Here is a 56,010-nt window from a genome sequence, read left to right on the forward strand (position 1 = left end):
TAAATCAGGAAGAAGAGGAATTGAAGAAAACATCGGAAGAACCAGATGACACAGAACCAAAGCCGGAAGTTAAGGGAATTCCCATTGCGGATAAAGTTAAAAAGTTAAAAGAGCGGCTTACCCAGTCTGTCATTGAAGAACTTCCGCAAGAAGTATTCTCTGCCATGGTCTCGGCCGATAACACACAATTGGCCATCGCAAAAGACTTAACGATTACGGCAATCAGCAATGAAATGGGAAACAGGATTCCAGCGGATGAAGTTGAAAATGCAAAAAAGCGGGTCGAGGAAGAACTAAAATACACAACAATGGATTCAAACCTCAAACAGGCCTCTATCCAATTGGGAAGATTCGCTGTGATCCAAAACGAATTTTACGATCCGCAGGCTACCGAAGAAAAGCGAAGGCAGATGTCCGAAAGTATTGAACCTGTGAAAATTCTTGAGGGCCAAGTAATTGTAGAAGAAGGGGAGCTTGTCACCCATGAAATATACAGGCAGTTAAACTTAACCCGCCTTTTGGACAGCCAGGATTCCAAGAAGCCATTTATTGGGCTGGCCTTATTGATTGTCATCATTTTATCTGCATTTTATTATTATTTCACACAACAAAAAAAAGCTCCGGATAAAAAACAAACAAACCTTTTGCTTTTCGGGATCGTATTTTCCTTTTCTATCATCGTGATGAAAATTGTCAGCCAATTTCAGCAACTGGATTATGAAGGGATCAGTTACCTGTTCCCTGCAGCGATGGCCGGCATGATTTTGACGATATTGATTGATGAAAAGCTTGCCTGGCTGACTGCTGTTGTACAGGCTATTTGCGGAAGCATTATTTTTAATGAAGAAATGACTGGCACTCTTAATATGTCTGCGGGTATTTATTTGCTGTGTGGCGGTTTGGCTGCAACATTTCTTTTGAAGGGACAGAATGCCAGGTCGAAAATATTGCAGGCGGGCCTATTTGCTTCCTTGGTCAACCTTGCGATTGTCTTTACCCTGTTGTTTTTAAGAAACACACAATATAGCGGAGTGGAGTATGGCTTATTATTTTTGTTTGCAGCAGTATCGGGGATTGCGTCTGCAGTGCTTGCATTAGGGATTTTGCCGTTTTTGGAAATGAGCTTTGGGATTTTATCAACGATGAAGCTGATTGAACTTTCGAATCCAAACCACCCTTTACTCAAAAAAATTCTGACAGAAGCGCCAGGAACATACCACCACAGTGTAATGGTTGCGAACATGTCCGAAGCGGCTTGTGAAGCAATAGGGGCAAATGGCCTTCTCGCCAGGGTAGGCTGCTATTATCATGACATCGGAAAAACAAAACGCCCGGTCTTTTTCATTGAAAACCAAGTAAACAGGGAAAATCCCCACGACCGGTTATCGCCGCAGAAAAGTGCGCAAATTATTATTGCGCATGCAACTGACGCCGCGGCAATGTTGAAAAAGCATAGAATGCCAAAAGAAATTATTGATATAGCCGAGCAGCACCATGGGACTTCGCTTATAAAGTATTTTTATCATAAAGCGAATCAGGCTGGAGGCGCGAAAGAAAGTGATTATCGTTATCCCGGTCCAAAAGCCCAAACGAAGGAAACGGCCATTATTGCAATCGCCGACAGTGTTGAAGCCGCAGTCAGGTCGATGTCCCATCCGACCCCTGAGCAGATTGAATCCCTTGTCCATTCAATCATTTCTGACAAACTGCAGGACGGGCAGCTAAATGACTGTGATTTAACGCTAAGGGAAATTGAAATGGTTGCACACACTCTGTGTGATACGTTAAAAGGGATTTTCCATTCAAGAATTGAATACCCTACAGAAATAACAAAACAGAAGGTGATACAAGTATGAGTTTAACAATTGATTTTTTGGATGAAACGGGCGCTGTTCAGGATGAGGCAGTGTCCAAGCTGGAAAGCCTCCTCAATTTTGCGGCAAAACAACTGCGTGTCGAGGAGGGCAGTGAAGTTTCGGTTACATTTGTCGGGAACGAAAGAATCCATGAAATAAACCGGGAATACAGAAAAAAAGATGCGCCGACCGATGTCATTTCATTTCCAATGGAGGAACCTGGTGAAGGTGAGATCGAAATAATAGGTGCGGGACTTCCAAGGATTTTAGGAGATATTATTATTTCCATTCCTAAAACGGAAGAGCAGGCTAAAGAATATGGGCACTCATTTATGAGGGAACTTGGGTTCCTTGCGGTCCACGGTTTTCTCCACTTGCTGGGGTATGATCATGAGACGGACGAGGAAGAAGCTGAGATGTTCTCACTTCAGAAAGGCATCCTTGATGCATACGGGCTTTCAAGGCTTCAAGGATAATGCCTGTATGAGGCTGATCAAATCGTTTGGTTATGCTATTGCGGGAATAGCTGTTGCCGTCAAAACGGAAAGAAATCTCAAAATCCATCTTGTGTTTGCAACGATAGCCATAGGTTTTTCTTTTTTCTTTTCAATTTCGAAAACGGAATGGCTTTTTATCCTTTTTTTAATTGGCGGCATGATTTCGCTTGAATTGTTGAACACTGCAATTGAAAGGGCAGTCAACTTGGTAACAGAGGAGGTGCATCCTCTTGCAAAGCAGGCGAAGGATATAGCTGCCGGAGCCGTGTTCATATTTGCTTGCCTATCGGTCGTAACCGGGCTTATCATATTTTTACCAAGGCTGGCTAAATGGGTTGGTTTATAAAAGGGTTGGCGGAGGCCAGCCTTTTTATTTTTGTAACTTTCCAAAACGGTGATTTGTAAATGGGTATGCAGTTTTGCTACAATAACCAAAAGGTTTCTCTTTTATTGAAATTGATTTGGGAAAATTCAAACTTTTTCATTAATTCCGCTTTCAGGGGATGAAACGAGAAGCAGTTTAAGGTAAAATGGAATCATGGAAAAAAAGAACCTTTACGTGTTTTGTTCTTCGTTTTCTAACCGGAGGAAATGTTTTAAAAAAGCACAAAGAGGTAATATGAGAAAGACAGCAGGAGGGTCTACCCAGCTGACTGATATCGGAGGAAATTGCAGCAATGGTGAATGAAAATCAAGGCCATAAATCGGGGTTCATTTCGATTATAGGTAGGCCTAATGTAGGAAAATCAACCTTTTTAAACAGGGTAATCGGGCAGAAAATTGCCATCATGAGCGATAAGCCTCAGACAACGCGCAACAAGGTTCAGGGAGTCCTGACTCTTGAAGATGCACAATTAATTTTTATAGATACACCCGGCATTCATAAACCCAAACATAAACTTGGTGATTTTATGATGAAGGTCGCTCAAAATACACTAAAAGGTGTGGACCTGATTTTGTTTATGGTCAGTGCGGAAGAAGGCTATGGAAAAGGCGAGGAATTCATTCTTGAAAAATTCCAGTCCGTAAAAACGCCGGTTTTTCTAATTATTAACAAGATCGATAAGGTGCATCCGGATAAACTTCTGAAAATAATTGATGAGTATAAAGATAAACATTCGTTTGAGGAGATTGTTCCAATTTCTGCTTTGGAAGGAAACAATGTTGACCGGCTATTGGACCAAATTAAGGAGCATATGCCGGAGGGGCCGCAGTTTTATCCGGCTGACCAGATAACAGATCACCCCGAGCGATTCATTGTTTCGGAATTGATTAGGGAAAAAGCACTGCATTTAACGAGAGAGGAAGTTCCCCATTCCCTTGCAGTTGTAATTGAAAAGATGGAGCGAGATGGCCAAAAGGATTTAGTCCATGTAATGGCAACAATTATTGTAGAAAGGGATTCCCAAAAGGGTATCATCATCGGCAAGCAGGGAGCCATGCTGAAGGAAGTTGGGAAGCGGGCAAGATTGGACATTGAACAACTGCTTGGAACGAAAGTATTCCTGGAACTCTGGGTGAAAGTCCAGAAGGATTGGCGCAACAAAATGTCACAGCTCCGTGATTTTGGTTTCAGGGAAGACGAGTACTGATCGGTATCAAGCGATTGGCATAGTCAAAACCCAATCGTTTACCGAATTATTCATGCAGGCGATTAACAATATTTTAGCATTATGAAATTTATATGACAGGTCATGATAAATGGTACCAGGGATAGTGAACAAAGCTAGACACAGAAGAAAGGATGGGGTTTTCGATGTTGGATTTTACCTGGAAGGTATTTAGTCAGACAGGTAACATTGACACATATCTTCTCTTTAAAGAAATGGATAAGGAAAGACAAGAAATTCCCGGCAATCTCGATGAAGAGCTAGCGCAAACTGATTTTCCTGTTTCATGAGTTTGTCTATTTTCCTGGATGGTGACGGCGATGCTGCTAAAATGTGAGGGCATCATCATTAGGGCAACCGATTATGGCGAGACCAACAAGGTTGTCACATTGTATACAAGAGAATGGGGAAAGACCGGTGCAATGGCCCGTGGTGCCAAGAAACCGAATAGCAGGCTTGCAGCTATCACGCAGCTTTTGACACATGGATATTTTCTCATTCAGAAAGGAAGCGGCCTCGGGACGCTTCAGCAGGGGGAAATCATCTCCTCACTGAAGTCAATCCGGGAAGATATTTTCCTTACAGCATATGCAAGCTATTTTGCGGAACTTACCGATAAGGCGACCGAAGACCATAAACCGAACCCGTATTTATTTGAGCTATTGTATCAAACATTCAATTATTTGAATGAAGGAATTGATCCGGACGTTCTGATGTTTATTTTTGAAATGAAAATGCTCAATGTCCTTGGGCTTTATCCAGTCCTGGACCAATGCTCCGTTTGCGGCAGCACAGACGGGCATTTTTCTTTTTCAATTCGGGAAGGCGGGTTCATCTGCCACCACTGCATTGAGAAAGACCCGTATCACTTCAAGATTTCTCAGGCAGGCGCACGGTTATTAAGACTTTTTTACTATTTTGATCTTTCAAGGTTGGGAAATGTTTCAGTTAAAACGGAAACGAAAGAAGAGTTAAAAAAGGTCATCTCCGCCTATTATGAGGAATATTCCGGATTAAATCTTAAGTCGAAAAAGTTCCTGAAATCAATGGAAAGTTTCCGGGACATGGTCTAATCGGTTTGACAATCAAGGCGTTTTTCGCTACTATTTTAGTTATAGCTTAAAATTTCATAATTGCTGAGAGGGAAAAGAGTACCTGCTACTTTCTGTGAAAAGCGAGTCCGGGATGGTGCAAGCCGGATGACAGGAACCCAGGGAAGGCATTCCTGAGCAATGCTTATTAAAGAGGCTGTTATTGCAGCAAATAGGGTGGAACCGCGGGTAAACTCTCGTCCCTATGCTTTCTGGCATAGAGACGGGAGTTTTTTATTTTTTGCAAGGGGATTATTAAATATTTCCCTGATTACAACTCAAAATAAATTTTAGTAATCCAGCTTCAGCGCCTAGCCCCTCGAGGTCTTAAGCCAATTCCCTCCGGAGGGCAGGCCCGTCCTCGGAAATGCTCGCATTTCCTTCGTGCGTGGGCGAATTCGGGGATGCTATTCAGTGTCCTGCGGGACTCGTCTTAAGCTTGTCGGGGCTGACCAAGGCGCTTACGCTTTTTATTTTGCAACAGAAATACATAAAAAAATTAAAGGAGTAATAGCCATGAGTATTACGATGGAACAAATTGTCTCCCATGCAAAACACAGAGGATTTATTTTTCCGGGATCTGAAATTTACGGAGGCCTTGCTAACACATGGGATTACGGACCGCTTGGCGTTGAGTTGAAAAATAATATTAAAAAAGCCTGGTGGAAGAAGTTTGTTCAAGAGTCCCCTTATAACGTCGGTTTGGATGCCGCCATCCTGATGAATCCTAGAACGTGGGAGGCGTCCGGCCATATCGGAAATTTCAATGATCCGATGATTGATTGCAAAAAGTGTAAATCCAGGCACAGAGCGGATAAAATTATTGAAAATGCCCTTGATGAAAAAGGAATTGAGCTTGTTGTTGACGGGCTTCCTTTTGAAAAAATGGAAGAGCTCATTAAGGAATATAATATTGCCTGCCCTGATTGCGGGAGCAAGGAATTCACCGGCATAAGGCAATTCAATCTAATGTTTAAAACGTCCCAGGGTGTAACAGAGTCGAGCGCGAACGAAATCTTCCTGCGTCCGGAAACAGCCCAAGGGATTTTCGTAAACTTCAAAAACGTGCAAAGAACGATGCGTAAGAAACTCCCGTTTGGGATTGCACAAATAGGAAAGAGTTTTAGAAATGAAATTACCCCAGGGAACTTCACGTTCAGAACAAGGGAATTCGAACAGATGGAACTGGAGTTTTTCTGTAAGCCTGGTACAGAGCTTGAATGGTATGCGTATTGGAAAGACTTTGCTGAAAAATGGCTGGTCGGTCTTGGATTGCGCAAGGAAAATCTAAGGCTCCGCGATCACTCGGAGGATGAGTTGTCGCATTACAGCAATGCAACAACTGACTTTGAATACAAATTCCCATTCGGCTGGGGAGAGCTTTGGGGTGTTGCGTCAAGGACGGACTATGACTTAAAACAGCATATGAACTATTCCGGTGAGGATTTCCATTACCATGACCCTGACACAAATGAGAAGTATGTTCCTTACTGTATAGAGCCTTCTCTCGGGGCAGACAGGGTGACACTCGCCTATCTGATCGATGCATACGAAGAAGAGCAATTGGAGGATGGGACTTCTAGAACTGTCATGCATCTGCATCCGGCTCTTGCTCCTTTCAAGGCGGCTGTTTTGCCATTATCAAAAAAACTGTCTGATTCTGCTCGGGAAATCTTCGAAACTCTTTCAAAGGAGTACATGGTCGACTTTGATGAAACAGGCTCTATCGGCAAGAGATACCGCCGTCATGATGAGATTGGGACACCATTTTGCATAACGGTAGATTTTGATACAGCAACTGACCAAAAGGTTACAGTTAGAGACCGTGATACGATGGAACAGACACGTCTACCTATCAATGAGCTGGAAGCTTTCTTAAAGGAAAAAACACAATTCTAACAGCGACTCTTTGTAACACTGTGAATGGGCGGTGAGGGACATAGAACTAAATAAACGGCAGGATCGTATTTTGGAAATAGTGAAAGAAAATGGGCCTATAACCGGTGAACAAATTGCGGAGCGGCTGAATTTAACAAGGGCCACGCTTAGGCCTGATCTCGCCATCCTGACGATGGCTGGCTACCTTGACGCCCGGCCAAGGGTAGGGTATTTTTTCACAGGCAAGTCCGGAGATCAGCTTTTATCCGAGAAGCTGCAGAAAATCCCTGTTAGTAAGTACCAGTCAAGGCCTGTGGTGATAAACGAAAATGTGTCTGTGTATGATGCAATTGTTACAATGTTTCTGGAGGATGTCGGTACTCTCTTTGTTGTGGACGATAATTCCATACTTGCCGGCGTCCTTTCCCGGAAAGACCTCTTGAGAGCAAGCCTAGGCAATCAGGAGCTATCCAGTTTGCCGGTCAACATTATCATGACGAGAATGCCGAACATTACTGTATGCCAGAAGGACGATCTTCTGACCGATGTTGCAAAAAAGTTGATAGACAGGCAAATCGATGCGATTCCGGTCGTTAGGGAAGCAGAAAAGGGCCTTGAAGTGACCGGCAGAATTACGAAAACAAGCATTACTAGGGCATTTGTCTCGCTTGGGAACGCGGAATCAGAATAAGCATACTTAGGAAAAGGGGAATGGAAACAGCCATGGACCAGCCAATCATCTATGTCGTATCCGATTCGGTTGGAGAGACTGCCGAGCTTGTTACGAAAGCGGCAATCACTCAATTCAACGGGAATCATATTAAACTAAAAAGGTTTCCGTATGTGGAAGATACGGAGCATATTGATGAAGTCATTTCGCTGGCTTCTTTTGATAAAGGAATGATTGCTTATACATTAGTAAAGCCGCAGATGCGTTCCTATATGAAGGAAAGAGCACTCGCTGCGGGAATCCGGGCGGTTGACTTAATCGGGCCACTGATGGACGAAATTCAGGCACTTTCAGGGAAAACGCCATTATTTGAACCCGGCCTAGTCAGGAAACTGGATGAGGAATATTTCAAGAAGGTTGAAGCGATTGAGTTTGCTGTCAAATATGACGACGGCAGGGACCCAAGAGGACTAATGAAAGCCGATATTATCCTGATTGGGGTTTCCAGGACTTCTAAAACTCCTCTTTCCCAATATCTTGCCCTTAAACGTCTGAAGGTTGCGAATGTCCCGCTTGTTCCAGAGGTTGATCCTCCAGAGGAGCTTTATAAAGTACCGCCTGAGAAATGCTTTGGCTTAAAAATAAGCCCGGAAAAGTTGAATCATATTCGCCGCGAACGGTTGAAATCACTCGGCTTAAACGATAGTGCAAGTTACGCCAACATTGCCAGGATTAAAGAAGAGATTGCCTTTTTTGAAAAGATCATTGAGAACATAGGCTGTCCTGTCATCGATGTAACCAATAAAGCGGTTGAAGAAACAGCCAATGTAATTCTGAGCAAGGTACGAAAATAAAGAGAAGAAAGCACATGACCAGGGGCCATGTGTTTTCTTACTTTTTTCCATTGAGTGAAGCGGTTGGACGTATGAGGTTAAAAGTGCAAGATATTTTAATGGTAAAAACTCTATAAATGTTCTATAATAAAAAATTGTGATTAAAATAAAGAAATTCAGGTTTAGAGTTACTGTTGGAGGAATAAACTATTTATTGTCAGATGTCAAGAAAGGGAATAGAAAAAAATTCGACACAATCTCCGATAATCTTTACATGCAAAGAAGGAATTTCCGGGGGGATGTAGAATTAGTACTAAGGAAAAAAAACAGCCGACAGTATTTGTGGATGCGGATTCGTGTCCTGTAAAAGAGGAAATCGCACATGTAGCGTCCGATTTTTCTGTCTCGGTCATTTTTGTTGCATCTTATGCCCATACTGTGAGAAACCCGCTTTATTCAGAGTGGGAATGGAGATACGTCGATTCCAGCCGGGAGGCAGCTGACCTTTATATTATGAATCATTCCTTCAAGGGTGACGTTGTGATTACCCAGGATATTGGGCTAGCTTCCACTCTTCTTCCTAAAGGGGTTTATGTATTGTCCCCCAAGGGAATTTTATTTGAGGACAAAGAAATCCAAACCGCTCTGGACATTCGTTATTTAAATGCAAAAGCCAGGGCAAGAGGAATTTATGGAAAGGGGCCATCCCCATTTACGGAAGGAGAAAGAAAACGATTCGTCCGGGAACTGGCCAGCGTCCTTTCAGCAGCAACAGGCTGCCAGACGTTGGATTGAACTAGTACGCTGATATGGAGAGGTTTTTATGGCAGAGCGTATACCCGAAGAGAAAATCAATCAGATTCGCCAGTCTGTTGATATAGTAGAAGTGGTCGGTGAATATGTGCAGCTGAAGAAACAGGGCCGTAATTACTTTGGCCTTTGTCCATTCCATGGAGAAAATTCACCATCCTTTTCCGTTTCACCCGAAAAGCAGATTTTTTACTGCTTCGGCTGCGGGACGGGAGGGAATGTTTTTTCTTTTTTAATGGAATTGGAAGGAGCCCCCTTTACTGACGCTGCAATGAAACTTGCTGCCAGAGCAGGGATTGAACTTGAAATCCAGCAAACAAATGATTCGGCCAAAGCGGGGCAAAAGCATCTGCAGCCATTATATGAGGCTCACGAACTGCTAAATAAATTTTACCACCATATTCTTGTAAATACAAAAGACGGACAAGAAGCATTGGAATACTTGCTGTCCAGAGGGTTTACAAGGGAGTCGATTGATAAGTTCCAGATAGGCTATGCTTTGGACTCGTGGGAGTTTGTCACAAACTTTCTCCTTAAAAGGGGCTTTAAGCCTGAGGAGATGGAAAAGGCCGGATTAATTATTAAAAGGGAACGCGATGGAACTTATTTTGACAGGTTTCGAAATCGGATCATGTTTCCTCTTTTTGACCAAAACGGTAAAACGATTGCTTTTTCAGGGAGGACAATGGGAGGGGAAAACCCTAAATATCTAAACAGCCCTGAAACAGCAATCTTTAATAAAAGTAAAATCCTGTATAATTTCCATTTGGCAAAGCCGGCCATTCGCAGGCAGAACCATACTGTTCTTTTTGAAGGGTTTGCCGATGTCATTTCCGCAGATTGGGCAGGCGTGGAAAACAGTATTGCTACGATGGGCACCTCCCTGACCCCAGAGCATATTGCCTTAATCCGGCGCAATTCGCAACAGGTGACCGTCTGTTTTGATTCAGATCACGCCGGAATAGAGGCCGCATTCAGGGCGGGAAGCCTGCTGTCGGAAGCGGCAATTGATATCAGAATCGCCATGATGCCGGATGGACTTGATCCTGACGATTACATTAAAAAATATGGTGAAGAGAAGTTCCGGAAAGAAATAATTGGCGGCAGCCTTACATGGATGTCATTTAAACTACTGTATTACCGACGGGGGAAAAATCTTCAAAATGAAGGAGATAGGCTTGCCTATATCGAAAAGATAATAAGCGAAATAAGCATTCTGCCCAATGCGGTTGAAAAAGACCACTATTTAAGGCAGCTCGCAGATGAATTCTCCCTCTCACTGGATGCTCTGAAGCAGCAAATGACGGTTTCAGGCTCCCAGAATAAAAAGCAGGAACGGCGCCAGCTTCCTAAACAGGAGCACTTCACCCCGAGGATCGCAGCCGAGTTGAAGCCTGCCTACTATAACGCGGAGCGGCATTTGATTGCGCATATGCTTCGAAACAGGGAAATTGCATATAAAATACAGGAAATGCTCAAAGGAAATACTTTTAATCATGATGATCATCAGGCAATCATTACTTACCTGTTTGGTTATTATGAGGAAAAAGAACAATTTGAGCTGGGAGTTTTCTTGGATTATATAAAGGATGAGAAGCTTAGGAGGATGGTTGCTGATATAGGAATGATGAGCCTCAATGAAGAACTGGGCGAGCGGGAACTAAATGATTATATTAATCAGGTGTTGAAATATGAAAAGATGTTAAAAATAAAAGAAAAAAGGGCTCAGCAAAAAGAGGCTGATTCCCAAAAGGATTACCCGCGGGCCATACAGTTGGGTAAAGAAATACTTGATTTGCAAAGAACTTTATAAAGCAGTGGAATTAGCGTGAATTTTGAAGGAGGGGGACCTATGGCTGAGAAGTCAGCACGGTCAAACGAGGTCGAAACTGAACTGACCGTTGAACAAGTAAAGGACCAATTAACAGCACAGGGTAAAAAAGTTGGCCACCTTGCCTATGATGATATAGCTGAAAAGCTGGCAAATTATGAACTGGATTCCGACCAGATGGATGAGTTTTATGAATTCCTTGGTGATCAGGGAATAGACCTGGTCGGCGATAGTGAGGAGGCGGACCCAACCAACCAGCAGAACACAAAAGAAGATGAGGAATTCGATCTCAATGACCTGAGTGTCCCTCCAGGTGTAAAAATAAATGACCCTGTCCGCATGTATTTAAAGGAAATCGGCAGAGTCGACCTGCTATCTGCGGAGGAAGAAATCCAACTTGCTAACCGGATTGAGAACGGTGACGAGGAAGCGAAACGCCGGCTCGCAGAAGCGAACCTCAGACTTGTCGTCAGCATCGCAAAACGGTATGTAGGCAGAGGGATGCTATTTCTTGACCTGATTCAAGAAGGGAACATGGGCTTGATTAAAGCCGTTGAAAAGTTCGATTACCGTAAGGGCTTTAAATTCAGTACGTATGCAACTTGGTGGATTCGCCAAGCGATTACACGCGCCATAGCAGATCAGGCTAGGACAATCCGGATTCCGGTCCATATGGTAGAAACCATTAACAAACTTATCAGGGTGCAAAGGCAGCTTCTGCAGGATTTGGGCCGCGAACCAACACCTGAAGAAATTGCGGAGGATATGGACCTGACTCCCGATAAGGTCCGGGAAATCCTTAAGATCGCCCAAGAGCCTGTATCACTCGAAACACCGATTGGTGAGGAAGATGATTCCCATCTTGGGGATTTCATCGAAGACCAGGATGCGACGTCGCCTTCTGATCATGCAGCCTTTGAACTGTTGAAAGAGCAGCTTGAGGATGTGCTCGATACGTTAACCGACCGCGAAGAAAATGTTCTGCGCTTAAGGTTTGGACTTGACGATGGCCGGACCAGGACACTTGAAGAAGTGGGCAAGGTCTTTGGCGTAACAAGAGAACGAATCAGGCAGATTGAAGCTAAAGCGCTGAGAAAGCTCAGGCATCCAAGCCGGAGCAAGCGGCTTAAAGATTTCCTGGAATAAAAACAGACTTAGCTTGTCTCATAATGAGGCAGGCTTTTTTTGTCCCACCTTAAGAGAAGATTTCCGTGACCTTGTGATTCATTTTACTGAATGGCAATACCAATTGCAAATCGAGAAAGGACAAATTTATTTTTCTTTAACCAGAGGTTTTCCAAAAGTTTAAATGTTGAGAAAATTTAACCCTCACCATATAATGGGTAAGAAAGCGCATACATTTTGGTTGGAGGGGGAAACATGGATTTCAATTTGACGCCTGAGCAGGAAATGATTAAAAAAATGATAAGGGAATTTGCTAATGAAAAGGTTGCGCCTGGTGCTCTCGAGCGGGACAGAACCAAGCAATTTCCGCTTGATATCTTTAAAAAGCTTGGAGAAATGGGTGTAATGGGCCTTCCCTTTCCCGAAGAATACGGGGGCGGCGGCGCTGATACGATTAGTTTTGCCATCGTCACGGAAGAATTGAGCAGAGCCTGCGGTTCAACCGGGATCACCTATTCTGCCCACATCTCGCTTGGCGGGGCTCCAATCAATATGTTCGGCACTGAAGAACAAAAACAAAAATATCTCGCACCTATTTGCACAGGTGAATCATTTGGGGCATTTGGCCTGACAGAGCCAAATGCAGGCTCTGATGCTGGAGGAACCAGAACGGCGGCTAAACTCGAGAATGGTAAATGGGTTATTAATGGGAGCAAATGCTTTATCACAAATGCCAGTTTCGCAAAGCACTTGGCCTTAACGGCCGTAACTGGTGAGGTTAACGGGGAAAAGGAAATCAGTGCCATCATCGTTCCGACTGATGCAGAGGGTTTCACAGTCATTGACAATTATGAAAAAATGGGGCTGCACTCCTCCAACACAACTGAGCTTGTGTTGGAGGATGTCAAAGTTCCCGAGGAAAATCTCCTTGGAAGAAGAGGGGAGGGCTTCAAGCAATTCCTGATTACGCTTGACGGAGGAAGGATTGGGATCGGAGCAATGGCAGTAGGGATCGCGCAGGCTGCTTATGAGAAGGCGCTGCACTATTCAAAAGAGCGAAAACAATTTGGAAGGCCGCTTTCTGCATTCCAGGCAATCCAATTCAAGCTGGCCGATATGGCGATGAAAATTGAACTTGCTAGAAGTATGGTTTATAAAGCTGCATGGTTGAAGGATCAGGGTAGGGCTTTTACAAAAGAAGCTGCTATGTGCAAACTATACGCCTCGGAAATTTGCATGGAAGTCACTGACCAGGCCGTGCAAATCCATGGCGGATATGGCTATATGAAAGAGTACCATGTTGAACGGTACATGAGGGATGCCAAGCTGCTCGAAATAGGAGAAGGAACGTCAGAAATCCAGCGCATTGTCATCGCAAGGGAAATTGGCTGCTAGTACGCAGCCTTTTCCTTTCTTTTTAGGGATGATAGTATTGATTTTTAACTGTGTTGATTGAAACGGAGGACACCGACTCCTCGAAAATACTATCGCATTTTCTTCGTGCAAAGCCAATTCGAAGATGCTGTTTTGTCCTGCGGGATGTACGGCAAGGTGGAGACCCCACAGGCGCCCTGGCGCTGAGGAGGCTCCACTGACGCCCCGCGGAAAGCGTGTGCCTCGTGACAGGCAAAAACCGCCTGTCCCTGCGATGATTATACTCAGAAGCTTTCCTTGCGAAGTGGAAATCAACAGCCAATTTAACAGAACCATAACTAAAAGTGACAAAAGTAACTTAAATACTTTTCCTTCTGATGGTTTTCAGCTAAAATAGAAGTTGTTTGCATCATATATGATATAGTTCGTACATAAGGGAGGGGTATTACATGAAAAATCCAGTCGTTCCATTTATTATGATCATGGTTCTGGGAATCGGGTTAATGTTCATTCTTTCCTTCAAAGGGCTCGGTGACATGAAGGAAGTAGCCGAAGGGGGTAAGGCCGGCGGTGAAAAAACTACTGAAGTGGCAAAACCCGAAGATCTATACCAGGATAAGGGCTGTATAGGCTGCCATGGTGAACAGCTTGAAGGGAAAAGCGGCCCGAAACTGAGCGATGTCGGCTCAAAGTTAGATGAAGGGGAAATTAAAGACATTATCGTGAATGGTAAAGGTTCCATGCCTCAAGGTCTTGCTACGGGAGCAGATGCAGACGCCCTCGCAAAATGGCTTGCGGATAAGAAATAAACGTTTTAATGAAGAGCTGCCGTTTGTTTGGCAGCTCTATTATTTTCTTTGTCCTTTGCATATGTGAAGGACTTTTTTTATACTTGATTCATTAAAAGTAATGGAAAAGTGGTGCATAACTTGAATGCTCAGCAACTATCAAAGAGGCTTGCCGCTGTTGCAGCCTTTGTTCCAAAAGGCGCGAAGCTAGCGGATATCGGATCTGACCATGCTTACCTTCCCTGCTATCTTGCAAAAAGAGAGTTGATTTCTTCAGCTGTTGCCGGGGAAGTCGTTGAGGGTCCTTTCCTGTCCGCCCAAACACAGGTACAGGCTGAAGGGCTGCGGGACATAATTAAAGTAAAAATGGGGAACGGCCTGGAGGTTATCCAGCCTGGCGAAGCCGACTGTATCACAATCGCCGGCATGGGCGGGACATTGATTACCGAAATCCTTGAGGCGGGAAAAGCGAAGTTGGGCGGAGTCAACCGGCTGATTCTGCAGCCGAATATTAGTGCAATCTCCATAAGGGAGTGGCTGTACAACCATGGATGGGAATTGATTGAAGAGGCGATTCTTGAAGAGGACGGAAAAATTTATGAAATCCTGTCCGCGGAAAAAGGGAACCCCCGTAAGCCGTACGGTGAAAATGAATTGGAAAAAGGCTTATTGTTTGGCCCGTTTCTCCTAAAGAGTAAAAATGAAGCGTTTATTAAAAAATGGACGCTTGAGAAAGAAAATTGGCAAAGAATAGCCAGGGAGCTCGACAAAGCAAAGGCGACCGAAGAAACGGACAAAAAAAGAGAGGAAATCCTTCGAAAGATTAGGCTTACAGAGGAGGTACTAAACGATTGAAAAAAATAAACGGTCATGAACTCATCGGCCTTCTAGAGGCCTTCTCACCGAAAGAGTACGCAATGGAAGGGGACAGGATAGGACTGCAAATTGGCAGGCTTAATCGTCCTGCAGAACGTGTTTTGATTGCTCTTGATCTCGTTGAAGAGGTTGTTGATGAGGCAATTGAAATAAATGCTCAGCTTATCATCGTCCATCATCCGCCGATTTACCGGCCGCTCGCGAAAGTTGCGACGGATACAGTGCAAGGCAAGATCATCGAAAAACTGATTAAGCATGACATTTCCGTCTATGTCGCGCACACAAACCTTGATGTGGCAAAAGGCGGAGTGAACGATATGTTGGCAGATGCGTTAGGGCTGCAAAATCCTGAGGTCCTCGTCCCCACGTTTGATGAAAAACTAAAAAAGCTGGCCGTATTTGTTCCTGTTGATCATGCCGATGCAGTGAGGAAAGCGATAGGGAGTGCCGGAGCGGGGGCGATTGGAGAATACAGCTTTTGTTCGTTCTCATCGGAGGGAACAGGAAGATTCCTTCCGGGCGAAGGTACAAATCCATTTATAGGCCAACAAGGACAAATTGAAGAAGTAGAAGAAGTAAAGGTAGAAACCATCATACCCGACAGGCTCGTAAAGAAGGTAATATCAGCAATGCTGAAGGCCCATCCATATGAAGAACCGGCATACGATCTTTACCCGCTGGAAAACAAAGGGGAATCTCTCGGGCTTGGAAGGATTGGCACGATAGAGGAAATGACCCTGGCCGAATTTGCGAATAAAGTAAAGGCGGACTTAGACGTTGAGAACGTCAGAGTTGTAGGAAACTTAGATGCCAAAGTAAAAAAAGTTGCCGTTCTAGGCGGGGATGGAAACAAATACTTTTCACAGGCAAAGTTCAGAGGCGCCGATGTTTATGTGACTGGAGATATTTATTACCATGTCGCCCATGATGGCCTGATGCTAGGGTTGAACATGATTGACCCTGGGCACAATGTGGAAAAAATCATGAAAAAGGGCCTTGCTGCTGTCTTATCCCAAATGTGTGAAAAAGCGGGATTTGACGCTGAAATCATCGCATCTGAAATCAGTACTGATCCGTTCAAGGTAGTATAAAAACCAACAAACCCGGCCACAATTGGCCGGGTTTGTTGGTTTTATAAGCGAAGTGCGGGATTTTTAACTTTTGGCAGAATCCTGGATAGGGGAACGTTCTTATCCCTGGCCCATGTAGAAGGGTCTTCAGGTTCATATTTCTCAAGAAAGGCAATGACTTCTTTTGTGATCGGTGTTGGCGTAGAGGCGCCGGCGGTCACGGCAACTGTTGATGCCCCTTTCAGCCATTCGAGGTCAAGTTCGCTAATATCAGCAATCCGGTAAGCTTTTGTCCCTGCTATTTCCTCAGAAACCTGCGCCAGCCTGTTGGAGTTGTTGCTCATCGGATCACCAACTACAATCAGGACATCGGCTTGCCCAGCTTGCTCGGCAACTGCTTCCTGCCGTACTTGCGTGGCCATGCAAATTTCTCTGTGGACTTCAACATGTGGGTATTTTTCCTGGACTTTTACCATTATGTCCGCGACATCCCATTGGCTCATTGTTGTCTGGTTTGTCACAATTATTTTATCATGCTCAATTTCCAAAGCTTCCACGTCGGCTTCGGTCTCAACGAGAAAAACGGTTCCTGGTGACGCGACCCCGACAGCACCCTCTGGTTCAGGATGGCCTTTTTTTCCGATATAAATAACTTTATACCCTTCGGCTTCCTTCTCATGAATCAATTCATGCGTTTTCGTCACATCCGGACATGTCGCATCAAGAGTGACAAGCCCTTTTTCCTTTGCAAGGTTTCTGACCTCGGGTGAAATGCCGTGAGCTGTGAAAATCACAGTTCCTTTATCAACCTTCTCGAGGATCTCCCGGCGGTTGTTTCCGTCGAGGGTAATAATTCCTTCATCAGCGAATGCATCTGTCACATGCTTATTATGAACAATCATCCCTAGGATGTAGATTGGGCGGGGAAGAGATTTATCTAATGCCGCATTCCTCGCGATCACCATGGCATCTACAACACCATAGCAATAGCCGCGCGGTGAAATTTTAATAACTTTCATTTTAACAGCCTCCTATAAAGTGAAACTTCAATCAGTGGGGGTTTTCCACTGATTGTTAGTCGCGCAAAGCCCGATTGATCTTTCTAAGGGCTGAAGCCCCAAGAAAAATCTTATTTCACGAATCGGACCTTTAGGGGAGTTGCCTCTGAAAGAGGCTTACTGCCCCTTGAGGTGGGATAAAGTCAAACAAGCCTACTATAAGACCACTATGTATATAGTATATAGGACTTCACTGAATACTTCAAAGTGTACTATATCACTTGTTGGAGAAAAAAGGAGGCGCTGTCTATCCAGCACCTCACACAGATCAGATAAAAAGCTTTGGTTTGGACTCGCCGTTTCCTTCTCTGCTAGACCGGTTTTTTTGGGGGGTGCTTTCAGTTTTACGGACAGGCTGAACTTGATCTTTTCTGTCAGTCCTTTTTTCCTTAACGATATTGCCAGCTGTTTTTCCTTTCTTACTCGATTCATTTTCTGTCTTTGTTTGGTCATCACTTGATTTCATTCCGCGATAAAGCTTCCACATTGATGGCAGATTCTTGATAAGTGGTCCATATTGTTCAAAGAGCGGGCCAAATTTCTGGGCAGTGTTAATGACATTCTGGGTGTTGGTCAGGAATGAATTGATTGTGTCAGGGTTGCCAAGCGATTTCAGCAAGGACCCAGCCCCTTCTCCTCCTCCGATAACGGATTGAGCGGAGCGAGCGACTGCTCCCTGGTTCCCACCGGCGGCCCTGCCGAATAGCTTGGCAAGCAGCCCTCCCCCCCTAGAAGGCTGCCCTGGTATTGCATTCATTGGTCCCATAAAAGGACCTCGCTGCGGAACCGGGAAACCGGACTGACGGGCAAAACGAGGTCCCATTGGCTGGCGGCCAAATCCCGGTCTCCGCATTTGCGGCATAGGTGGCATTCTTAAAAGCCTCCTTTCATAAATGTCCTCTTTCTAAAATATGCAGCCTATCCTCATTATGTTAAGGTATGATTAACAAGGGAAAGCTGAATACTGAGATAATGAAAACAAGAGAATTATCGAGAGGGTAGGATTTCGAGTGGAGATTTCATGCAATCTCTACTATAATGACAAGACGGGAAAAATATGTTCGATTAATAGAGAGTAAGGAGCAAAATACATGAACGGAAAACAATTTGAACGGTTTGGATTAAAACCTTTTTTGCTAAAAACGGTAAGTTCCCTCGGATTTGCTAGCCCTACCGAGATTCAGGAGCAGATGATCCCCGCTGCCTTAAGAGGAGATAGCGCAATTGGGCAATCGAGGACAGGAACTGGCAAAACGCATTCATACCTTCTGCCGATAATGCAGAAGCTTAACCCGGCCCAGCAGGAGGTCCAGGCGGTCATTACAGCGCCGACCCGTGAGCTTGCCACGCAAATTTACCAGCAATTTTTAAATGCCGCGGAGCAATACGAAGGTCCAGAACAAATAATAATTAGAAATTATATTGGCGGTACGGACAAGCAAAAAGCAATTGAAAAGCTAAGGGTACAGCCTCATATTGTGATTGGGACCCCATCCCGCCTTTTTGACCTGATCCAGGAACAAGCTTTATTTGTCCATACGGCTGATACCCTTGTGATTGATGAGGCTGATTTGATGCTTGATATGGGCTTCCTGGAAGATGTGGATAGAATTGCATCCAGAATGCCTGAAAAGCTTCAGATGCTCGTATTTTCAGCAACAATACCTGAAAAACTAAAGCCTTTTTTGAAAAAATACATGGAAAATCCAAAGTACATCCATATTGAACCAGAAAAAAAAGCAGCTGAAAACCTTGAGCATCTTATTCTCCCATCGAGGCACAAAAATAAAAAGGGAATCGTTTTTGAGGTTCTTCAGACTTTTAACCCATATCTGGCAATTGTTTTTACGAATACAAAAAAAATGGCTGACGAAGTGGCCGATGCTTTAATTGATAAAGGGTTGAAGGTTGGCAGAGTTCACGGAGACCTTAATCCTCGTGAACGAAAGAAAATGATGAAGCAAATACAGGATTTGGAGTACCAATATATCGTTGCCACAGATTTGGCTGCAAGGGGAATTGATATTGAGGGTGTCAGCCATGTGATCAATTATGAATTGCCTAGTGACCTTGACTTCTATATCCACCGTGTTGGCAGGACAGCAAGAGCAGGTTCTTCCGGAATCGCGTTAACGATTTACGATCATTCAGATGAGGACGCATTAAACAGGCTTGAAAAAATGGGCATAACTTTCAAGCATGTTGATTTTGGGAAAGACGGCTTGGTTGAAATAGGCGAACGAAATAAACGGAAAGCGCGTAAGCGGACAGTAGCCGATACTGAACGGGTTGCGAAAGCAATGGTTAAAAAACCAAGTAAGATTAAGCCGGGTTATAAGAAAAAAATCAATGCTGAAATTGAAAAAATTAAAAGACGCCAAAACAGGCTTAAGAATAAGAAGTAATTGCAGAAATAATTTTTGCTGGTAAAAAGGAGTAGGAGCACATGTTGAAGATTGGCTCTCACGTTTCAATGAGCGGAAAAGATATGCTTCTTGCTGCGAGCAGGGAGGCAGTTTCTTATGGTTCGAATACGTTCATGATTTATACTGGGGCGCCCCAGAATACGAGAAGAAAGAAAATTGAAGAACTGAATATTGAAGCAGGCAGGAGACATATGGAGGAACATGGGATAGGCGATATCGTCGTCCATGCTCCGTATATCATTAATATTGGTAATACAACCAATCCGGCTACGTTTGAACTAGGGGTTACTTTTTTACGCTCTGAAATGGAACGGACCGAGGCTCTTGGGGCTAAACAAATCGTCCTCCACCCTGGTGCGCATGTCGGGGCGGGAACGGAAGCAGGCATAAGGAGAATCGTTGAAGGCCTGAACGAGGTATTGACTGGTGACGCAAAGGTTCAGGTAGCGCTTGAGACAATGGCCGGGAAAGGCTCTGAATGCGGAAAGTCATTTGAAGAGCTTGCGATGATTATTGACGGGGTTCATTATAATGACCAGTTGTCTGTTTGCTTCGATACATGCCATACACACGATGCCGGTTATGACATTGTCAACGATTTTGACGGCGTCTTAAATGAGTTTGATAAAATTGTCGGGATTGAAAGGCTGAAAGTCCTCCATATCAATGACAGCAAGAATGCTGTCGGGATGAGGAAGGACAGGCATGAAAACATCGGCTACGGCCATATTGGCTTTGATGCGTTAAGCTATATTGTCCATCATCCTCAGCTTATTGACGTTCCTAAAATTCTTGAGACTCCATATATTGGCGAAGATAAGAAAAACAAGGTTCCGCCATATAAGCATGAGATTGAGATGCTGCGCAATAAGGAATTCAATCCGCAGTTAAAAGAGATTGCCGTTCAGGTTTAACTCACCCTTTTCAAAATGAATAAAATGTTTAAAGCCTCCTTAAACACGTGTTGCGTAAGGAGGCTTTGCTTTGCCAATGTATTACTTTGTGAACTGGAGGAAGAGTTTGTTTACTTCCTTTGCGGTTTCTGGCCCGGCAATTTTTGCAATTTCTTTGATAATGGCTGCCCTTTGGCTACTGTCAAAAATATTCACTTGCCTTCCCCGTAAGTATTCGGCTATTTTGCCAGCCTGTGAACGGTTTATCGAGATGCCGAACTGACTTGCATATGTGAGTAGTTCCCCTGCAGTGATCGTATTAATTTTATGGTTGATAATGTTTTCAAAAATTTTCACCTTTATCACTCCCTTTCTTAATGTATGAGTTTCAATTGTAAACAGTGCAATAAATAATAAAACAAATGGGCGGGGAATTCTTGAACCTTTACAGAATAAAGGAACTGGGTTATACTACTTAACGTAAATCGGAATGATTCTTAAAATTAAGGTGATGTTATGGCTAATCTGCCAATTATTGAAATAAAAGGACTTTCATACAGGTATGAAAAGGAAAATGTCCTTGAAAATATTTATTTGACTGTGCCCAAAGGGGCATTTCTAGGGATTGTAGGTCCAAACGGTTCGGGAAAATCAACTTTGCTCAAACTCATTCTTGGTCTCCTGCAGCCCCAATCCGGGGTCATACGCCTTTTCGGAAAGGAAATCAGGGATTTCACTGAATGGGAGAAAATCGGCTATGTTTCCCAAAAGGCCAATTCCTTTAATTCCGGCTTTCCGGCAACTGTTCATGAAGTAGTATCAAGCGGGCTGACAAGCAAACTTGGCCTGTTTCGCTTTATGGGGGCGAAGGAGCGGGAAAAGGTACATCAGGCTCTAAAAGCAGTGGGTATGGCTAATTTTTCCGGAAAGAACATTGGGGAACTCTCGGGCGGCCAACAGCAAAGGGTTTTTATTGCCCGTGCCCTTGTAAGTGAACCCGAGCTCTTGATTCTGGATGAGCCAACCGTTGGCGTTGATGCCCAGCATGTCAGTGCATTTTATGAAATGCTTGAAGAGCTTAATATTAACAAGGGGATTACTTTATTGCTTGTTACACATGATATCGGGACAATTTCCGAAAAAGTAACCCATGTTGCCTGCCTGAATAAACATCTTCATTTTCATGGGGAAGCGGCAGAGTTTGAGGGCTTTGCCAACGAAGAGTTAACTGAATTGTATGGCCATGGAGTCCATCTTCTAAGCCACCACCATCATGGGGAGGCGGGAAGATGATTAGCGGGATTTTTAAGTATGAATTTTTGCAAAATGCTTTTCTATCTGGTGCGTTAATAGGGGTGATCGCCCCGCTGCTCGGTGTTTTCATCGTGGTGCGGAGGCTTTCTTTAATTGCCGATGCATTGAGCCATGTAACATTATCCGGAATAGCTGCCAGCCTTTTTTTGGAGAAAAAATTAGGCTTGGCTGGTTCTTTGAACCCATTGTATATGGGAATGGCTTTTTCAGTTGCCGGATCGTTATTTATTGAGAAGCTTCGCAGTGTTTATAAACATTATCAGGAATTAGCGATACCGATTATTCTTTCAGGCGGCATTGGAGTTGGAGTCATTTTCATTTCTCTAGCAGACGGGTTCAACGCCGATTTGTTCAGTTATTTATTTGGAAGCGTCTCAGCCGTTAGCAGGGCGGATGTCTGGATTATTGCGGCAATCAGTGTCTTTGTAGTTCTGGTCATTTTGTTACTCTATAAGGAGCTGTTCCTTTTATCATTTGACGAAGAACATGCTAAAGCATCTGGTATTGCGGCAAGAGCCATCCATTTTATCTTTATCGTCATGGTAGCGCTGGTCATTGCTGCATCAATGAGGATAGTCGGGATTCTACTCGTTTCCGCGCTAATGACATTGCCAGTTGCTGCCAGTATGAAGCTGGCCAAGGGATTTAAACAGGCAATCTTCTTGTCAGTTGCTTTCGGTGAACTGTCCGTCATCGGCGGCTTGTTTGCTGCCTATTATTTAGACCTTGCTCCTGGAGGAACCATTGTCCTGCTTGCGATTGCCGTCCTTATAGGCGTGATTATCTTAAAGAGGACAGGAATGAAGAGAGAAACACAAAAGGGGTGATAGATGAATGGATGTGAACGAAGCCCTCGATTATTTGAAGGAAAAAGGATATAAGCATACAGGTAAACGAGAAGAGATGCTCCAGTTGTTTTCGGATAGCGACAAGTATTTAACAGCTAAGGACGTCCTAGAACAGCTCAAGGACGAATTTCCTGGCCTAAGTTTCGACACAATTTATCGGAACCTTTCTCTGTTTGCCCAGCTTGGCATTTTGGAAACAACTGATCTTTCAGGCGAAAAACACTATAGGTTTACTTGTTCCAGAACCTCGCATCACCATCATTTTATATGCCTGGATTGCGGAAAGACAAAAGAATTGGGCACATGTCCAATGAGCAGCCTTAGCGAAGACTTAAATGGATATGATATTTCCGGACACAAATTCGAGATTTATGGGAAGTGCCCGGAATGTATGTGAAAAAACAGCCTAAAATGAAAGGCTGTTTTTTACTTCCCACTTTTTGATCCATTCGTTTGCTTCCTGCCAAGTGGCTACCCGAATGACCCCATCGGGTATTGGATCCCGATTATATGGAGTATCAAATAGAAGGACTGGGATGCCGCATTCTTCGTGAATGGCTACGGCATTATCATGTTTATCTTCCAAAAAGAGATCGACATTATATTTTTTTGCTGTGGCGATTTTATTATGGGTTCCAATTAATTCAATATGGTGGAAAGCAAGTTCATTTTTTGTGAACCATTCTTTTGTCAACTCAAGCAAATGGGAGGCTCTTGCTGAAATAAAATAAAGTTCGTACATTTCCATCCATTCATTTAAGACCTCCTTTGCCCCCTCGGCAAGTGGAGATCCGGAATAAATCTCCGGTTCTGCCCCGTGAAACCATTTTGCAAATTCATCCCTTGAAATGTCAACGAGGTGAAGGAGGTCGTATTCCTTTACATCGGAAAGGGTAACATTCAAGTTAAACTGTTTATTTATATACGGCAATATACTTGAAGGGCAAGTAACTGTCCCATCAATGTCAATTCCTAGTCTTTTCATATAAAAACTCCTTTATCTGTTTAAATACGGAGGGCTCTTTCTATTTTACCAAAAAAAACTTTTTCGTGTTGTCGATACAAAGATTGACATAGTAAAAAAAACTGCATGGTAAACACTAATAGGGCTCCTACCTATTGAAAGCGAGGGATTCAGGTGGCCGATCAATCAAGGGATACGAGTATGATGCAGTAAGATAGCAGCCGGCAGGAGGGGGCTTCAAGCTATAATGAAGAGACCTCTGCTGAACCAATCCTGCTGCTTCCAGAGCCTAACCGCACTCGTGGCATGCGGGACACAACTTCTGGAACAGCCGGAGACTACCGCAATCAGCGGGAAGAAACTGCAGCGGAATTCGCTCCTCCTGTCACTATGAGACAAAATCAAAATAGAGATGGACAGGGACAGCAAGGGGACCAGGGCGCCATGAATCGTGAAGCAGGCGGGACCATGCTTGGCTATACTGCATTGGCCGCCGCAATATTGTCCTTGTTCTTCCTGCCTGTGCTGTTGGGGATTACAGGTATTGTACTGGGATTCCTGGCAATGCGCAGGAATGCCTCCACAACGGGCGGCTGGGCTATTGGCATCGGAGCAGTTTCACTTATTATCGGGATGTTCATTACACCATTCTTTTAATGTTTTCAGACAGGGGCATTGAAAAAAGAGGCCCGGCGGATGCCGGCCTCTTTATTCTTGCTAAGGAAATAATAAGATATGTCCTTGTCGAAAACTCAAAACAAGTTGTTGTAATCCAGCTCCACAAAGGAAAGCTTCGGGAGCATAAGCATCGCAGGAAGGAAAAGCGTTAGCTTTTTCGAGGAGCGCCTAGCCCTCGAGGTCACAAGCCATTCCGGCCAAAAGGTTAAAGACCGAACCTTTCGTCCGGCTCGTCTTGTGCTTGGCTACGCTTCGCTCGCATTAAGGGCGACTAAGGCTTTGCTGTCGCAAAACCAAGTCTTCCTATATCGGGGCTGACCACAAAGGAAAGCTTCTGGGAATAATCATCGCAGGGACAGGCGGTTTTTGCCTGTCACGAAGGCGCTTGCGCATTTTGTTCTAAATACCTTGTTTTTCGAGTGCTTGCTTTTGAAAATATTCCTCCGCTAGTGCATCGATTTCTTTTTTAAGTTCCTCAACCATTATCTCTTCAGGAACTTTTCGGATAATTTCGCCATGTCGGAACAGCAGGCCTTCTCCGCGCGCGCCGGCAATGCCGATATCGGCTTCACGTGCCTCGCCCGGTCCATTGACTGCGCAGCCAAGGACGGCAACTTTAATCGGTGCTTTTATCTTTTCAATATATTCTTCAACTTCATTTGCAATACTGATCAAATCGATCTCAATACGGCCGCAAGTCGGGCATGAAATTAACGTAGCCGCATTTGAGGAGAGGCCGAAAACCTTTAAAAGTTCCCTTGCGACCTTAACTTCCTGGACTGGGTCCGCACTTAGCGAAATCCTTAATGTGTTGCCAATTCCTCTGTCCAAAATGGCACCCAAGCCAGCGGCGCTTTTAACAGTGCCCGCGAAAAGGGTTCCCGATTCAGTAATCCCGAGGTGGAGTGGATAATCAAAGGCCCTTGACGCCTTATCGTAAGCTTCGATGGCCAAATTGACGTCTGAGGCTTTCATGGAAACGATGATATCGTGGAAGTCCAAATCTTCCAGGATTTTTATGTGATGAAGGGCGCTTTCAACCATGCCGTCGGCAGTAGGATAGCCGTATTTTTCGAGGATTCTTTTTTCAAGCGACCCCGCATTGACGCCAATCCGGATTGGAATGCCGCGTTCTTTTGCGGCTTTCACAACAGCTTCTACCTTTTCACGCCTGCCTATATTGCCGGGATTAATCCTGATTTTATCCGCGCCGCCCTCAATTGCTTTCAGGGCAAGCTTATAATCAAAATGAATATCGACAACAAGAGGGATATTGATCCTCTTTTTAATTTCAGCGATGGCATTGGCTGCGCGTTCATCCGGGCAGGCAACCCTTACAATTTGGCAGCCGGCATCTTCCAGCCGTTTGATTTCTGCAACTGTCGCTTCGACATCATGCGTCTTTGTTGTGGTCATACTTTGTATGATAAGCTCGTTATTCCCGCCAATGGTCAGGTTTCCGACTTTTACTGGACGGGTTTTTGTACGATGAGTAATTTCATTCACTTGCAGTTCGCTCCTTTGCGTACTGATAAAAATATTGGATGTTTTAAAGCAATACTATATTATTTTATCAGTACCTACGTAACCTTTCAAGGATAGGAGCTTAAATCATGAGCCCTCTTTGGAATAGCTTGGGAAAAAATACTCTTTTCCGATTTGCAGCTTTTCGGGTGAAGCCCCTGGGTTTAGTACTTGAAAGTCCTCAACCATTTTCTTAATCGGCACTGGAATTGCTCCCTGGTTTTGCTCTACTATTGATAAAAGAGTTTGCCCGGGCTGGACTGTAGCCTTATAAAAGGGCAATTCGGAGGAAGGCTCTGTTTTGGCAACAGCAAACCCAGGTTTGCTTACAGGAAGTGTTCCTTTTGTAAGATCCGTGTAAACACTAATGATCAGGGCAAAAATAAAGAGAGCCACAGCTATTTTTTTCAAAGGACAGGCCTCCATCCAGGATTTTTACCATATATATGTTGATGGAGGAGTTTTAGAACAAAATTTTTCTGCGTTATAAAATCAACTAAGGATTACCGAGACTTATTGACCGAACGGCGGTGTTCAGCTGTTCTTTCGGTCACAAAAGGGGCAACTTTCGTTTCGTTTTGCAGAGAAAGTAAAACAGCACAGCTCCCATTCGGGCGCTGTGCTGTTTGTGTCCTTATTGAGCTTTCTTCGGAGCTGGCGTTTCCTTTACTGCCAAATAAAGTACAATGGCCGAAACGAGCCAGTTTATCAGAAAACCGCTCGGGACTACAGTTTTCATTGCTTCCATTATTGTGAAAAAGATGGTTGAAATCGTTACACTGTAAGCTGCCATTCTCCACAGATGTCCATAGTTCAGACGTCTTCCACCCATGTTTTTTAGCATAATCCCCATGACTGCCAAAATGCTAACCTCAATAAACTTCATTGCCGAAGAAACGAGGAGAATAAAGAAAAAAACGATTGGCAGAATGATATAATTAGCCCCATCCATTGCCGTGATGAAATCAACAAAATCCTGTTTTGCCAATGTTGAGTTATCCAGCATTGCATAAGAGTAAGATTGGACCCTCCCGCCAGCGGCCAGGGCGAAATCATCTTTTAAGAAACCGAATGCATTCCCCATATCGGCCAAGTCTTCCTGGCTGACAGAACCGGTCGGATCTATAATAATCGAAAAATCATCCCGTTTTATTGTGACCGGCATATTCGTATCCGTTTCCAGACTCCCGTTCTTAATCGCAAAATCGGGCAGTTCTTTCCGGATAATTTGTTCTGCGGCTTCTAAACCAGTGTTGATTGCAACGCTAAAATGGTAAAATGTCGGCAAGATAGAAATGAATGTAAGCAGGAAAACATATAATATTGTTTTTCCTATCCCCTGAAACCGATAAAAGGCAATGTCCTTTGGGGAATACATACTTTTGTATAATTGTTTAAAAATGTTCATCATTAACACCCCTAAAAAGATTCAGCCCTTTCATTTTATCCTTCATTTCTTTTAATCACAAGTACAAATGATTATACAGTGGGAAGAGGGCTGTGCTGGACTGCGGGAAGCATATGTTGACTATGTATTGGGTAAGGGAAACTGTATGAAGTAAAAGGAGTTTTATCATGGATGCATTCATATTGGGTATTGTTATTATTTTGTTTTTTGTCGCTTTTGTCGGGATTTTTTTCCCGGTCATACCGAGTGTGCTTTTTATCTTTGCGGGTTTTTTAATTTATGGCTTTTTCGTTTCCTTTGAGCCGTTTAATTGGTTTTTTTGGGTGGTGCAGGGATTATTTACAATCCTGTTATTTTTCGCTGATTATGCGGCAAATTTGCTTGGGATTAAAAGGTATGGTGGATCGAGTGCGGCTGTTTGGGGAAGTACGATAGGCCTTATTGCAGGACCGTTTGTCTTACCCTTTGCCGGAATCCTGGTTGGCCCTTTTATTGGAGCGATCGCAGCCGAACTGCTTGTCCATAGAAAAGGGTTCAATGAAAGTGTTAAAGTTGGATTTGGTTCGGTTATTGGGTTTATTAGCGGGGCTGTGGTAAAAACGGTCATTCAGGCTGGAATGGTTGCATATTTTCTTAACGTCGTGTTATAGATAGTGGTGGCGGTTTGAATGTTCCCGGCTTAACGAAAAAACCGGCTTGCCTTGAATCGTGGCAGCCGGTTTAATTAGTTTAATCCGCATATTTCATGGGCGCAGTGCTGGCAGTCAACTTCTTCCCTCAAGTAGGAGAGTTTTTTAACAGTGAATTTTTGCTGGTCATAGCTTATGATACCTTTGTCCCTTAGGTCCTTTAGACTTCTTTGGATAACTTCTCTTGTCCCATACGTTAGGTTGGCAAGTTCTTGGTGAGTCAAAGGTAGATCAATTAATATTCCATCATCTGTTGGTATTCCGTATGAATTACACAGCCGGATTAAAATAGAATAAAGACCGCCTTTTTTCCCATTCATTATTAAATCTTGGCACTTCATCTGAGCCTTTAAATAAGATGTGCTGAGCCATGAAACAAGTGCGGTCATCGCATAAGGGTCATTTGAAATAAACTCTTCAAATTGCTCTCGCTTTATCGCAAGAAGTTCACAATCGCTTAGCGCCTTGGCGGAATAATGATAGCGGGATGATGGCTTGAACAGCTGATATTCAACTATAATCTCGCTAGAATTCAGGATCTTTAGGATAAATTCCTTGCCCCTTAAATGAACCCGGCCGATTGCAACACTGCCTTTTAAAATAATGTAGATGTTTTCAACCAAATCCCGTTCATGAAATATGACCGTGCCTGCTCTGATTTTCTGCACAGGCTCTCTGTCACCAAAAAATTGGTTTAAATAATTGTATAAAGACTCGTTGTTTTCTTGCATATCTGCAACTCCTTTAATTCCTTCACTTTGATTTAAGAAAATTACTTACAACATGTCAATATGTGTTTTACATTTTTTGTAATGTGCGAAAGGGATATATGACTTAAATCGTTGACAACTCGCGGGAAATTTGAATATGACAATTTTCCGACTTTTGCCCAGGATCGAACTGTTTGACGGGATGTATGAAATTGTTTTATAAAGGGAAGTGTATTCATTAGCCCTAAGCATTTTATTTGAAACAGCTTAAAATATTTGTTAATCTTAACCTGCAAAGCTTTATGAAAATTCAAAAAGCAAATAATAGTACATAGGAGGAATGTCCCATGGCATTTGAATTGCCTCAGCTACCTTATGAGTATGATGCGCTTGAGCCGCACATCGATAAGGAAACAATGAATATCCACCACACGAAGCATCACAACACATATGTGACCAACCTGAATAATGCGTTAGAAGGAAATGAGGAACTTCTTTCAAAAACGGTTGAAGAAGTTATCTCAAACTTGGACGCTGTTCCAGAATCTGCAAGGACAGCAGTCCGCAACAATGGTGGCGGACATGCGAACCACAGCCTTTTCTGGCAAATTCTTTCCCCAAATGGGGGCGGTGAGCCTACTGGCGAACTGGCTGACGCACTTAACAGCAAATTCGGCAGCCTTGAAAACTTCAAAGAGGAATTTGCGAAAGCGGCGACTACGCGTTTCGGTTCCGGCTGGGCATGGCTTGTTGTGAACAATGGAGAGCTTGAAGTGACAAGCACGCCTAACCAGGACTCCCCATTAATGGAAGGCAAAACGCCACTCCTAGGACTTGATGTGTGGGAGCATGCTTATTATCTGAAGTATCAAAACCGCCGTCCTGAGTACATTAATTCGTTCTGGAACGTTGTTAACTGGGATGAAGTGGCAAAGCGCTACAGCGAAGCAAAATAATTGAAAAGCAGTTAACATAATATTCAAGTTGTTTTTAAAAAAAGGCAGAGTGACTCTGCCTTTTTTTGTGCTTAAAAAGCAATCTGTACTTTGTGTTCCGCTTGGCAGCCCAACGATTTTTTTCTTTGTTAGCTAAATCGGTTGGAATAGAAATCCTCTGGCTGTTGAAAACTACCTTTATAACAAAGGGAGTTTTCATATGAAGAAAAAACTTAAACTATTCGATGATATTTCGTTTACAAGGGATCTTTTACTGCTTTTGATTTTAGGTGGCCTATATTCTCTGAGTGTGGCATTGTCAAATACCTTCGTAAATATATATTTGTGGAAGCAATCAGGCAATTTTGCTGAAATTGGCCTTTATAATCTTTCGATCGTTGTCATTCAGCCATTGACCTTTATTTTCGCAGGAAGATTAGCAAAAAAAGTAGACAGGGTTATTGTCCTTCGAGTCGGGGTTATCTTTCTTGCGCTTTTTTATTTATCAGTATTAATGGCAGGTCCTAAAGCGTCACACTTCCTCGTTCTCCTAGGATCCCTTTTAGGAATTGGCTATGGATTTTACTGGCTTGCGTTTAATCTATTGACCTTTGAAATCACTGAACCGGATACAAGGGATTTTTTTAACGGATTCATGGGTATTTTATCTTCGGCTGGAGGGATGGTTGGCCCGCTGGCTTCGGGTTTTATCATTACAAGGATAGGGAATTTCAAAGGGTATATGACAGTTTTCGGGCTTTCACTCACCCTCTTTTCACTGGCAGTAGTATTAAGCTTCTTTTTGAAGCGAAGGCCCTCTTCAGGCAAGTATTCTTTTATTGAGGTATTTAAAGAAAGACGGAGAAACAATAACTGGAGGCTTGTGACGAATGCACATGTTTTTCAAGGTCTCCGTGAGGGTACGTTCGTTTTTGTCATTTCCGTCTATGTATTTTTATCAACAGGCAGTGAAATGTCCCTTGGAACATTTGGACTGATTAACTCTGGGGTATCATTTATTGCCTACTTTGCTGCAGCGAGGCTGATAAAGAAAAGGAGAAGGAAAAAGGCAATATTACTGGGGGGGATCATCCTGTATGGGTCAGTATTTTTAATTTTTAAGGACGTAACCTTTGCAAAGCTCTTGATGTACGGGGCCTCAATTGCAATTGCCTATCCCATTCTTCTGGTGCCGTATATGTCCATTACCTATGATGTAATCGGTACAAGCTGGAAAGCCGCGGAAATGAGGGTTGAATACATCGTTGTAAGGGAAGTGTTTTTGAATGCCGGAAGAATCTTTTCTATATGTTTGTTCCTGTTTGCGGTCACCGCATTTGATTGGCAAAAAAGTCTGCCGGTTTTATTGCTCTTCCTCGGTGCAGGCCACACTTTTATTTATTTCTTCTTAAGAAAGGTCCACGTCTCCACACCCTAATGGCATAAATTTTTAAAGGCTGGCAAAAACATTTGCCAGCCTTTGCCATTTCTACTATTTTTCTCGATTTGGAAAGTGGTTCCAGATAGAAAAAAAGTTGATTATCGGCTAGAATAAGAATAATGAATTTATAAGAAAGTGTGAGTAAAATGGTTGCGCAAAAGAAAAAAAAGAAAAAGCTTCTTGTCCCTTTCAGGCTGAATATATTATTTTTCGCTGTATTCATCCTATTTTCAGCTCTGATATTAAGGCTGGGGATTGTCCAGATCGTTTATGGGGACGACTTTAAAAGGGAGATTGAACGGACTGAGGACGTCACAGTGAAAAATCCTGTGCCGCGGGGAAAGATGTATGATCGAAACGGAAATGTCATCGTAGATAATACTCCACTTAATGCGATTACCTATACAAAATATCAGAACACAACCCAGCAGGAAATGATAGAGGTTGCTGAAAAACTGGCTCAATTGATTGAAAAAGATACGAAAAAAGTCCAGGTCCGAGATAAAAAGGATTTCTGGATTATGAAGCATCCTGAAGAAGCAAAAAAGAAAATCACTAAAAAAGAATGGGATCTTTACGAAGCCAAGGAGTTGACGGACAAAGAGATTTACAAGCTTCAGGTTGAACGAGTAACAGAAAAGGAAATAAACAGCCTGACAGACGAGGAACTTGAAGTGCTTGCCATTTTCCGCGAGTTCAATTCAAACTACGCCCAGACCCCGGTTATTGTTAAAAATGAGGGAGTCACCCCTGAAGAATTCGCGGTTGTCAGTGAGAACCTTGAAGACCTGCCTGGCGTCGATACGACGACTGACTGGAAGCGGCATTATGCTTATGATGATACGCTTAAAACGATTCTTGGGAACGTCACGTCGTCGGACAGAGGGATTCCGAGAGAACAACTGGATTATTATTTATCTAGGGATTATAGCCGGAACGACCGTGTCGGCATCAGCTATATTGAGAAGCAGTATGAAGAAATCCTGCAAGGTGAAAAAGCCAAAGTCAGGAACAAAACGGACAAGGGCGGAAACATTCTTGGAACAGAGGTTATTTCCGAAGGGAAACGCGGGAAAGACCTTGTTCTGACCATAGATATGGATTTGCAGCTCGCTGTGGAAGAAATCCTTTTGGATGAATTAAAGAAAGCCAAGCAAATGGGAAGTTCAAGGTTGCTTGACCGTGGATTTGTTGTCCTGACAAACCCATATACCGGTGAAATTCTTGCGATGGCAGGGAAAAAGTACGAAAAAAACCAAAAAACCGGAAAATATGAGTGGAGCGATTATGCATACGGAACGTTCACGACTTCCTATAATGTCGGATCCACCGTAAAAGGCGCGACCGTCTATACCGGCTTCCAGGAAGGGGTCATCGGTCCCGGCTCCCGGTTCTATGACAGTCCGATGTATATTAAGGACACTCCGGTAAAAGCCTCGTGGCGCAGGAGTGGATTTGGGTCTGTTAATGACACCAGGGCGCTCCAAATATCTTCGAACGTGTATATGTTCCACGTTGCAATAAAAATCGGAAAGGGAACCTATATCCCACGTAAGCCCCTCCCTTTGGATATCAATGCTTTTTATAAAATCCGCGAATCTTTCGGACAGTTTGGGCTCGGGGTGAGGACCGGCATTGACCTTCCAAGTGAATCGGCTGGTTTTGCAGGTCCACTGCAAAGCGGAAAACTGCTCGACCTTGCCATCGGCCAGTACGATACGTATACAGCTATGCAGCTTGCCCAGTATGTATCTACAGTAGCGAACGGCGGAACGAGGATTCAGCCTCATATCGTCAAAGAAATTCGCGAGCCGATTATGGATACAGATAAACTAGGACCTGTAATCCAGGAGATCCAACCTAAGGTATTGAACAGGCTCGATGGAAAGGAAGAATGGCTGAAACGAGTCCAGCAAGGCTTTAGAATGGTTATGCAGGGTGACGGTACAGGATCAAGAAAATTCGGGAATGCTCCATATAAACCGGCAGGGAAAACCGGAACAGCCCAGGCTTTTTATGACGGCTTTGAAAGGAATCGTTTCGGCAAAATTCCTCCTGAAGTCATGAATCTGAGCTTGATCAGTTATGCCCCATATGATAACCCCGAAGTAGCCATGGCTGTGCTTATCCCTTGGGCCTACCAGGGAAGCAATGGACCATCAGTCAATAACGAAATTGGCCGAAGAGTTCTAGACACTTATTTTGAGCTTCAGAAAAAACGTGCATCTGGTGAAACAACAGAAGAATCTACCGAAAAAGAAGATGCATCAGAACAACAACAAGATTCCGGAGAATAGAATGTAAAACATAAAAACAACCTACACTGCACCCCAACTGTTAGATAAAGCTAACAGTTGGGGTGCAGTTTTTTCTTTTGTATATAAAAACATGGCACTGAGGCACAATAATTTACAAAACATTAACATTCAATTAAAACCGTATTTACAGTAACACTTTATTCTGTACATGTAAGGAAAAAACATTTTCCCAGGGGGTAAACGTTAATGAAACTTGTAAAAAAAATTGGATTACCAATTATTCTGATCACTATGATGGCTGTATTGGCAGCCTGCGGAGGAAAAGGTGACAAAGGTGGAGCGGGCGACCTTGAGGGCAGTGTTGTCATTGACGGGTCCGGAACAGTTTTTCCTTTAATGGCAAAGGTCGCTGAAAACTACATGACCAATGAACAGGAAGGCGTTTCTGTTGAAGTGAGCCGAGCAGGTACTTCAGCTGGATTTAAAAAATTCCTCGCGAAAAATGGAACTGATTTTAATAATGCTTCTCGTTCCATTAAAAACGAAGAAAAAGCGGAAGCAGATAAACTGGGAATTGAAGTACAGGAATTAAAAGTCGCCCTTGATGGCATTACCATTGTCATTAATAAAGACAATAAGTGGGCCAAGGAGCTGACACAGCAGGAAGTCATTGATATTTTCACAGCAGAAAAAGGCAAGAAAAACTGGTCCGATGTCCGTCCAGGATTCCCAAATGAGCCGATCAAAACATACGGGCCGAACGAAAACCACGGTACTTATGAATTTATGTTTGAAAAGATTCTTGAAGAGCAGGAGCTCCCAGGGGGAATTAACCTGCAGCAGGATTATTCGACTCTAGTTGATCTTGTTTCTAAAGACAAAAATGCGATTGGGTTCTTTGGATTTGGGTATTATGAAAACAATAAAGATAAGCTTACAGCAGTAAAAATTGATTTTGGAAAAGGACCTGTTGAACCTTCGTTGGAAACCATTAAAGAAGACGGGGACTATGCAGCTTTTACACGCCCGGTTTTCACCTATTTGAATGTTAACCATGCCAAGGAAAAGCCGGAAGTATTGGACTACGCAATTTATTTAATGGAGAATGCCCAGGATGTCGCAAAGGAAACTGGATTCGCTCCACTTTCTGATGAAGACAAACAAACATCCCTTGAAACTTTAAAAGCAATGAAAAAATAAAGACCATAATATGATTGCCAAAAAGATGAGATGCAATGTTCTCATCTTTTGGCTTGAGAAGATGTTTAGGGTGGTTAGTAATCGGTGAAAGGGGATATTATGATGGACAAAACCGCTGGGGTGAAAAAACTGAATATAAGCGGGCTGATACAGGAAAAGAAAAAGAGTCCCAGCATCGGAAACTTTACAGAAAAGCTTATACCAAAGATCCTCTTTGGCATTGCGGCAATTTCAGTTTTAACAACAATAGGAATTGTTTTAACTTTATTGACTGAAACTGTATTATTTTTCAAGGAAGTACCATTTCTTGACTTCTTTACGGGGACTAAACTGAAACCGCTTGGTAAAGACGCGGTTTTCGGGATTCTTCCATTGTTGACGGGCACAGTCCTTTCTTCTGCAATCGCTATGATAGTAGCTGTCCCGATAGGTGTTATGTCAGCTGTTTTCCTGAGTGAATATGCCTCGGATAAACTAAGGAAAATCCTGAAACCGATTCTTGAAATTCTAGCCGGCATCCCAACGATTGTTTATGGATTTTTTGCCTTTACTTTTGTTACCCCGTTGTTGCGGTCGTTTATTCCCGGCCTCGAGCCGACGAACATTTTAAGTCCGGGAATCGTGATAGGCATCATGATTATCCCGATGGTGGCGTCCTTGTCGGAGGACGCAATGAATGCCGTTCCCAATGCAATGAGGGAAGGAGCCCTTGCTCTCGGTGCGACAAAACTTGAAGTTACGTGGAGGGTCGTCATTCCCGCTGCCATGTCAGGGATTATTGCTTCCTTCGTGCTGGGGATTTCGCGTGCGGTTGGGGAAACAATGATTGTGGCAATTGCCAGCGGCAGCTCCAAGAATTTCACGTTTGATGTGACCCAGTCAATGCAGACTATGACAGCTTATATTGTAGAGGTAACTGGCGGCGAGGCTGCTGCCGGAACGACCTTGTACTACAGCCTATATGCGGTAGCAATGACGCTGTTTGTCTTTACTTTGCTTATGAATCTGGCTGCCCAATACGTGTCACGCAAATACAGGGAGGAATATTAAATGAAATATGTTGACCAAGCACAGGTTACAAAGAAGATGGGGACACGCCTGTTTGCCAACAATCTCGCAAAAATGCTTTTCCTCCTTTCCACACTGTTTGGTATTGCAGTATTGGCAGTCCTCATCTATCGTGTCGCTTCAGACAGCATGGGCTGGATTAACAAAGATTTTTTGCTGAATAAGCTTTCAACAGTTCCGGAAAGAGCCGGGATTCTGGGGGCTATTTACGGAACGTTGTGGCTAATGGCAGTAGTGGCGCCCGCTACGATGATATTGGGAGTAGGCACGGCAATTTATTTGGAGGAATACGCTAAAAAAGGGAAGCTTCAATCGTTTATTCAGACAAATATCTCAAATCTGGCAGGGGTTCCATCTGTTGTTTTTGGAATATTAGGGTTGACTGTATTTGTCAGGGCGCTAGATTTAGGCTCTGTTGTCCTTGCCGGAGGATTAACGATGTCCCTACTCGTTCTCCCGGTTGTCGTCGTCGCCAGCCAGGAGGCAATCAGGGCGGTTCCCCAGTTCTTAAGGGAGGCCTCATATGGAATGGGGGCAACGAAATGGCAGACTATTAAGAATGTTGTCCTGCCTGCATCTTTGCCGGGCATATTGACGGGTGTCATTCTTGCGCTTTCTAGAGCAATCGGAGAGACTGCGCCGCTTGTAGTAATAGGCATACCGGCACTATTAATACCGCTGCCGAATGGTATCCTTGACAAGTTTACGGTCTTGCCGGTCCAAATATATTATTGGACGGTTGACTCCGCATTGGTAGCGGAATATGCAAATCTTGCTGCTGCCACCATTGTTATTCTTTTGATTGTTCTTTTTGCCATGAACTCGATTGCAATTATTATCCGTAATAAATTTCAAAAAAGATTCTAGGGCTGGAGGGAGCCGGTTATGATAACAGCAACACTTGGAAAAAACACTACTGTAAGCCATTCAGGCCGCCAGGTAAGTTCAGGCCAACCAGTCTTTCAAACAAAGGACCTAAACCTTTGGTATGGTGAAGGGCAAGCCTTAACAAACATTAATCTTAATATTAATGAAAATGAAGTAACCGCCATTATTGGCCCATCGGGCTGCGGCAAATCAACTTATATTAAAACATTGAACAGGATGGTTGAACTTGTACCCACTGTAAGGACGTCTGGTGAAATTCTGTACAGAGGAAATAATATCCTTCATAAGGATTTTAAAGTGGAGGATCTGCGCACCAAGGTGGGAATGGTCTTTCAGAAGCCAAATCCATTTCCAAAATCCATCTATGAAAATATTGCTTACGGACCCAAAATTCATGGAATAAGAAATAAAAGAATCCTCGATGAAATTGTTGAACAAAGTCTAAGGGGAGCAGCTATCTGGGATGAAGTGAAAGATAGACTGCATCAAAACGCCTATGGGCTTTCCGGAGGCCAGCAACAGCGGCTTTGTATCGCCCGGTGCCTTGCCATCGAGCCGGATGTCATTTTGATGGATGAGCCCACTTCGGCACTCGACCCAATTTCAACCTTGAAAGTTGAAGAACTCGTCCAGGAATTGAAAAAGGACTTCAGCATCATTATTGTTACTCACAATATGCAGCAGGCTGCCAGAATATCAGATAAAACCGCATTTTTCCTCAATGGGGAAGTCGTTGAATTTGCAGAGACAGGAAAAATCTTTTCTAATCCTGCCGACAAACGCACAGAGGATTATATTACAGGCCGTTTCGGGTAATAAGAGCACTCATGAAAAATTTGGATGGGGTGAAATCATTGGGTACGAGGACCAATTTTGATAGCAATTTAAAAAGCTTGAATGACATGCTGATGGAAATGGCAGGCCTGGCAACAGCGGCAGTGGAAGCTTCAGTTGAAGCACTTGTTTCTCAAAACATGGAGCATGCTGAAAAAGTCATTCAGAGTGACAAACAGATTGATGATCTCGAATTGCAAATCAATGAAAAAGCAATCCTGCTCATTGCGACTGAGTCGCCGGTTGCCACTGATTTGAGAGCAATCATTTCGGTTTTGAAAATTTCATCCGAAGTAGAGCGGATTGCCGACAATGCCGTGAATATAGCCAAGTCTGCTATGCATATTGGATCTGAAAAGCATATCAAAGAAATAGAAGACATTCCTAAAATGAAAGACTTAGCTCTGGAAATGCTTGACTGTTCATTAAAATCACTTCTTCAGAAAGATGCGAGCCTTGCTAGAAAGTGTGCGAAAATCGATGACGTAGTAGATGAGATGTATGGAAGGCTCGTTCATGAACTGCTAGAATACATTCCTGCAAACCCTGGCGCAACAAACCAGATTACGCAGATGGCGTTTACTTGCAGGTATATTGAACGCATTGGCGACCATTCCACCAATATTGCCGAACAGGTTGTTTACCTCGTTACAGGTAAACAGTCTGAATTAAACAGTTAAGGATATACATTGTCAAAATTCCGCTGCATTCAATCAGCTTTTTGTCGAAGAAACAACAAAAATATTTTTTTTGAAGCTTGGACAGCGCTGGGATAAGGAAAGGCGTTTTCCGACAAAATGCGTTCATTGTCCGGCTTCAAATGAGGTGCTACCATAAATAGTAAGGAAAGCGGTCATAAAGCGGGGCCGTATGAATATAATGGTTAGTTACCTAAAAAGGCGGTTGTTGGAATGTCAAAGACAAATGTTGATTGGATGGCTGTAAATACTCACAAAAGCTCAACGCCAGTTTCCAAAGTCGAGAAGCTGGATTTGACTCCCGGCTTATGGACTTCTGGAAAGACGTATTGGAATCATGGCAGGATGGAATTTGTTTTAATGGAAGAGGAAATTTCCATGAAAATATCAGTTGAACACCCTCATTCTAAAATTAACATGGTAAATTACTTTGTTTATAACCATAGCAAAACAGAAAAACATGTAAAACTATTGGCCTTGCATTACTGTCAATCCGTTCTTAAAGATCATTTTTCGTTCATTTCTCCGGCTGATGATATTGTATTTCATCTAGCAGGAAAGCAATTATATCTTGTAGATGGCAGATCAAGTTCGAACGAAAAATGGGAAACAACTGTTATTCCGTCCTGGCACTCAAGCCTTGATGGAATATGGGGATGCAAGCAAAAAGGGACACTTAAATATACGCCCATGGCAAAAGGGAATCCGGCGAGCGTCCTTTCAAGAGAGGCAGCCATCCCTCCTGGCAAAATCATAAGGGCCACTACATGGTGTATTAGCGGGAAGAATAAAAATGAACTCCTTTCCTTGAACACGGCACTTTTGAAAAACAGACTAGCATTTCCAAAAGAATAGTGATATTATAAAAAGGTCGTATCAACGAACAAGCTTTTGTGTTTGGAGGGAAAAAAATGCGCGTAAATATTACGTTAGCTTGCACAGATTGTGGAGATCGTAACTATATTTCAAAGAAAAATAAACGCAATAATCCAGATCGCCTTGAGCTTAAAAAATACTGCTCCAGGGAAAAGCGCGTTACATTACATCGTGAAACAAAATAAGCAGTAGGGCTTCCTGCTGCTTTTTTTGTTGTCTAAAAATAAAGGGGCGTGGGGGATGACTATGGAAGAGAAGCGTAATTCACGGAAAGAAATGATGTCCCACCTTAAGCGGCTTGATAGCCAGGACTATAAAGACCAGTCAGTTCAAATTGCTGAAAGTCTATTTGAACAGCAGGAATGGATCCAGGCAAAAGTGATTGGTATTACAATTTCGAGGCCTCCTGAGGTGGATACATATAAAATTATTAAACAAGCGTGGCGGGAAGGAAAAAAGATTGCTGTACCTAAATGTATTCCCAAGGCGAAAGTAATGGATTTTAGGTATTTGTCTGATTTTTCCCAGCTTGAGACGGTTTACTATGGACTGAAAGAACCTATGGTAGAGAAGACTGAATTGGCGAGCCCAGAAGATATTGGCTGCTTAATCGTTCCTGGTCTGGCATTCTCTGTTGAAGGTTTCAGGGTTGGGTTTGGCGGAGGCTATTATGACCGGTTCCTGACTGGCTTTAACGGCCATACTGTATCGCTCGCCTTTTCTTGTCAAATTATCGATCATCTTCCTGTCGAAATACATGATATTCCTGTAAGGAAAGTCATTACCGAACAGAGGGTTATAGTTCCATGATAACAGGGAAGATAAGTAGTATCTTGCTCATTTTTTTGGCTTCATGGGCAGGATGGAAACTAAAGTCGCTAACAAAATCCGGTGCACTAGCTGCGGTTGCAACGGGGTTCGCAACACTCGCAGGCGCAGGCCCTAAAGGTCTAGTTCTTCTTGGCGCTTTTTTTGCCACCTCAAGCTTATGGTCAAAATTTAAAGAAGTAAAGAAAGCATCGATAGAGGAGAAATTGGCTAAAGGCTCGAGAAGGGACTGGAGACAGGTTGCAGCAAACGGCGGTCCCGGGGCGCTCTGCAGTCTTTTATTCCTCGTTACGTCGGATCCAATTTGGATTATTTGTTTTGCGTCAGCCATCGCGAGTGCCAATTCGGATACATGGGCTTCTGAAATAGGGTCATTAAGCAGACGCGAACCTGTCAGCATCCTCAGCTTAAAAAGAGCTGAAAGGGGGACATCGGGTGCGGTCAGCTCTCTTGGAACACTTGCAGCCATTTTCGGGTCCGCTTTGATTTCGATTCTGGCGGTATTTCTTTATAAACTATCACCTGCATATGGGATGATCATTTTTTTATTCGGGTTTATAGGAAATGTACTCGACACCGTCATGGGTGCATTTTTTCAAGCCCTCTACAGGTGTAAAGAATGCGGTCTCGAAACAGAAAAAGCGGTCCATTGCGGGGAGAGAACGATAAAGATCAAGGGAAATGCCGTGCTAGATAATGACATGGTCAATTTTTTATCTGGACTAATGGCCGCATGGGGAACCTTTATTCTATTGGCTTTTAAATAAATGCCAGCAATACAACTATTTGCCCTTTTAACAATTTTTTTGACTATATAGGTTGAACTTAATTTTTACACAAATGAGCCAAGGAAGCAGGTTGATTGAAGCGGAAGGCACGAAGACTCCTCGAAAATCGTGAATTATGCTATCGCATAATTCCTGCGAGGCCAATTCACGGAAGCTTTCCTTTTGCTATCGCATTTCCTTCGTGCAAAGACTATTCGTGGAAGCTATTTGTCCTCCGGGATGCGGCGGCAAGGTGGAGACCCCACAGGCGCCAACGCGCCGAGGAGGCTCCACTGACGCCCCGCGGAAAGCGAAGTGCCTCGTGATAGGCAAAAACCGCCTCGCGACAGGCAAAGATCGCCTGTCTCTGCGATGCAAATTCCTGGGAGCTTTCCTTTGTGTCCGTGCGATGCTTATTCTCAGAAGCTTTCCTTTGTGAAGCGCAAATCAACCAAGATTCAACTTGAAAAGAAATTACCTAGTTCAACCTATTTAGAAAGAAACTCCGGAAACGACCAAAATTAAAGGAGGTAATGGGATGAAACGTGTAAACAGAGGTGTAAACAGGGTTGTAATAATCGGGATGGGACTTGTCGGTTCCAGCTATGCGTTTGCACTTCTAAATCAGGGGATCACCGAAGAACTTGTCCTACTTGATCTTAATAAGGAAAAGGCAGAGGGCGATGCCATGGACTTAAATCACGGGCTTCCTTTTGTTCCATCTAAAACGAATATTTGGTTTGGGGATTACGAAGATTGCAAGGATGCCGATATTGTTGTAATTTGTGCGGGGGCAAACCAGAAGCCGGGCGAAACCAGACTCGACCTAGTTGAGAAAAACACCAGGATTTTTAAAGGGATTGTCGATAGCGTGATGGGCAGCGGGTTCGATGGCATTTTTCTTATTGCCACCAATCCGGTTGATATTCTTTCTTATGCGGTCTGGAAGTTTTCCGGTTTGCCGAAGGAGAGGGTTATTGGGTCCGGTACAATACTTGATACAGCGCGTTATCGGTTCCTACTTGGCCAGCATTTCGATGTCGATCCCAGGAATGTCCATGCGTATATTATTGGAGAACACGGAGACACAGAGCTTCCAGTATGGAGCCACGCTGATATTGCAGGGAAAAAAATCTCTGAATGGACGAAAAATAATGATGTAAAAGATTTGGAAGAAATATTCCCGAATGTCAGGGATGCAGCCTATCATATTATTGAAAGAAAAGGGGCCACCTATTATGGCATAGCAATGGGACTCGTCCGCCTGACAAAGGCGATACTTGACAATGAAAACTCTGTACTGACTGTTTCAGTCTACTTAGAAGGGGAATATGGCCACAATGACGTCTTTATTGGTGTGCCGGCTATTGTTAACCGGAACGGAATCAGGGAGATTGTTGAGCTTATTTTAAATGAAGAAGAAAACGACAAATTTGCTCATTCGGTCAATGTCCTTAAGAAGAATTTGGAGCCTGTTTTGCGGCAATAAATCAATACTTCCTACCAATCTCTCCAGAATAAATTTTTTCCTAAAGGGGAATTTAATACGGGAGGGAATAATATGAGCAGAGCAATTTCTTCAATTTTAATGATTGGAACTGCCGGGTATGCCATTTACCGCTACAGGTACAGGTTAATGAATCTCATTCTGGGTACCGGCTGGATTAGAAAGATGGCCGTCAGCACAATTATGGGCATGCCTGGAACGAAGAAAAAATTAATGGAGTCAGTATTTGGAAGCCCGAACCGGTAACTGAACGGTTCGGGCTTTTATCGTCATCACTTTAAACCGATGAGGTAGTGGGATTATAGCGAGAGTTTTGTTTTTCTTTCTTGTAGCTAGGGAATTCGTTTATAATGGTTATGATAGATGTAGGATATTCGGGTGTTTACATAAACCTGAAGAAAGCAGGGGAAGCTTTTGTACAAAAAAGAAGATTATGTGTTTTGGAAGCTTGCGGAGCTTTTTATCGTTCAGGCAGGCTACAGAATCGTGAAGCTCTTTCCTAATCAGCAGGAATTATGGCTTGAAAAAAAGGAAAATAAAAAAACTCCAATCGTCCGTTTATTGCGCAGTGACATTTCCTGGAGCAATTGGATGGTACGGGATATAGAAACAACAGCTTTGACGGGCTCAAGGATTAGAAGACAAATGAACTTGCGTAGGCTGCCCCTGGTAAACATTTATATCAGCGAATATCCGCCTGTAGACGACTATGCCACAATGGCCGAAGAGCCATTCATTTTAAGGGATCGCATGTCTGAAACGCTCGTCCATTCCATATTGTTTGCTGAAGATACATACAAAGATGCTGAACAGAAGCTGGCCTATCTGACTGTATTAAAAGACTTGGATTTTTTACATACACTTGACTACAGCCAGGAAGCGATTGAAGAGGTAAAGAGGAAAACGCTAGAGCATGCCAGGAGGGAAACTGAAAAGGAACAAGCTATTTTCAAAGCAGGGAAACCCTTCTTCACGTATATCTTTATGGCCATTCAGATAGCCGTTTTCCTTATTCTTGAATTGAATGGCGGAAGCACAAACCCATCCACTCTTTTAAAATTCGGTGCAAAATTCAACCCCCTAATATTAAACGGTGAATGGTGGAGGTTTTTCACTCCTATTTTTCTTCACATAGGGCTTTTGCACCTGGCTATGAATACCTTCGGCCTTTATTTTGTTGGAACAGCGGTCGAAAGAATGATGGGAAGCGCCCGTTTTTTATTTGTTTACTTATTTGCGGGATTTGGCGGTTCGCTTGCAAGCTTTTTGTTCAGTCATGAATTATCAGCAGGCGCAAGCGGGGCAATATTTGGGTGCCTCGGCGCGCTCCTCTATTTTGGTTTAGTCTTTCCAAGGCTTTTTTACCGGACGATGGGTCCGACCGTATTGTTTATCATTGTTCTAAATCTCGCTTTTGGATTTTCGGTTTCAATGGTAGATAATGCAGGGCACATAGGAGGGCTTGCAGCAGGCTTTCTTGCTGCGGGTATTGTTCATTTTCCAAAGAAAAAGAGGCCTGTCATGCAGATCGCTTTTGCAGCTGCCTCCATTTTGATTGTGGGCCTCCTTCTTCAGCATGGCTTCCAAAAAGCGTTGGGACCGAAAGATGAACGGTCGGTCATTTTGCTTGCTGAAGAGTATATCAACCAGGAAAATATCGACAAAGCTTACGAAATTCTAAAAGCTTTTGAAACCAACAGTTCAGTGACAGAGAAAACTTATTTCATGCTGTCGTTTACGGAGATTAAAAAAGGGATGTTACCCGAAGCAAAGCTTCACTTGCAAAAAGCGATTGAATTGGATCCGGAATTCCCTGAAGCACACTACAATCTTGCACTCATTTATCTTGAAGAAGAAAATCTTGAGCTTGCAGGGAAACATGCGGAAAAGGCAGCGGCAATCAAGCCTGGCCGAGATGAATATAAAAATCTCGTCGCTGAAATAAAAAAAGCGATAAAAAAGAACCCTCGAAGATAGAGAAAAGTTTTTTATAAAGATATTACGCCATGATGGTAGGGGAAGAACTTGAAAAGTGTTTATGAAATCCAACAATTTTTAAAAAAGTATGGAACAATCATCTACGTTGGCAGCAGGCTGGCCGATCTGGAACTAATGGAAGAAGAGTTAATTGAAATGCATAACTCCCAGTTGATTGAAACGAAGGAATTCCAGAATGCTCTTATGTTATTAAGACATGAAATTCAGATGGAAAAAGAAAAAAATACTAGAAAATCAGGTGATGGAGAATGATGGAAAAGTGGCTGGCGGGAATCGATTTGGGAGGAACGTCGACAAAGCTTGCTTTTATATCGGTTTATGGGGAAATCATCCACAAGTGGGAAATCCCTACGGATAATTCGAATGAAGGAAAAAATATTCTTCTCAACATAGCAAAGTCGATAGATAAAAAACTTGAAGAAATCGGGCAAACGAAGGAAAAGCTGGCAGGTATCGGAATGGGTGCGCCCGGGCCGGTCAATTATAGTAAGGGCATCCTTTACAATACGGTTAACCTCGGCTTGAGAGACAATTATCCTTTGAGGGATATTCTTGAGGTCGAAACCAATTTGCCAGCGTCGATTGATAATGATGCGAATTGCGCCGCCCTTGGTGAAATGTGGAAAGGTGCCGGGGAAGGGGCTAAAGATCTTGTGTGCGTTACCCTTGGAACTGGGGTAGGTGGCGGCGTCATTGCAAACGGCCATATCGTCCAGGGCACGAGTGGAGCAGCCGGAGAAATTGGCCACATCGCGGCCATCCCGATTGGCGGAGCGCAGTGTAATTGCGGTAAGACTGGCTGCCTCGAAACAATTGCCTCGGCAACAGGTATTGTCAGACTTGCCAAGGAGACAGTAGACAGCGGTGATGCAGGGGAAATGGGCAGGGTTTTTGCGGATAATGGACAGATTACTGCCAAGGATGTTTTTGAATGTGCGAAAAATGGAGATACTCATGCGTTAAAGGTGATTGATGAAGTAGCTTTCCATTTAGGGTTGGCTCTGGCAAACATTGCTAACACCCTTAATCCCGAGAAGATTGTTCTTGGAGGGGGAGTGTCCAAAGCGGGTGATTTCCTTGTGGAAAAGGTAAGGGAGCAATTCGAAAAGTTTGCCTTTCCGAGGGTTCGGGAAACAACGAAATTGGCTTTAGCCACTTTGGGAAATGACGCGGGCGTCATTGGTGCAGCTTGGCTGGTCAAAGATCGAGCATCGTATTAACGATTAAAAGGCTCCTTGAATCGGAGCCTTTTTATTATTCAACGGAATGATTCTTCCTCTGGTTCATACATAAGAAATAAGGACGGATGAACCAACATACAGGAGGAGGAAATCATGAGAATATTGACGAAAGACTTTGATTCACTTTACGAAATCAGTGCGTTTTTTAACCTCCCTACTGAACTGATTATTGATTCTAATAAGGAATTTTTTGACCAAGGTTCTGTTTTGCCTGACGAGATTAACATACCAGGATTCTCTTTGCTCCCTTCGTGTTTTCAGGAAGAGGAAAATCAGGGAGCGATCCGTTCAGTCGAAAGAACATTCCAGGAAAATAAACAGAAGCTATGGAAGCATACTTCTCCCGCAATAGTAGGGCGGATGGAATATAGTCCCGAAATTTTGGAAAGGGATTTAGCTGTCTTGAAACAAGCTTATCCGTATGCTTCAGTAAGGGAGATTGGCAAAAGCGTGCTTGGAAATCCTATTAAGGAGATCAAAATCGGCAAAGGGAATAGAAAAATTCACATAAATGCTTCCTTCCATGCAAATGAGTGGATTACGAGTGGAGTTCTTATGGAGCTAGTAAATGCTTACCTGATTGCCTTAACAAACAATGGAGGATTACATGGCGCAGAAGCGATGGGCGCTTATAGGAGCGTGGAGCTTTCCATCGTTCCAATGGTAAACCCCGATGGAGTAAGCCTTGTGATAAACGGGCCTCCTAAGGGCCTTGAAAAAAACCTTTTAAAAATGAATAATGGCAGCACTGACTTTTCTGGCTGGAAGGCAAATTGTAATGGGGTGGATTTAAACAATCAGTTTCCTGCCAACTGGGAAATCGAAAAGGGACGAAAAGAGCCTAAATCACCGGCAGCACGTGATTATCCGGGTAATAAACCGCTATCTGAGCCTGAAGTGGCGGCAATGGCAAAGCTTGTAAGGGAGAGCCAATTTGACATGGTAATCGCCTTTCATACTCAAGGGGAGGAATTTTATTGGGGATATGGGGGGAGAGAACCCGGGGATTCTGAAAAACTTGCTGCAATCTTTTCAAAATCAAGCGGCTACAAGGCTGTTCGTTCGATAGACAGTCATGCAGGTTTTAAGGATTGGTTCATCCAGGAATTCGGAAAACCTGGATTTACAATCGAGTTGGGCAAAGGCATTAATCCAATTCCTTTATCGCAATACAATAAAATATACAATCAAATTAAAGGTATTTTTATTTCCGCGCTTAACTGGCGATAATCTACTAGAAATGCAAATCTTTTGAAACTTTCTAAGTTACCAAACGTCTAAAGTATATCGGATAAAGTAAGGGGGAAGGGAATGGGCGTAAGTTTTCTAAAAAAAATCATTCATCTTGGATTGCCTGCCAGGCTGGCACTCATTAGCCTAATTTTCCTGACCCTGGCGGCATGTTCAGATTCGAAAAATATAAAGACGCAGCCAGAATCACCAACTGGTGATACAAAGGGGAAGACTCAGGAAGTGAGGATGGCAGTGGAGGATTGGAAGCTCCCTATTCAAGTGCCGGAGGGAGAGTTTTACAAGGTTTTTGGGTGGCTGGATGACAGTAAACTAATCTTTGTGTCCAATTTACAATCTGGTTCAAATCTTTATTCTTATTCCCTGGAAAAAGGTGAAAGCAGTCTGATTCTTCAAACGGACCATCCGATTGCAGAGGTTTCCCTTAATTATGACCGGACAATGATATTGGTTCATACTTCCTCCTCTTCATATGAAGCCATTGTTAACATATATGATCTGAAAGGGGATATTGTTTCAGGGCAATCCTTTCCTTCAACCGAGCTCCATGCCGAGTGGAATCCTTATAAAAACGATACGGCACTCATTGTCGCTTTTCAGGATGATTGGTCCTTTCGTGCTTATCAGATGGACACATCCGATAAAACAGTTGAGGAAGTTCTTATATCAGAACCGTTCGTTGAATGGATTGGTGAAAATAAACTAGCATACCTTGATTGGAACGATGAATCTCCTTCATTCTTTGCTCCCCTTGCTATTCAAGAAATCGGGGGCAGCAAAGAGACAGTTAAGCTGGATCATATTTATCGGATCGAGTCGTATAAAGATTATCTGTTAACCGTTCAGGCTAGTGGAACGGATTTGGAAAAAGCGGTTTTTACTTTTTATGATAAAAAATTCAATGAAGTTAATTCACTCGAATTACCGCATCTGTCCAGCTTTTCCGGCTGGCTTGTCCCTTATATGGACTTTATAGAAGACAAACAGAGGTTTACAGTCTTTGAGCCTTTGAAAAGCGGTGAAGCTGATACGTATACGGAAGGCTTTACCTTAGCTGTATATCAGGTCGGCAATGAGACGGGCCGGGACGTCATAATGGAAGGAATCGATAATCAGCCTATTTTATCGTCGCCAAGCGGCAGGGCTTACCTTTATGGTTTTCGATTTGAAAGGATTCTTAATATTGAATCCAAAAAGATCTTCAATCTTATTCAGGAGTAAGAAAAATTAACAAATCCAAGAACAAAAGCGCAAGCGCCTTCGTGACAGGCAAAAACCGCCTGTCCCTGCGATGATTATGCCCAGAAGCTTTCCTTTGTGGTCATCGCCGTACAAACTGGAAGGGCTTCGACTGAGATAAAGGAATCACAAAGAGCGAAGCTACTACCTGCAGTACTTCATGAATTAGCATTCGTGAAAAGCTTCCTGGGCTTTGCGACGAGCTGAAGGTAAGCTTCCCGAATATGCTATGGCGCAGGAGCACTGAGCGATTCGATGATGACTTATCGTAGGGAGGAGACCTGAAGTTTGCGCACGCGTAGGCGCTGAAGCTAGATGTAGCCATGCTTGGTAAATTAGTTATCCACAGTTGCGAATTCTATAGTTTCCTAAAAATAAAATAAAGACTGCCGGCGGAAGCCGGCAGTCTTGTTCGGATATTAGATTGGATAGCCATCTTTCCATACGGTCATAAAAGTGAACCAGCCAAATACGAGGAAAGTAGCTGCGGCAAAAAATAAGCCCAAAAAGTTTTTGTTTTTCAATGCAGTAAATGAACTATACCCTGCCAACAATGTTACAAGCGCGAAAATGATCACTAGCCCCATTATAAAGCCCCCTTTACCATATAGTCGCGGGCTGTGCAGCCCGGTCAATTACACAGTTTCTATGTAAGAAACAATCATTTCCATCCGTTTTCATTCTATATTTTTTTATTTGTTTTGTCGAGTATTAGTGTACAATAAGGCTATCAATGTGTACAACTGGAGGTTTTTATTCATGAATTGGTTTCCGATTCCCTTAGGCCCACTGCAGACGAATTGCTATGTGTTGCATGACGAACATCGTCAATGCCTTATTTTTGATCCTGGGGAAGAAGCGGATAAACTTAAAGCAATTTTAGCTGAAAAGAAGTTGCGCCCAGTGGCAATTCTGCTTACACACGCCCATTTCGACCATATTGGCGCAGTCGATCCAATTAGGGATCATTACAATATTCCCGTTTATCTCCATGAAAACGAAAAGAAGTGGCTTGCAGACCCTGCCCGGAATGGCTCAGCCTATTTTCTTGGTGGTGAAGTAAGGGTCAGGGATGCAGAACATTTGCTGAAACACGAAGGGGAAATGGAGTTAGGTGGGTTTTCCTTTGAAGTTTTTGAAACGCCTGGCCATTCTCCAGGAAGTGTAACGTTTTATTTTGCAGAAAAAGGTATCGTCGTTTCTGGAGACACCCTGTTTATGGGAAGTGTCGGCAGGACGGATCTTCCAGGAGGAAATGAAAAGGAATTAATGAAGAGTATTCATACAAAGCTGCTTGAGCTTCCAGAGGAGACAATTGTTTTACCTGGTCATGGGCCGGTGACGACAATTGGAGATGAAATGGCGGCAAATCCTTTTTTACATGGATTCAGAAATTAAGACAGTTTGGAGAGGATCCAAGTGCTTGACCACTTGAAAAAAATCATAGACGAGGCTGAAGGAGGCCATATATCATATGCGGAATTTATAGAACTCGCTCTCTATCACCCCGATTATGGCTATTATATGCGCGAAACGGAAAAAATCGGACGTGCCGGCGATTTCATTACAACAAGCAATGTATCAGATATTTTTGGCCGAATTGTTTCAAAATGGTTCTCATGGCTTGTAGGGAAGCATGGAATTGAACCGTCTGTATGTGAAATCGGCGGGGGCAACGGCCGTTTTGCAAAAGCGTTTATGGATGAATGGGTTAAGAATGAGGAAAAGCCATTATCTTATCTTATTGTGGAGACTAGCCCTTTCCATAGGAAGCTGCAAAAGGAAGCTCTTGGCAGTTTCCCGGGCTTCACTCAATATGAATCTATTAAAGATATTGATAACTTTAATGGCTTGGTTTTTTCAAATGAGTTGTTTGATGCGCTTCCTGTTCATGTAGTTGAACGAAAAGAAGGAAATCTAATGGAAGCAATGGTAGGTTATCAAGAGGATCAGTTAGTCGAACAGCTAGTTCCATTAACAAATAGAGCCATAGCTTCGTTTATTGATGAGAACAGTTTAAGGATCACAGAGGGTCAGAGAATTGAAATCCCGCTGGCGATGGGAACGATGGTTCAGGAAGTCGCAAACTTGCTCACCAGTGGTCTTGTTGTGACGATCGATTATGGCTATACAGCAGAGGAGTGGGGATGGCCTTCAAGGAAAAAAGGCAGCCTGCGTGGTTATATGAATCACCAAATGCATCACAGTGTATTGGAAAATCCAGGGCGAATGGATATTACTTCCCATATACATTTCGATGCCTTAGAGAAGGCCGGAAAAGATTTAGGGCTTAACTCGCTTGCCCTGTTGAGGCAGGATGAGTTCCTAATATCCGCGGGAATTTTAAAGGAGCTTGAGGAAAATTACGACCCCAATCCATTTTCTGAAACGAGCAGAAGAAACAGGGCGATCAGAAGCCTTGTCCTTCCTACGGGGATGAGTACGGCTTTTCGTGTATTGATTCAGGAAAAAGGTTTGCAAATGAATGCTGAAAACTTGTTTCAACAATGAAAAACAGCCGGGGCTATAGCCGCCGGCTGTTTTGTGGGCAAATATAGAATCAGTTTCCTCCAAGCGGCATCATAAAAGTAGTCCAGTAGGTGAAACCAGCAAAGAATACTGTCAAATATGCCCCAAATACATACATATACATGCGTTCGGATAATTTAAGATAACTTAAGAGAACAAAGAATCCGGTCTGGGCCAGGAACAGCAAAGCTGTTTTTGGCATATGCCCAATATAAAACATGACTGTGAAAATTCCTGTCCAGAAGCCGAGTCCTCTATACATCCGCTCCATATGTAACCCTCCCTTTTACCCGCAATACCCATCGTAGAATATTATAAGATAAAAGAGATGGAAAAGTAAACTATCGTCTCTTAAGTTAATTTGTTACAAGTGCCTGGTAGGAACAAGTATCGCAGCCATTCGCAATATTTCCGTGCTCAATTAATTCGGCTGACTCGAAAAGTGCTTCGAACATCCCTTTTAAAAACTCATGGTGCATGCTGCAGACGGCCTCGGAATGATCGGCAGCAACTTCTTTGAACGGGCAATTGAAGATTTGGAAGTAAATTTTTGTCTGTTTCTCATTGATCTCAAATTCAGGATCGAAACCAGCGAGTGTCGCGGCACTTTTAAGAATGCTCAATTTCTGTTCGAAATCCAGCTCCACGCCGGCTTGCTGTTTTTTAACCAATTCCTGTTCGATGACTTCAACCCCGAACCGTTTTCCGGTCAGGTAGAGTGCATTCTTCCCTTCCTCGCCAAGTGACAGCATGGTCTGAATAGCGACTCTGGATAAAAGCATATAATCCCGGTAAGGGAAGTGAAGCTGAATCAAACCTTCGGATAAACGGTAAAGCCTGCTTGGCCTGCCACCCTTCCCGGTCTTCTTCGTTTCAGAAGAAAGCATATTTACATCTTCAAGCTTGGAAAGATGCAGGCGGGCAACGTTAGGATGGATATTAAAATTATCTGCAACCTCCTGGACCGTTACTTCTTGATGGCGCTTTGTAATGTATTGATAGATATAATACCTGGTTGGATCGGAAAGCACATTTGTAATTTTTAACGTTTGCTCCATTTTGGTTCACCTCGGACCCTTCAATTTACTCTATTATAATACAGCCAAATCATCATTGGAATGAGGTTAACAATGTTAACACTATATGTTTAGAAAGTGTTCACAATTGCACCCTTGCTCTTCGGTAAAGATTACACAAAGGTTAAACAAACATTAAACGTGATTTCTGTCAATACCTGGATTCTGAACATTTTTTACATTCCGTTATTAAAGTTAAGAGAATTTCCGGCTATATTTATTCAAACCGTTCGCATTGTTACAGTTCATTAAATTTGTTTGCAAAATATTCACAATTTACCTATAGAAGAAAGTAGAATTCTGTCGGCTTTTCTGTATAATAAAATCGAAAGGTGGTGGTTCTAATTGCAAGCGTTATAGAAGCCCTCGCTGACCGGATTATTTCAGATGCTGTCAAACAGCATGCCACTGATATCCACATCCTTCCCCGCAAAGAAGACACACTCATCCAGCTTCGCATTACAAACAGGCTTACCCCGCAGATGGTCCTGCCAAAAGAAGAGTGTGAAAGGCTCATTTCCCATTTTAAATTTACTGCCCATATGGATATTGGTGAAAGGCGCCGGCCGCAGAGCGGGGCAATTATTACTGAAGTAGACGGCTTAAGATATGGATTGAGACTTTCAACACTCCCGTCCAATCAGCGAGAAAGCCTGGTCATCAGGCTCCTTCCCCAACAGGAAAAGTTCACCTTTGAGCAACTCTCCCTTTTTCCCGACATGTCTAAAAAATTGCTGAACCTCCTCAAGCATGCCCATGGAATGATCATTCTGACGGGACCGACTGGTAGCGGGAAAACGACAACACTTTATTCCTTATTACATGAAACTGCAAGCAAACATCATCGCAGCATCATTACCCTTGAAGATCCAATTGAAAAGGAATGCGGTACTGTTCTGCAGGTACAGGTAAATGAAAAGGCGGGAGTAACTTATGCTGCCGGACTTAAAGCAATTTTAAGGCACGATCCAGACATTATAATGGTCGGGGAAATTCGCGATGCCGAAACTGCAAGAACCGCTGTGAGGGCCTCGCTTACTGGCCACTTGGTCCTGACAACCATGCATACAAGGGATGCGCCCGGAGCGATTCACCGGCTTCATGAATTCGGAGTGAATTGGCTGGAGGTTGAACAAACTTTATTGGCAGTCACAGCTCAGCGAATCGTGGAATTAAATTGCCCGTATTGCGGAGGAACTTGCTCTCCCTATTGCCACTCAAGCGGGGTGAGGAAAAGGGCGAGTGTATTTGAACTCCTGTCAGGCAAAAAACTTCAATCCGCAATCAGGTCTTCAAGAGGGGTGGAAAACGGTTCCCGCTATTCAACTTTAAGGGAAACAATCAGAAAAGGTATCGCCCTAGGGTATATTAAGGAGTTCGAATATGAAAGGCTGGTATTTTCAAATGAGGAAGAAGAAATGGCCCCTCAGGGATCAGGCTGATTTCCTGAAAAAAGCCGGTGAATTGCTACAAAGGGGCTACCATATAGCCGAGGCAATTGAGTCGCTGTCCTGGCAGATGCCAGGACACAGAAAAAATGATTTATCCAGTTGCCTGGAATCGTTAAAAAATGGGCTTCCATTCCATAAAGTTTTGGAAGAAATGGGATTTAATCGGGAGCTGGCTGGATATGTCTATTTTGCTGAAAAACACGGCAATTTCGCAGAAGCTGTATTAGAAGGAAGCTCCGCCATTTTAAAAAGGGACAAGGATTCCAAAAAGCTTTTGAAACTAATGTATTACCCTTTCATCCTCCTGGCTTTTACGGCTTTGTTAATGATTTTTGTCCAAAAGTCACTGCTTCCCCGTTTTACAATGCTTTTTAATACGATGGGCCTCGAAGCCAATTTCTTCACAATCGTCATAGCGGCATTTGGAAAAGCTCTTCCGTTTATTGGCTGGGGAGCTGGAGCAGCTCTCTTCCTTTGTACAGGTGTTTACCACCTATGGTTCAAAAAACTTCCTATTCTTTCCCAAAGAAAACTTCTTTTAAAAATCCCGTTTGCCGGAAGGCTCCTCAGGTTAATCCACACTCATTATTTTTCAATTCAACTAAGTTACCTACTCAACGGCGGCTTATCGGTTTTTGAAGCATTGTCTTTTTTTGAAGAAAATACAAAACAAGCTTTTTTCAGCAGGACAGGCCGGTTTATGAAGGAGCAGCTTGCCGGGGGGGAAGCATTTGAATCTATCTTGAGCGGCTCTCCATTTTTTGAACCTGAACTATCCTTTATTGTCCGCCATGGACAGGACAATGGCCGGCTAGGCGAGGAATTGTACTTTTATAGCAAACATTGCCTGAGCAGTTTGGAAACAAGAGTGGAAAAATTCACGAGAGCGGTCCAACCAACTATGTTTTTGGTGATCGCACTCCTTGTGGTGTCCATTTATATGGCCATATTATTGCCAATGTTTCATATGCTTGACGGAATCTAATTTAGGAGGAAATGAGAATGTTTAAGATCATGAAAAGAAATGAAAAAGGGTTCACCCTCATCGAAATGATGGTTGTGATGTTGGTTATATCCGTGCTGTTAGTGATTACAATCCCCAATGTCACGAAGCATAATGAAAATATCAATAAAAAAGGCTGCGGAGCTTATAAGAAAATGGTAGAGGCACAGGTTCAGGCATATGAAATGGATTTAGGAAAATACCCAACCTCAATAACTGAACTTGTTCAGGCTGAGTACCTTCCAAAAAATGCAGGTGGGTGCCCAGGAGGAAATACCAAAATTGTCATAGGTCCGGGCGGTACTGTAACCGAGGAGGCAATTTCTGGGCCATGATGAGGAGTGAAAAAGGCTTTACGATGGTGGAGGCACTCATTGCTCTGGCAGGATTCCTCGTCATTTCCACCGTCTGCCTTTCGCTCGCAAGGCCTGTTTATCAAACGGCAAAAAGAGAAGCATTTTTAAATATCCTCAAAGCGGATTTTTATTATGCACAAATGTACGCCCTTTCCCATCAAAGAGAAAGTACAATCATTTTTAAAGAGACAGACAACGCTTACTATGCGTATGACGGGTTTAATGGTTCGACTCTCATCGCTCGGAACTATCCCAAGGAGATTAAGGCTGTTCCGGGTTCCATGCCCTTGACTGTCAAATTCGTTGCAAACGGTAACGTGAACCGTTTTGGCTCATTCTTCATTTTGACGGAGGGCCGAAGATACAGATTGACCATTCTAATTGGAAGGGGGAAGTTTTATATTGCGGAAGAATAGAGGGTTCTTCCTTGCCGAGATGTTGCTTTCCCTTTCTGCATTATGTGTTGCCGCACTCTTCCTTGTTCCAGCCCTGATGTTTGTATATGACAAAAGTGACCAGATTAAAAGGGAGAAGAATGCCAGAAAGCTATTGTATGCTGAACTACTGGCCTCAGAAGCTGATGGCATCCTCCCAAGGAATGACAAAAAAAACATTGACGGCACCTCTTACTCCATTCGCTATATGGAAAGGTCTGATGGCGGAGGGGAGGTTTGTGTGGAATATGTTCATTTATCAGAAAAAAAAGCGTTATGCGCGAAAAGGGAGTGAATCAGGTTTTTCCATGGCCGAAATGCTTCTTTCCCTCAGCGCATTTTGTATCATCGCCAATCTTTTAGTGCCTGCCATTTTCATAATGGGGAACAGCACAAACAGGGCGGAGCGTGTTCTTCAGGATATGGAATGGGAAGTCTTTTTAAGCCAGTCAAAAAAAGAGCTGCGGATGAGCAGTTCCGTTGAAGTGCAATCGGGAAAGTTGCTCCTTAAAAACGGAAAGGATGTCATTATTTATGAGAAGTATGGGTCGAGTCTTAGGAGGAGGGTAAACCTGACTGGACATGAAATTATTATCCAGAATATCTCAAGTGTATTCTTTTTCGTTGAGAACCAAACAGTCATTATTCGAATTATTGACTTGAAGGGGAAGGAGTATGAAGGGAGCATCCACTCATTTGTGTCCTGGGAAAGAAGCTGATGAATATGAACGATAGAGGATTTACGTATCCGTTGACTCTTGCCTTTCTGCTTGCGATTTCTGTTTTCCTGGCAATGGCGTCTGAACTATTGCTGATAGAAGAGAAGATGTCAAAAGAATCAGAGGCCATTCTGCTAGAAGAATATTACTTACTTTCTTCTCTAAAAAAAACGGAAAGTGCATTACAAAAGGATGCATCGCTGAGTAAAGGGAGTTTTTCCTATGAACGGGGAACTGTAAGATATACAATAGCTTCGGATGCGCCAGGACTGCTAAAAGTTACTTTAATCGTAACAATAGGTAATGCCCACACGGTTGAAGGATATGGCTATTATGATACGGCGATGAAAAAAATGATAAAATGGATGGAAAAGAATTAAACGGAGATGTATCAAATGAAAACACTTTATTTAATAGGGTTTATGGGTTCGGGAAAATCCACAGTTGGCCGGCTGCTGGGAAAAGTGCTGGACTTGCCTTTCATGGATATGGATGATGAAATTGTCGGGGTTAATGGGAAGAGCATTAATCAAATCTTTAAGGACCATGGTGAAGAATATTTTCGAAACCTGGAAACAGGACTGTTAGAGAG

At 43.3% G+C, this 56,010-nt stretch carries 65 protein-coding genes and 1 other annotated feature (2 of these 66 running past the window's edge); of the genes, 54 read left to right on the forward strand and 11 right to left on the reverse strand.

The genetic code is table 11. From position 1 onward, the window contains the following. The 16 genes from D1B31_RS08710 to D1B31_RS08785 form a co-directional block, all read left to right on the forward strand. On the forward strand, positions 1–1,856 hold the 3' portion of the coding sequence (locus D1B31_RS08710; protein WP_118920395.1) for an HD family phosphohydrolase. It extends 322 nt beyond the left edge of the window; the window shows 1,856 of its 2,178 coding nt (coding positions 323–2,178); its start codon lies beyond the left edge, outside the window; the stop codon is at positions 1,854–1,856. Further along, on the forward strand, positions 1,853–2,332 hold the full coding sequence (gene ybeY, locus D1B31_RS08715; protein ID WP_118920396.1) for an rRNA maturation RNase YbeY: 480 nt from the start codon (positions 1,853–1,855) through the stop codon (positions 2,330–2,332). The genes D1B31_RS08710 and ybeY overlap by 4 nt, the downstream gene beginning before the upstream one ends. 7 nt (positions 2,333–2,339) lie before the next feature. Continuing rightward, positions 2,340–2,699 carry a diacylglycerol kinase gene (locus D1B31_RS08720; RefSeq protein WP_192894759.1) on the forward strand — a complete coding sequence of 120 codons (360 nt, stop codon included), beginning with the start codon at positions 2,340–2,342 and terminating at the stop codon, positions 2,697–2,699. Positions 2,700–3,030: 331 nt separating this feature from the next. Continuing rightward, a complete protein-coding gene (gene era, locus D1B31_RS08725; RefSeq protein WP_118920398.1) occupies positions 3,031–3,945 on the forward strand; it encodes a GTPase Era in 915 nt (304 codons plus the stop codon). 164 nt (positions 3,946–4,109) lie between these two features. Further along, positions 4,110–4,253 (forward strand): YqzL family protein, encoded by a 144-nt coding sequence (locus D1B31_RS08730; protein ID WP_118920399.1) that lies wholly within the window; start codon positions 4,110–4,112, stop codon positions 4,251–4,253. Positions 4,254–4,283: 30 nt separating this feature from the next. Continuing rightward, the gene (gene recO / locus D1B31_RS08735) at positions 4,284–5,036 is read left to right on the forward strand and encodes a DNA repair protein RecO (protein WP_118920400.1); all 753 of its coding nucleotides are present in this window, start codon (positions 4,284–4,286) and stop codon (positions 5,034–5,036) included. Positions 5,037–5,092: 56 nt separating this feature from the next. Continuing rightward, positions 5,093–5,262: a binding site (T-box leader), on the forward strand. Positions 5,263–5,570: 308 nt separating this feature from the next. Continuing rightward, entirely contained in the window at positions 5,571–6,953 is a 1,383-nt protein-coding gene (locus D1B31_RS08740) for a glycine--tRNA ligase (RefSeq protein ID WP_118920674.1), read from the forward strand. Positions 6,954–6,984: 31 nt separating this feature from the next. Continuing rightward, complete coding sequence (ccpN, locus tag D1B31_RS08745; protein ID WP_118920401.1) at positions 6,985–7,623, forward strand: transcriptional regulator CcpN; 639 nt, start codon at positions 6,985–6,987, stop codon at positions 7,621–7,623. A 32-nt stretch (positions 7,624–7,655) separates the two neighbouring features. Then, positions 7,656–8,456: a pyruvate, water dikinase regulatory protein gene (locus D1B31_RS08750; protein ID WP_118920675.1), complete on the forward strand. Its 801-nt coding sequence runs from the start codon at positions 7,656–7,658 to the stop codon at positions 8,454–8,456. Between the two features lie 321 nt (positions 8,457–8,777). Next, positions 8,778–9,230, forward strand: coding sequence for a YaiI/YqxD family protein (locus tag D1B31_RS08755; RefSeq protein WP_118920402.1), 453 nt, complete (start codon positions 8,778–8,780; stop codon positions 9,228–9,230). A gap of 28 nt (positions 9,231–9,258) precedes the next feature. Next, on the forward strand, positions 9,259–11,058 hold the full coding sequence (gene dnaG, locus D1B31_RS08760) for a DNA primase (protein ID WP_118920403.1): 1,800 nt from the start codon (positions 9,259–9,261) through the stop codon (positions 11,056–11,058). 39 nt (positions 11,059–11,097) lie between these two features. Further along, on the forward strand, positions 11,098–12,222 hold the full coding sequence (gene rpoD / locus D1B31_RS08765) for an RNA polymerase sigma factor RpoD (RefSeq protein ID WP_118920404.1): 1,125 nt from the start codon (positions 11,098–11,100) through the stop codon (positions 12,220–12,222). Between the two features lie 234 nt (positions 12,223–12,456). Next, positions 12,457–13,596, forward strand: a complete 1,140-nt coding sequence (locus D1B31_RS08770; protein ID WP_118920405.1) for an acyl-CoA dehydrogenase family protein — start codon at positions 12,457–12,459, stop codon at positions 13,594–13,596. 428 nt (positions 13,597–14,024) lie between these two features. Beyond that, positions 14,025–14,384, forward strand: a complete 360-nt coding sequence (gene cccA, locus D1B31_RS08775; protein ID WP_118920406.1) for a cytochrome c550 — start codon at positions 14,025–14,027, stop codon at positions 14,382–14,384. A 120-nt stretch (positions 14,385–14,504) separates the two neighbouring features. After that, on the forward strand, positions 14,505–15,218 hold the full coding sequence (locus tag D1B31_RS08780) for a tRNA (adenine(22)-N(1))-methyltransferase (protein ID WP_118920407.1): 714 nt from the start codon (positions 14,505–14,507) through the stop codon (positions 15,216–15,218). After that, the gene (locus D1B31_RS08785; protein WP_118920408.1) at positions 15,215–16,330 is read left to right on the forward strand and encodes a Nif3-like dinuclear metal center hexameric protein; all 1,116 of its coding nucleotides are present in this window, start codon (positions 15,215–15,217) and stop codon (positions 16,328–16,330) included. The genes D1B31_RS08780 and D1B31_RS08785 overlap by 4 nt, the downstream gene beginning before the upstream one ends. A 41-nt stretch (positions 16,331–16,371) precedes the next feature. Here the strand turns inward: D1B31_RS08785 and D1B31_RS08790 are convergent, their stop codons facing one another. Next, a complete protein-coding gene (locus tag D1B31_RS08790; protein WP_118920409.1) occupies positions 16,372–17,328 on the reverse strand; it encodes a 4-hydroxy-3-methylbut-2-enyl diphosphate reductase in 957 nt (318 codons plus the stop codon). A 307-nt stretch (positions 17,329–17,635) separates the two neighbouring features. After that, on the reverse strand, positions 17,636–18,238 hold the full coding sequence (gene vrrA / locus D1B31_RS08795) for a VrrA/YqfQ family protein (protein WP_118920410.1): 603 nt from the start codon (positions 18,236–18,238) through the stop codon (positions 17,636–17,638). A gap of 220 nt (positions 18,239–18,458) precedes the next feature. On the opposite strand from vrrA, the gene D1B31_RS08800 reads away from it, so the two are divergent. Then, on the forward strand, positions 18,459–19,772 hold the full coding sequence (locus tag D1B31_RS08800; protein ID WP_118920411.1) for a DEAD/DEAH box helicase: 1,314 nt from the start codon (positions 18,459–18,461) through the stop codon (positions 19,770–19,772). 41 nt (positions 19,773–19,813) lie between these two features. Then, positions 19,814–20,707, forward strand: a complete 894-nt coding sequence (locus tag D1B31_RS08805) for a deoxyribonuclease IV (protein WP_118920412.1) — start codon at positions 19,814–19,816, stop codon at positions 20,705–20,707. A gap of 81 nt (positions 20,708–20,788) precedes the next feature. On the opposite strand, the gene D1B31_RS08810 is transcribed toward D1B31_RS08805, so the two are convergent. After that, positions 20,789–21,043 (reverse strand): DUF2624 domain-containing protein, encoded by a 255-nt coding sequence (locus D1B31_RS08810; RefSeq protein WP_118920413.1) that lies wholly within the window; start codon positions 21,041–21,043, stop codon positions 20,789–20,791. A gap of 159 nt (positions 21,044–21,202) precedes the next feature. Between D1B31_RS08810 and D1B31_RS08815 the strand changes: the two genes are divergently transcribed. The 3 genes from D1B31_RS08815 to zur are packed head-to-tail and all read left to right on the forward strand — an operon-like array spanning position 21,203 to position 23,245. Then, the gene (locus tag D1B31_RS08815; protein ID WP_118920414.1) at positions 21,203–21,979 is read left to right on the forward strand and encodes a metal ABC transporter ATP-binding protein; all 777 of its coding nucleotides are present in this window, start codon (positions 21,203–21,205) and stop codon (positions 21,977–21,979) included. After that, positions 21,976–22,827: a metal ABC transporter permease gene (locus D1B31_RS08820; protein ID WP_118920415.1), complete on the forward strand. Its 852-nt coding sequence runs from the start codon at positions 21,976–21,978 to the stop codon at positions 22,825–22,827. Before D1B31_RS08815 ends, D1B31_RS08820 begins: the two co-directional genes overlap by 4 nt. Before the next feature lie 7 nt (positions 22,828–22,834). Then, positions 22,835–23,245, forward strand: a complete 411-nt coding sequence (gene zur, locus D1B31_RS08825) for a zinc uptake transcriptional repressor Zur (RefSeq protein WP_118920416.1) — start codon at positions 22,835–22,837, stop codon at positions 23,243–23,245. A gap of 9 nt (positions 23,246–23,254) precedes the next feature. Here the strand turns inward: zur and D1B31_RS08830 are convergent, their stop codons facing one another. Then, entirely contained in the window at positions 23,255–23,833 is a 579-nt protein-coding gene (locus D1B31_RS08830; protein ID WP_118920417.1) for a 5' nucleotidase, NT5C type, read from the reverse strand. Between the two features lie 226 nt (positions 23,834–24,059). Here D1B31_RS08830 and D1B31_RS24205 point away from each other — a divergent pair, with 226 nt between their 5' ends. The 3 genes from D1B31_RS24205 to D1B31_RS24210 are packed head-to-tail and all read left to right on the forward strand — an operon-like array spanning position 24,060 to position 24,642. Beyond that, entirely contained in the window at positions 24,060–24,206 is a 147-nt protein-coding gene (locus tag D1B31_RS24205; protein ID WP_158587501.1) for a hypothetical protein, read from the forward strand. Continuing rightward, on the forward strand, positions 24,203–24,469 hold the full coding sequence (locus D1B31_RS23875; protein WP_158587502.1) for a hypothetical protein: 267 nt from the start codon (positions 24,203–24,205) through the stop codon (positions 24,467–24,469). Before D1B31_RS24205 ends, D1B31_RS23875 begins: the two co-directional genes overlap by 4 nt. Beyond that, positions 24,469–24,642 (forward strand): hypothetical protein, encoded by a 174-nt coding sequence (locus tag D1B31_RS24210; RefSeq protein ID WP_158587503.1) that lies wholly within the window; start codon positions 24,469–24,471, stop codon positions 24,640–24,642. The genes D1B31_RS23875 and D1B31_RS24210 overlap by 1 nt, the downstream gene beginning before the upstream one ends. Positions 24,643–24,889: 247 nt before the next feature. Here D1B31_RS24210 and ispG read toward each other — a convergent pair whose 3' ends face one another. The 3 genes from ispG to D1B31_RS08850 all read right to left on the reverse strand — a co-directional run bounded on the left by ispG (position 24,890) and on the right by D1B31_RS08850 (position 27,425). Further along, a complete protein-coding gene (gene ispG, locus D1B31_RS08840) occupies positions 24,890–26,002 on the reverse strand; it encodes a flavodoxin-dependent (E)-4-hydroxy-3-methylbut-2-enyl-diphosphate synthase (RefSeq protein WP_118920419.1) in 1,113 nt (370 codons plus the stop codon). A 99-nt stretch (positions 26,003–26,101) separates the two neighbouring features. Further along, positions 26,102–26,425 carry a LysM peptidoglycan-binding domain-containing protein gene (locus D1B31_RS08845; protein WP_118920420.1) on the reverse strand — a complete coding sequence of 108 codons (324 nt, stop codon included), beginning with the start codon at positions 26,423–26,425 and terminating at the stop codon, positions 26,102–26,104. 223 nt (positions 26,426–26,648) lie between these two features. Then, positions 26,649–27,425: a DUF1189 domain-containing protein gene (locus D1B31_RS08850; RefSeq protein WP_240035223.1), complete on the reverse strand. Its 777-nt coding sequence runs from the start codon at positions 27,423–27,425 to the stop codon at positions 26,649–26,651. Between the two features lie 164 nt (positions 27,426–27,589). On the opposite strand from D1B31_RS08850, the gene D1B31_RS08855 reads away from it, so the two are divergent. Further along, entirely contained in the window at positions 27,590–28,072 is a 483-nt protein-coding gene (locus D1B31_RS08855; protein WP_118920422.1) for a DUF456 domain-containing protein, read from the forward strand. Between the two features lie 74 nt (positions 28,073–28,146). Here D1B31_RS08855 and D1B31_RS08860 read toward each other — a convergent pair whose 3' ends face one another. Further along, positions 28,147–28,842, reverse strand: coding sequence for a Crp/Fnr family transcriptional regulator (locus D1B31_RS08860; RefSeq protein WP_118920423.1), 696 nt, complete (start codon positions 28,840–28,842; stop codon positions 28,147–28,149). Between the two features lie 326 nt (positions 28,843–29,168). On the opposite strand from D1B31_RS08860, the gene D1B31_RS08865 reads away from it, so the two are divergent. The 19 genes from D1B31_RS08865 (at position 29,169) to D1B31_RS08955 (ending at position 47,832) form a co-directional block, all read left to right on the forward strand. After that, positions 29,169–29,777 carry a superoxide dismutase gene (locus tag D1B31_RS08865; protein WP_118920424.1) on the forward strand — a complete coding sequence of 203 codons (609 nt, stop codon included), beginning with the start codon at positions 29,169–29,171 and terminating at the stop codon, positions 29,775–29,777. A gap of 199 nt (positions 29,778–29,976) precedes the next feature. Continuing rightward, positions 29,977–31,194, forward strand: a complete 1,218-nt coding sequence (locus tag D1B31_RS08870) for an MFS transporter (RefSeq protein WP_118920425.1) — start codon at positions 29,977–29,979, stop codon at positions 31,192–31,194. Positions 31,195–31,343: 149 nt separating this feature from the next. Next, entirely contained in the window at positions 31,344–33,494 is a 2,151-nt protein-coding gene (locus tag D1B31_RS08875) for a peptidoglycan D,D-transpeptidase FtsI family protein (RefSeq protein WP_118920426.1), read from the forward strand. A gap of 207 nt (positions 33,495–33,701) precedes the next feature. Next, positions 33,702–34,655, forward strand: coding sequence for a PstS family phosphate ABC transporter substrate-binding protein (locus D1B31_RS08880; RefSeq protein WP_118920427.1), 954 nt, complete (start codon positions 33,702–33,704; stop codon positions 34,653–34,655). Positions 34,656–34,757: 102 nt separating this feature from the next. Beyond that, positions 34,758–35,705, forward strand: coding sequence for a phosphate ABC transporter permease subunit PstC (gene pstC, locus D1B31_RS08885; RefSeq protein WP_118920428.1), 948 nt, complete (start codon positions 34,758–34,760; stop codon positions 35,703–35,705). Beyond that, the gene (pstA, locus tag D1B31_RS08890; RefSeq protein ID WP_118920429.1) at positions 35,706–36,590 is read left to right on the forward strand and encodes a phosphate ABC transporter permease PstA; all 885 of its coding nucleotides are present in this window, start codon (positions 35,706–35,708) and stop codon (positions 36,588–36,590) included. An 18-nt stretch (positions 36,591–36,608) separates the two neighbouring features. Beyond that, complete coding sequence (gene pstB / locus D1B31_RS08895; RefSeq protein WP_118920430.1) at positions 36,609–37,427, forward strand: phosphate ABC transporter ATP-binding protein PstB; 819 nt, start codon at positions 36,609–36,611, stop codon at positions 37,425–37,427. An 11-nt stretch (positions 37,428–37,438) separates the two neighbouring features. Next, on the forward strand, positions 37,439–38,125 hold the full coding sequence (gene phoU / locus D1B31_RS08900; protein ID WP_118920431.1) for a phosphate signaling complex protein PhoU: 687 nt from the start codon (positions 37,439–37,441) through the stop codon (positions 38,123–38,125). A gap of 231 nt (positions 38,126–38,356) precedes the next feature. Next, entirely contained in the window at positions 38,357–38,998 is a 642-nt protein-coding gene (locus tag D1B31_RS08905; protein WP_118920432.1) for a hypothetical protein, read from the forward strand. Between the two features lie 56 nt (positions 38,999–39,054). Continuing rightward, on the forward strand, positions 39,055–39,204 hold the full coding sequence (rpmG, locus tag D1B31_RS08910) for a 50S ribosomal protein L33 (RefSeq protein ID WP_082036235.1): 150 nt from the start codon (positions 39,055–39,057) through the stop codon (positions 39,202–39,204). Between the two features lie 61 nt (positions 39,205–39,265). Continuing rightward, positions 39,266–39,829: a 5-formyltetrahydrofolate cyclo-ligase gene (locus tag D1B31_RS08915; RefSeq protein WP_118920433.1), complete on the forward strand. Its 564-nt coding sequence runs from the start codon at positions 39,266–39,268 to the stop codon at positions 39,827–39,829. A 35-nt stretch (positions 39,830–39,864) separates the two neighbouring features. Then, on the forward strand, positions 39,865–40,614 hold the full coding sequence (locus D1B31_RS08920; RefSeq protein ID WP_240035224.1) for a DUF92 domain-containing protein: 750 nt from the start codon (positions 39,865–39,867) through the stop codon (positions 40,612–40,614). 538 nt (positions 40,615–41,152) lie between these two features. Beyond that, entirely contained in the window at positions 41,153–42,103 is a 951-nt protein-coding gene (locus D1B31_RS08925; protein ID WP_118920435.1) for an L-lactate dehydrogenase, read from the forward strand. A gap of 72 nt (positions 42,104–42,175) precedes the next feature. Beyond that, a complete protein-coding gene (locus D1B31_RS08930) occupies positions 42,176–42,367 on the forward strand; it encodes a hypothetical protein (protein ID WP_118920436.1) in 192 nt (63 codons plus the stop codon). Positions 42,368–42,535: 168 nt separating this feature from the next. Next, positions 42,536–44,098, forward strand: a complete 1,563-nt coding sequence (locus D1B31_RS08935; protein WP_118920437.1) for a rhomboid family protein — start codon at positions 42,536–42,538, stop codon at positions 44,096–44,098. A gap of 48 nt (positions 44,099–44,146) precedes the next feature. Further along, positions 44,147–44,371 (forward strand): YqgQ family protein, encoded by a 225-nt coding sequence (locus D1B31_RS08940; protein ID WP_118920438.1) that lies wholly within the window; start codon positions 44,147–44,149, stop codon positions 44,369–44,371. Further along, a complete protein-coding gene (locus D1B31_RS08945; RefSeq protein ID WP_118920439.1) occupies positions 44,368–45,339 on the forward strand; it encodes an ROK family glucokinase in 972 nt (323 codons plus the stop codon). Before D1B31_RS08940 ends, D1B31_RS08945 begins: the two co-directional genes overlap by 4 nt. Before the next feature lie 114 nt (positions 45,340–45,453). After that, entirely contained in the window at positions 45,454–46,590 is a 1,137-nt protein-coding gene (locus tag D1B31_RS08950; RefSeq protein ID WP_118920440.1) for a M14 family metallopeptidase, read from the forward strand. A gap of 81 nt (positions 46,591–46,671) precedes the next feature. Next, positions 46,672–47,832: a YqgU-like beta propeller domain-containing protein gene (locus D1B31_RS08955; RefSeq protein WP_118920441.1), complete on the forward strand. Its 1,161-nt coding sequence runs from the start codon at positions 46,672–46,674 to the stop codon at positions 47,830–47,832. 437 nt (positions 47,833–48,269) lie between these two features. On the opposite strand, the gene D1B31_RS08960 is transcribed toward D1B31_RS08955, so the two are convergent. Beyond that, positions 48,270–48,437, reverse strand: coding sequence for a DUF2759 domain-containing protein (locus tag D1B31_RS08960; RefSeq protein WP_118920442.1), 168 nt, complete (start codon positions 48,435–48,437; stop codon positions 48,270–48,272). Between the two features lie 172 nt (positions 48,438–48,609). Between D1B31_RS08960 and D1B31_RS08965 the strand changes: the two genes are divergently transcribed. Together D1B31_RS08965 and D1B31_RS08970 are read left to right on the forward strand one after the other, a co-directional pair. Continuing rightward, positions 48,610–49,248: an MBL fold metallo-hydrolase gene (locus D1B31_RS08965; protein ID WP_118920443.1), complete on the forward strand. Its 639-nt coding sequence runs from the start codon at positions 48,610–48,612 to the stop codon at positions 49,246–49,248. A gap of 6 nt (positions 49,249–49,254) precedes the next feature. Further along, positions 49,255–50,361 (forward strand): class I SAM-dependent methyltransferase, encoded by a 1,107-nt coding sequence (locus D1B31_RS08970; protein WP_338036461.1) that lies wholly within the window; start codon positions 49,255–49,257, stop codon positions 50,359–50,361. A gap of 49 nt (positions 50,362–50,410) precedes the next feature. Here D1B31_RS08970 and D1B31_RS08975 read toward each other — a convergent pair whose 3' ends face one another. Continuing rightward, positions 50,411–50,650: a DUF2626 domain-containing protein gene (locus tag D1B31_RS08975; protein WP_118920444.1), complete on the reverse strand. Its 240-nt coding sequence runs from the start codon at positions 50,648–50,650 to the stop codon at positions 50,411–50,413. 85 nt (positions 50,651–50,735) lie between these two features. Continuing rightward, the gene (locus tag D1B31_RS08980; RefSeq protein ID WP_118920445.1) at positions 50,736–51,437 is read right to left on the reverse strand and encodes a helix-turn-helix transcriptional regulator; all 702 of its coding nucleotides are present in this window, start codon (positions 51,435–51,437) and stop codon (positions 50,736–50,738) included. A 353-nt stretch (positions 51,438–51,790) separates the two neighbouring features. On the opposite strand from D1B31_RS08980, the gene comGA reads away from it, so the two are divergent. The 8 genes in view from comGA to D1B31_RS09015 are tightly spaced (at most 17 nt apart) and all read left to right on the forward strand, a layout consistent with a single transcriptional unit that may run on beyond the window. Continuing rightward, positions 51,791–52,897, forward strand: coding sequence for a competence type IV pilus ATPase ComGA (gene comGA / locus D1B31_RS08985; RefSeq protein WP_275670709.1), 1,107 nt, complete (start codon positions 51,791–51,793; stop codon positions 52,895–52,897). Beyond that, positions 52,839–53,891 carry a competence type IV pilus assembly protein ComGB gene (gene comGB / locus D1B31_RS08990; RefSeq protein WP_240035225.1) on the forward strand — a complete coding sequence of 351 codons (1,053 nt, stop codon included), beginning with the start codon at positions 52,839–52,841 and terminating at the stop codon, positions 53,889–53,891. Before comGA ends, comGB begins: the two co-directional genes overlap by 59 nt. Positions 53,892–53,908: 17 nt before the next feature. After that, a complete protein-coding gene (gene comGC / locus D1B31_RS08995) occupies positions 53,909–54,244 on the forward strand; it encodes a competence type IV pilus major pilin ComGC (RefSeq protein ID WP_240035226.1) in 336 nt (111 codons plus the stop codon). Continuing rightward, positions 54,241–54,681 (forward strand): competence type IV pilus minor pilin ComGD, encoded by a 441-nt coding sequence (gene comGD / locus D1B31_RS09000; RefSeq protein WP_118920447.1) that lies wholly within the window; start codon positions 54,241–54,243, stop codon positions 54,679–54,681. The genes comGC and comGD overlap by 4 nt, the downstream gene beginning before the upstream one ends. Continuing rightward, positions 54,668–54,994, forward strand: a complete 327-nt coding sequence (locus tag D1B31_RS24215) for a type II secretion system protein (RefSeq protein WP_158587504.1) — start codon at positions 54,668–54,670, stop codon at positions 54,992–54,994. The genes comGD and D1B31_RS24215 overlap by 14 nt, the downstream gene beginning before the upstream one ends. Then, the gene (comGF, locus tag D1B31_RS24220) at positions 54,948–55,418 is read left to right on the forward strand and encodes a competence type IV pilus minor pilin ComGF (protein ID WP_275670710.1); all 471 of its coding nucleotides are present in this window, start codon (positions 54,948–54,950) and stop codon (positions 55,416–55,418) included. The genes D1B31_RS24215 and comGF overlap by 47 nt, the downstream gene beginning before the upstream one ends. A gap of 5 nt (positions 55,419–55,423) precedes the next feature. Further along, positions 55,424–55,798, forward strand: coding sequence for a competence type IV pilus minor pilin ComGG (comGG, locus tag D1B31_RS09010; protein ID WP_158587506.1), 375 nt, complete (start codon positions 55,424–55,426; stop codon positions 55,796–55,798). A gap of 15 nt (positions 55,799–55,813) precedes the next feature. Next, a protein-coding gene (locus tag D1B31_RS09015) for a shikimate kinase (RefSeq protein WP_158587507.1) crosses the window boundary here: on the forward strand, positions 55,814–56,010 show its 5' end (the start). Its footprint extends 325 nt past the window's final position; 197 of the gene's 522 nt are visible here — the first part of the coding sequence; it begins with the start codon at positions 55,814–55,816; its stop codon lies off the right edge, out of view.

The sequence above is a fragment of the Neobacillus notoginsengisoli genome (assembly GCF_003515685.1).
Taxonomy (GTDB): domain Bacteria; phylum Bacillota; class Bacilli; order Bacillales; family Cytobacillaceae; genus Bacillus_D; species Bacillus_D notoginsengisoli.

Coding starts and splice junctions, on each gene's coding strand:
- ybeY (WP_118920396.1), top strand. CDS start 1,853: ATGAGTTTAACAATTGATTTTTTGGATGAAACGGGCGCTGTTCAGGAT.
- D1B31_RS08720 (WP_192894759.1), top strand. CDS start 2,340: ATGAGGCTGATCAAATCGTTTGGTTATGCTATTGCGGGAATAGCTGTT.
- era (WP_118920398.1), top strand. CDS start 3,031: ATGGTGAATGAAAATCAAGGCCATAAATCGGGGTTCATTTCGATTATA.
- D1B31_RS08730 (WP_118920399.1), top strand. CDS start 4,110: ATGTTGGATTTTACCTGGAAGGTATTTAGTCAGACAGGTAACATTGAC.
- recO (WP_118920400.1), top strand. CDS start 4,284: ATGCTGCTAAAATGTGAGGGCATCATCATTAGGGCAACCGATTATGGC.
- D1B31_RS08740 (WP_118920674.1), top strand. CDS start 5,571: ATGAGTATTACGATGGAACAAATTGTCTCCCATGCAAAACACAGAGGA.
- D1B31_RS08750 (WP_118920675.1), top strand. CDS start 7,656: ATGGACCAGCCAATCATCTATGTCGTATCCGATTCGGTTGGAGAGACT.
- dnaG (WP_118920403.1), top strand. CDS start 9,259: ATGGCAGAGCGTATACCCGAAGAGAAAATCAATCAGATTCGCCAGTCT.
- rpoD (WP_118920404.1), top strand. CDS start 11,098: ATGGCTGAGAAGTCAGCACGGTCAAACGAGGTCGAAACTGAACTGACC.
- D1B31_RS08770 (WP_118920405.1), top strand. CDS start 12,457: ATGGATTTCAATTTGACGCCTGAGCAGGAAATGATTAAAAAAATGATA.
- cccA (WP_118920406.1), top strand. CDS start 14,025: ATGAAAAATCCAGTCGTTCCATTTATTATGATCATGGTTCTGGGAATC.
- D1B31_RS08790 (WP_118920409.1), bottom strand. CDS start 17,328: ATGAAAGTTATTAAAATTTCACCGCGCGGCTATTGCTATGGTGTTGTA.
- vrrA (WP_118920410.1), bottom strand. CDS start 18,238: ATGCCACCTATGCCGCAAATGCGGAGACCGGGATTTGGCCGCCAGCCA.
- D1B31_RS08800 (WP_118920411.1), top strand. CDS start 18,459: ATGAACGGAAAACAATTTGAACGGTTTGGATTAAAACCTTTTTTGCTA.
- D1B31_RS08805 (WP_118920412.1), top strand. CDS start 19,814: ATGTTGAAGATTGGCTCTCACGTTTCAATGAGCGGAAAAGATATGCTT.
- D1B31_RS08815 (WP_118920414.1), top strand. CDS start 21,203: ATGGCTAATCTGCCAATTATTGAAATAAAAGGACTTTCATACAGGTAT.
- D1B31_RS08820 (WP_118920415.1), top strand. CDS start 21,976: ATGATTAGCGGGATTTTTAAGTATGAATTTTTGCAAAATGCTTTTCTA.
- zur (WP_118920416.1), top strand. CDS start 22,835: ATGGATGTGAACGAAGCCCTCGATTATTTGAAGGAAAAAGGATATAAG.
- D1B31_RS08830 (WP_118920417.1), bottom strand. CDS start 23,833: ATGAAAAGACTAGGAATTGACATTGATGGGACAGTTACTTGCCCTTCA.
- D1B31_RS24205 (WP_158587501.1), top strand. CDS start 24,060: ATGAAGAGACCTCTGCTGAACCAATCCTGCTGCTTCCAGAGCCTAACC.
- D1B31_RS23875 (WP_158587502.1), top strand. CDS start 24,203: ATGAGACAAAATCAAAATAGAGATGGACAGGGACAGCAAGGGGACCAG.
- D1B31_RS24210 (WP_158587503.1), top strand. CDS start 24,469: ATGTTTTCAGACAGGGGCATTGAAAAAAGAGGCCCGGCGGATGCCGGC.
- D1B31_RS08850 (WP_240035223.1), bottom strand. CDS start 27,425: ATGATGAACATTTTTAAACAATTATACAAAAGTATGTATTCCCCAAAG.
- D1B31_RS08855 (WP_118920422.1), top strand. CDS start 27,590: ATGGATGCATTCATATTGGGTATTGTTATTATTTTGTTTTTTGTCGCT.
- D1B31_RS08860 (WP_118920423.1), bottom strand. CDS start 28,842: ATGCAAGAAAACAACGAGTCTTTATACAATTATTTAAACCAATTTTTT.
- D1B31_RS08865 (WP_118920424.1), top strand. CDS start 29,169: ATGGCATTTGAATTGCCTCAGCTACCTTATGAGTATGATGCGCTTGAG.
- D1B31_RS08870 (WP_118920425.1), top strand. CDS start 29,977: ATGAAGAAAAAACTTAAACTATTCGATGATATTTCGTTTACAAGGGAT.
- D1B31_RS08875 (WP_118920426.1), top strand. CDS start 31,344: ATGGTTGCGCAAAAGAAAAAAAAGAAAAAGCTTCTTGTCCCTTTCAGG.
- D1B31_RS08880 (WP_118920427.1), top strand. CDS start 33,702: ATGAAACTTGTAAAAAAAATTGGATTACCAATTATTCTGATCACTATG.
- pstC (WP_118920428.1), top strand. CDS start 34,758: ATGGACAAAACCGCTGGGGTGAAAAAACTGAATATAAGCGGGCTGATA.
- pstA (WP_118920429.1), top strand. CDS start 35,706: ATGAAATATGTTGACCAAGCACAGGTTACAAAGAAGATGGGGACACGC.
- pstB (WP_118920430.1), top strand. CDS start 36,609: ATGATAACAGCAACACTTGGAAAAAACACTACTGTAAGCCATTCAGGC.
- phoU (WP_118920431.1), top strand. CDS start 37,439: ATGAAAAATTTGGATGGGGTGAAATCATTGGGTACGAGGACCAATTTT.
- D1B31_RS08905 (WP_118920432.1), top strand. CDS start 38,357: ATGTCAAAGACAAATGTTGATTGGATGGCTGTAAATACTCACAAAAGC.
- rpmG (WP_082036235.1), top strand. CDS start 39,055: ATGCGCGTAAATATTACGTTAGCTTGCACAGATTGTGGAGATCGTAAC.
- D1B31_RS08915 (WP_118920433.1), top strand. CDS start 39,266: ATGGAAGAGAAGCGTAATTCACGGAAAGAAATGATGTCCCACCTTAAG.
- D1B31_RS08925 (WP_118920435.1), top strand. CDS start 41,153: ATGAAACGTGTAAACAGAGGTGTAAACAGGGTTGTAATAATCGGGATG.
- D1B31_RS08930 (WP_118920436.1), top strand. CDS start 42,176: ATGAGCAGAGCAATTTCTTCAATTTTAATGATTGGAACTGCCGGGTAT.
- D1B31_RS08945 (WP_118920439.1), top strand. CDS start 44,368: ATGATGGAAAAGTGGCTGGCGGGAATCGATTTGGGAGGAACGTCGACA.
- D1B31_RS08950 (WP_118920440.1), top strand. CDS start 45,454: ATGAGAATATTGACGAAAGACTTTGATTCACTTTACGAAATCAGTGCG.
- D1B31_RS08955 (WP_118920441.1), top strand. CDS start 46,672: ATGGGCGTAAGTTTTCTAAAAAAAATCATTCATCTTGGATTGCCTGCC.
- D1B31_RS08960 (WP_118920442.1), bottom strand. CDS start 48,437: ATGGGGCTAGTGATCATTTTCGCGCTTGTAACATTGTTGGCAGGGTAT.
- D1B31_RS08965 (WP_118920443.1), top strand. CDS start 48,610: ATGAATTGGTTTCCGATTCCCTTAGGCCCACTGCAGACGAATTGCTAT.
- D1B31_RS08975 (WP_118920444.1), bottom strand. CDS start 50,650: ATGGAGCGGATGTATAGAGGACTCGGCTTCTGGACAGGAATTTTCACA.
- D1B31_RS08980 (WP_118920445.1), bottom strand. CDS start 51,437: ATGGAGCAAACGTTAAAAATTACAAATGTGCTTTCCGATCCAACCAGG.
- comGB (WP_240035225.1), top strand. CDS start 52,839: ATGAAAGGCTGGTATTTTCAAATGAGGAAGAAGAAATGGCCCCTCAGG.
- comGC (WP_240035226.1), top strand. CDS start 53,909: ATGTTTAAGATCATGAAAAGAAATGAAAAAGGGTTCACCCTCATCGAA.
- comGD (WP_118920447.1), top strand. CDS start 54,241: ATGATGAGGAGTGAAAAAGGCTTTACGATGGTGGAGGCACTCATTGCT.
- comGF (WP_275670710.1), top strand. CDS start 54,948: ATGTTCATTTATCAGAAAAAAAAGCGTTATGCGCGAAAAGGGAGTGAA.
- comGG (WP_158587506.1), top strand. CDS start 55,424: ATGAACGATAGAGGATTTACGTATCCGTTGACTCTTGCCTTTCTGCTT.